Annotated in this window: 55 protein-coding genes and 1 pseudogene (1 of these 56 running past the window's edge); 37 read left to right on the forward strand and 19 right to left on the reverse strand. The window is 34.8% G+C overall.

Features of this window, described 5'->3' with window-relative positions; translation table 11 throughout:
• Window positions 1-251 precede the first annotated feature (251 nt).
• Together A9G47_RS03020 and A9G47_RS14160 are read right to left on the reverse strand one after the other, a co-directional pair.
• Window positions 252-470, reverse strand: coding sequence for a hypothetical protein (locus tag A9G47_RS03020; RefSeq protein WP_065642127.1), 219 nt, complete (start codon window positions 468-470; stop codon window positions 252-254).
• A gap of 8 nt (window positions 471-478) precedes the next feature.
• Complete coding sequence (locus A9G47_RS14160; protein ID WP_176700645.1) at window positions 479-652, reverse strand: YlcI/YnfO family protein; 174 nt, start codon at window positions 650-652, stop codon at window positions 479-481.
• Between the two features lie 188 nt (window positions 653-840).
• On the opposite strand from A9G47_RS14160, the gene A9G47_RS03025 reads away from it, so the two are divergent.
• The 6 genes from A9G47_RS03025 (at window position 841) to A9G47_RS03050 (ending at window position 4067) form a co-directional block, all read left to right on the forward strand.
• Window positions 841-1035 (forward strand): hypothetical protein, encoded by a 195-nt coding sequence (locus A9G47_RS03025; protein ID WP_065642128.1) that lies wholly within the window; start codon window positions 841-843, stop codon window positions 1033-1035.
• Window positions 1032-1262 carry a hypothetical protein gene (locus tag A9G47_RS03030; RefSeq protein ID WP_065642129.1) on the forward strand — a complete coding sequence of 77 codons (231 nt, stop codon included), beginning with the start codon at window positions 1032-1034 and terminating at the stop codon, window positions 1260-1262. The genes A9G47_RS03025 and A9G47_RS03030 overlap by 4 nt, the downstream gene beginning before the upstream one ends.
• A 285-nt stretch (window positions 1263-1547) precedes the next feature.
• Window positions 1548-1898: a Mor transcription activator family protein gene (locus tag A9G47_RS03035; RefSeq protein ID WP_218057418.1), complete on the forward strand. Its 351-nt coding sequence runs from the start codon at window positions 1548-1550 to the stop codon at window positions 1896-1898.
• The gene (locus A9G47_RS03040; RefSeq protein WP_065642131.1) at window positions 1891-2457 is read left to right on the forward strand and encodes a hypothetical protein; all 567 of its coding nucleotides are present in this window, start codon (window positions 1891-1893) and stop codon (window positions 2455-2457) included. Before A9G47_RS03035 ends, A9G47_RS03040 begins: the two co-directional genes overlap by 8 nt.
• 63 nt (window positions 2458-2520) lie before the next feature.
• Window positions 2521-3444, forward strand: coding sequence for a phage capsid protein (locus tag A9G47_RS03045; protein WP_065642132.1), 924 nt, complete (start codon window positions 2521-2523; stop codon window positions 3442-3444).
• A 26-nt stretch (window positions 3445-3470) separates the two neighbouring features.
• Window positions 3471-4067: a hypothetical protein gene (locus tag A9G47_RS03050; protein ID WP_065642133.1), complete on the forward strand. Its 597-nt coding sequence runs from the start codon at window positions 3471-3473 to the stop codon at window positions 4065-4067.
• Between the two features lie 434 nt (window positions 4068-4501).
• On the opposite strand, the gene A9G47_RS03055 is transcribed toward A9G47_RS03050, so the two are convergent.
• Window positions 4502-5383, reverse strand: a complete 882-nt coding sequence (locus A9G47_RS03055) for a helix-turn-helix domain-containing protein (protein WP_065642164.1) — start codon at window positions 5381-5383, stop codon at window positions 4502-4504.
• 294 nt (window positions 5384-5677) lie between these two features.
• On the opposite strand from A9G47_RS03055, the gene fsa reads away from it, so the two are divergent.
• From fsa to A9G47_RS03070, 3 genes are all read left to right on the forward strand, one after another.
• Window positions 5678-6340 (forward strand): fructose-6-phosphate aldolase, encoded by a 663-nt coding sequence (gene fsa, locus A9G47_RS03060; RefSeq protein ID WP_065642134.1) that lies wholly within the window; start codon window positions 5678-5680, stop codon window positions 6338-6340.
• A gap of 164 nt (window positions 6341-6504) precedes the next feature.
• Complete coding sequence (locus tag A9G47_RS03065; RefSeq protein ID WP_065642135.1) at window positions 6505-7311, forward strand: siderophore-interacting protein; 807 nt, start codon at window positions 6505-6507, stop codon at window positions 7309-7311.
• Between the two features lie 17 nt (window positions 7312-7328).
• Window positions 7329-7910 (forward strand): acyl carrier protein phosphodiesterase, encoded by a 582-nt coding sequence (locus tag A9G47_RS03070; RefSeq protein ID WP_065580360.1) that lies wholly within the window; start codon window positions 7329-7331, stop codon window positions 7908-7910.
• A 71-nt stretch (window positions 7911-7981) separates the two neighbouring features.
• On the opposite strand, the gene A9G47_RS03075 is transcribed toward A9G47_RS03070, so the two are convergent.
• The gene (locus A9G47_RS03075) at window positions 7982-10216 is read right to left on the reverse strand and encodes a 3-hydroxybutyrate oligomer hydrolase family protein (RefSeq protein WP_065642136.1); all 2235 of its coding nucleotides are present in this window, start codon (window positions 10214-10216) and stop codon (window positions 7982-7984) included.
• A gap of 141 nt (window positions 10217-10357) precedes the next feature.
• Complete coding sequence (gene ilvY, locus A9G47_RS03080; RefSeq protein ID WP_065642137.1) at window positions 10358-11260, reverse strand: HTH-type transcriptional activator IlvY; 903 nt, start codon at window positions 11258-11260, stop codon at window positions 10358-10360.
• A gap of 206 nt (window positions 11261-11466) precedes the next feature.
• Between ilvY and prfC the strand changes: the two genes are divergently transcribed.
• The 12 genes from prfC (at window position 11467) to A9G47_RS03140 (ending at window position 26622) form a co-directional block, all read left to right on the forward strand.
• A complete protein-coding gene (gene prfC, locus A9G47_RS03085; RefSeq protein WP_065642138.1) occupies window positions 11467-13059 on the forward strand; it encodes a peptide chain release factor 3 in 1593 nt (530 codons plus the stop codon).
• A gap of 113 nt (window positions 13060-13172) precedes the next feature.
• Window positions 13173-16070, forward strand: coding sequence for a pitrilysin (gene ptrA, locus A9G47_RS03090; RefSeq protein ID WP_065642139.1), 2898 nt, complete (start codon window positions 13173-13175; stop codon window positions 16068-16070).
• A 100-nt stretch (window positions 16071-16170) separates the two neighbouring features.
• Window positions 16171-17043: a helix-turn-helix domain-containing protein gene (locus tag A9G47_RS03095; RefSeq protein WP_065642140.1), complete on the forward strand. Its 873-nt coding sequence runs from the start codon at window positions 16171-16173 to the stop codon at window positions 17041-17043.
• 21 nt (window positions 17044-17064) lie between these two features.
• Window positions 17065-18342 (forward strand): 3-phosphoshikimate 1-carboxyvinyltransferase, encoded by a 1278-nt coding sequence (gene aroA / locus A9G47_RS03100; RefSeq protein ID WP_065568088.1) that lies wholly within the window; start codon window positions 17065-17067, stop codon window positions 18340-18342.
• A 4-nt stretch (window positions 18343-18346) separates the two neighbouring features.
• Complete coding sequence (gene cmk / locus A9G47_RS03105) at window positions 18347-19027, forward strand: (d)CMP kinase (RefSeq protein WP_065568087.1); 681 nt, start codon at window positions 18347-18349, stop codon at window positions 19025-19027.
• 111 nt (window positions 19028-19138) lie between these two features.
• Window positions 19139-20821: a 30S ribosomal protein S1 gene (rpsA, locus tag A9G47_RS03110; protein WP_065568086.1), complete on the forward strand. Its 1683-nt coding sequence runs from the start codon at window positions 19139-19141 to the stop codon at window positions 20819-20821.
• 97 nt (window positions 20822-20918) lie between these two features.
• A complete protein-coding gene (gene ihfB / locus A9G47_RS03115; protein ID WP_065568085.1) occupies window positions 20919-21209 on the forward strand; it encodes an integration host factor subunit beta in 291 nt (96 codons plus the stop codon).
• Between the two features lie 333 nt (window positions 21210-21542).
• Window positions 21543-23849, forward strand: a complete 2307-nt coding sequence (locus A9G47_RS03120) for a DNA internalization-related competence protein ComEC/Rec2 (RefSeq protein WP_065642141.1) — start codon at window positions 21543-21545, stop codon at window positions 23847-23849.
• Between the two features lie 101 nt (window positions 23850-23950).
• Entirely contained in the window at window positions 23951-24958 is a 1008-nt protein-coding gene (lpxK, locus tag A9G47_RS03125; RefSeq protein ID WP_065642142.1) for a tetraacyldisaccharide 4'-kinase, read from the forward strand.
• A 3-nt stretch (window positions 24959-24961) separates the two neighbouring features.
• Window positions 24962-25147, forward strand: coding sequence for a Trm112 family protein (locus A9G47_RS03130; protein ID WP_065568009.1), 186 nt, complete (start codon window positions 24962-24964; stop codon window positions 25145-25147).
• 14 nt (window positions 25148-25161) lie between these two features.
• Entirely contained in the window at window positions 25162-25926 is a 765-nt protein-coding gene (gene kdsB, locus A9G47_RS03135; protein WP_065568010.1) for a 3-deoxy-manno-octulosonate cytidylyltransferase, read from the forward strand.
• A 3-nt stretch (window positions 25927-25929) separates the two neighbouring features.
• Window positions 25930-26622 (forward strand): DUF2461 domain-containing protein, encoded by a 693-nt coding sequence (locus A9G47_RS03140; RefSeq protein WP_065642143.1) that lies wholly within the window; start codon window positions 25930-25932, stop codon window positions 26620-26622.
• A 22-nt stretch (window positions 26623-26644) separates the two neighbouring features.
• Here the strand turns inward: A9G47_RS03140 and A9G47_RS03145 are convergent, their stop codons facing one another.
• Window positions 26645-27307: a MarC family NAAT transporter gene (locus A9G47_RS03145; protein ID WP_065642144.1), complete on the reverse strand. Its 663-nt coding sequence runs from the start codon at window positions 27305-27307 to the stop codon at window positions 26645-26647.
• Between the two features lie 311 nt (window positions 27308-27618).
• Here A9G47_RS03145 and A9G47_RS13870 point away from each other — a divergent pair, with 311 nt between their 5' ends.
• The 3 genes and pseudogenes from A9G47_RS13870 (at window position 27619) to A9G47_RS03155 (ending at window position 29757) form a co-directional block, all read left to right on the forward strand.
• A complete protein-coding gene (locus tag A9G47_RS13870) occupies window positions 27619-27765 on the forward strand; it encodes a helix-turn-helix domain-containing protein (RefSeq protein ID WP_065568013.1) in 147 nt (48 codons plus the stop codon).
• A 128-nt stretch (window positions 27766-27893) separates the two neighbouring features.
• Window positions 27894-28069: pseudogene (locus tag A9G47_RS14585) on the forward strand (helix-turn-helix domain-containing protein); the annotation flags it as partial.
• A gap of 620 nt (window positions 28070-28689) precedes the next feature.
• Window positions 28690-29757 (forward strand): beta family protein, encoded by a 1068-nt coding sequence (locus A9G47_RS03155; RefSeq protein WP_065568014.1) that lies wholly within the window; start codon window positions 28690-28692, stop codon window positions 29755-29757.
• 946 nt (window positions 29758-30703) lie between these two features.
• Here A9G47_RS03155 and A9G47_RS14165 read toward each other — a convergent pair.
• From A9G47_RS14165 to A9G47_RS03165, 3 genes are all read right to left on the reverse strand, one after another.
• On the reverse strand, window positions 30704-30862 hold the full coding sequence (locus tag A9G47_RS14165) for a hypothetical protein (protein ID WP_176700646.1): 159 nt from the start codon (window positions 30860-30862) through the stop codon (window positions 30704-30706).
• A 39-nt stretch (window positions 30863-30901) separates the two neighbouring features.
• Window positions 30902-31066, reverse strand: a complete 165-nt coding sequence (locus A9G47_RS14170) for a hypothetical protein (RefSeq protein WP_176700647.1) — start codon at window positions 31064-31066, stop codon at window positions 30902-30904.
• A gap of 165 nt (window positions 31067-31231) precedes the next feature.
• Entirely contained in the window at window positions 31232-31753 is a 522-nt protein-coding gene (locus tag A9G47_RS03165) for a single-stranded DNA-binding protein (RefSeq protein ID WP_065568015.1), read from the reverse strand.
• Between the two features lie 219 nt (window positions 31754-31972).
• Here A9G47_RS03165 and corA point away from each other — a divergent pair, with 219 nt between their 5' ends.
• The 4 genes from corA (at window position 31973) to A9G47_RS03185 (ending at window position 34770) form a co-directional block, all read left to right on the forward strand.
• The gene (gene corA, locus A9G47_RS03170; RefSeq protein WP_065568016.1) at window positions 31973-32914 is read left to right on the forward strand and encodes a magnesium/cobalt transporter CorA; all 942 of its coding nucleotides are present in this window, start codon (window positions 31973-31975) and stop codon (window positions 32912-32914) included.
• 203 nt (window positions 32915-33117) lie between these two features.
• Window positions 33118-34077, forward strand: coding sequence for a glucokinase (locus tag A9G47_RS03175; protein WP_065568017.1), 960 nt, complete (start codon window positions 33118-33120; stop codon window positions 34075-34077).
• A gap of 25 nt (window positions 34078-34102) precedes the next feature.
• Window positions 34103-34351 (forward strand): YcgL domain-containing protein, encoded by a 249-nt coding sequence (locus tag A9G47_RS03180; RefSeq protein ID WP_176700648.1) that lies wholly within the window; start codon window positions 34103-34105, stop codon window positions 34349-34351.
• Window positions 34348-34770, forward strand: a complete 423-nt coding sequence (locus tag A9G47_RS03185; RefSeq protein WP_065568018.1) for a YcgN family cysteine cluster protein — start codon at window positions 34348-34350, stop codon at window positions 34768-34770. Before A9G47_RS03180 ends, A9G47_RS03185 begins: the two co-directional genes overlap by 4 nt.
• Before the next feature lie 273 nt (window positions 34771-35043).
• On the opposite strand, the gene tpiA is transcribed toward A9G47_RS03185, so the two are convergent.
• Window positions 35044-35808, reverse strand: a complete 765-nt coding sequence (gene tpiA, locus A9G47_RS03190; protein WP_065568019.1) for a triose-phosphate isomerase — start codon at window positions 35806-35808, stop codon at window positions 35044-35046.
• Window positions 35809-35908: 100 nt separating this feature from the next.
• Here tpiA and zapB point away from each other — a divergent pair, with 100 nt between their 5' ends.
• The 4 genes from zapB (at window position 35909) to A9G47_RS03210 (ending at window position 39387) form a co-directional block, all read left to right on the forward strand.
• Window positions 35909-36154: a cell division protein ZapB gene (zapB, locus tag A9G47_RS03195; protein ID WP_065568020.1), complete on the forward strand. Its 246-nt coding sequence runs from the start codon at window positions 35909-35911 to the stop codon at window positions 36152-36154.
• An 81-nt stretch (window positions 36155-36235) separates the two neighbouring features.
• Window positions 36236-37540, forward strand: coding sequence for a DUF2868 domain-containing protein (locus A9G47_RS03200; RefSeq protein WP_065642145.1), 1305 nt, complete (start codon window positions 36236-36238; stop codon window positions 37538-37540).
• A 1-nt stretch (window position 37541) separates the two neighbouring features.
• A complete protein-coding gene (locus tag A9G47_RS03205) occupies window positions 37542-38900 on the forward strand; it encodes a GTPase/DUF3482 domain-containing protein (RefSeq protein WP_065568022.1) in 1359 nt (452 codons plus the stop codon).
• A gap of 22 nt (window positions 38901-38922) precedes the next feature.
• Window positions 38923-39387, forward strand: a complete 465-nt coding sequence (locus A9G47_RS03210; protein WP_065568023.1) for a C40 family peptidase — start codon at window positions 38923-38925, stop codon at window positions 39385-39387.
• 77 nt (window positions 39388-39464) lie between these two features.
• Here the strand turns inward: A9G47_RS03210 and A9G47_RS03215 are convergent, their stop codons facing one another.
• The 6 genes from A9G47_RS03215 to A9G47_RS03240 all read right to left on the reverse strand — a co-directional run bounded on the left by A9G47_RS03215 (window position 39465) and on the right by A9G47_RS03240 (window position 47516).
• A complete protein-coding gene (locus A9G47_RS03215; RefSeq protein WP_065642146.1) occupies window positions 39465-40652 on the reverse strand; it encodes a pyridoxal phosphate-dependent aminotransferase in 1188 nt (395 codons plus the stop codon).
• 267 nt (window positions 40653-40919) lie between these two features.
• Window positions 40920-44462, reverse strand: a complete 3543-nt coding sequence (gene nifJ, locus A9G47_RS03220) for a pyruvate:ferredoxin (flavodoxin) oxidoreductase (protein WP_065642147.1) — start codon at window positions 44460-44462, stop codon at window positions 40920-40922.
• A 619-nt stretch (window positions 44463-45081) separates the two neighbouring features.
• Window positions 45082-45843 carry a hypothetical protein gene (locus tag A9G47_RS13875; RefSeq protein ID WP_141674800.1) on the reverse strand — a complete coding sequence of 254 codons (762 nt, stop codon included), beginning with the start codon at window positions 45841-45843 and terminating at the stop codon, window positions 45082-45084.
• A gap of 490 nt (window positions 45844-46333) precedes the next feature.
• Complete coding sequence (locus tag A9G47_RS03230; protein ID WP_065642149.1) at window positions 46334-46645, reverse strand: hypothetical protein; 312 nt, start codon at window positions 46643-46645, stop codon at window positions 46334-46336.
• 154 nt (window positions 46646-46799) lie between these two features.
• Window positions 46800-47114 (reverse strand): hypothetical protein, encoded by a 315-nt coding sequence (locus tag A9G47_RS03235; RefSeq protein WP_065568027.1) that lies wholly within the window; start codon window positions 47112-47114, stop codon window positions 46800-46802.
• A gap of 96 nt (window positions 47115-47210) precedes the next feature.
• On the reverse strand, window positions 47211-47516 hold the full coding sequence (locus tag A9G47_RS03240) for a hypothetical protein (protein WP_065568028.1): 306 nt from the start codon (window positions 47514-47516) through the stop codon (window positions 47211-47213).
• A gap of 439 nt (window positions 47517-47955) precedes the next feature.
• On the opposite strand from A9G47_RS03240, the gene A9G47_RS03245 reads away from it, so the two are divergent.
• The 5 genes from A9G47_RS03245 to A9G47_RS03260 are packed head-to-tail and all read left to right on the forward strand — an operon-like array spanning window position 47956 to window position 49623.
• Window positions 47956-48450 carry an integrase core domain-containing protein gene (locus A9G47_RS03245; protein WP_141674801.1) on the forward strand — a complete coding sequence of 165 codons (495 nt, stop codon included), beginning with the start codon at window positions 47956-47958 and terminating at the stop codon, window positions 48448-48450.
• Window positions 48447-48617 carry a hypothetical protein gene (locus tag A9G47_RS14175; RefSeq protein WP_176700649.1) on the forward strand — a complete coding sequence of 57 codons (171 nt, stop codon included), beginning with the start codon at window positions 48447-48449 and terminating at the stop codon, window positions 48615-48617. Before A9G47_RS03245 ends, A9G47_RS14175 begins: the two co-directional genes overlap by 4 nt.
• Before the next feature lie 46 nt (window positions 48618-48663).
• A complete protein-coding gene (locus A9G47_RS13490; protein WP_081303511.1) occupies window positions 48664-49086 on the forward strand; it encodes a hypothetical protein in 423 nt (140 codons plus the stop codon).
• 46 nt (window positions 49087-49132) lie between these two features.
• Window positions 49133-49345 carry a hypothetical protein gene (locus A9G47_RS03255; protein ID WP_065642151.1) on the forward strand — a complete coding sequence of 71 codons (213 nt, stop codon included), beginning with the start codon at window positions 49133-49135 and terminating at the stop codon, window positions 49343-49345.
• 56 nt (window positions 49346-49401) lie between these two features.
• Window positions 49402-49623, forward strand: coding sequence for a DUF7336 domain-containing protein (locus tag A9G47_RS03260; protein WP_065642152.1), 222 nt, complete (start codon window positions 49402-49404; stop codon window positions 49621-49623).
• Window positions 49624-50432: 809 nt separating this feature from the next.
• On the opposite strand, the gene A9G47_RS03265 is transcribed toward A9G47_RS03260, so the two are convergent.
• The 3 genes from A9G47_RS03265 to A9G47_RS03275 form a co-directional block, all read right to left on the reverse strand.
• Entirely contained in the window at window positions 50433-50798 is a 366-nt protein-coding gene (locus A9G47_RS03265; protein WP_065642153.1) for a hypothetical protein, read from the reverse strand.
• A 475-nt stretch (window positions 50799-51273) separates the two neighbouring features.
• Window positions 51274-56217, reverse strand: a complete 4944-nt coding sequence (locus A9G47_RS03270; RefSeq protein ID WP_065567499.1) for a DNA repair ATPase — start codon at window positions 56215-56217, stop codon at window positions 51274-51276.
• A gap of 115 nt (window positions 56218-56332) precedes the next feature.
• Window positions 56333-57671, reverse strand: partial view of a hypothetical protein gene (locus tag A9G47_RS03275; protein ID WP_442903099.1) — the 3' portion only. It continues 698 nt past the right edge of the window; the window shows 1339 of its 2037 coding nt (coding positions 699-2037); its start codon lies off the right edge, out of view; the stop codon is at window positions 56333-56335.

Consider the following 57671-nt stretch of genomic DNA (forward strand, 5'->3'; position numbering starts at 1 on the left):
TCACGATCCTCACTATATTCACTTTGAATTGTGGTCATAGCATTCATTGCATCATTAATTCCTTGTTTATCAATTGTAGGTAGTTAATTGTTTCTTTTGCTTTGTGTGCTATATTTTAACTAATTTAATTTATTAATACTTTGTAAATGCTCTAATCGTTCTAAATATTTTTCGTCTATAAGCCGATCTAAAGCTATGCTTGCCGATGCCCCCCTCACGAACCAAAGATTCAAACTCATTAATTAGTTGAATTAGTAAGTCGGCATATTCTTGATTACCTTTGAATACACAATTGATTCATACACATTATTGACAGCTTGACTAACTTTTAAGGTATTTCCTAGTAACGCTAACGAAAATAATTGTATTCTTTGCATAGCAATAAATTCGCCTGCGATTTGAAAGCTTTCAGTTATGAATTCTTTTTCAATATCTTCAAGTGCGGAATCAAACTCTTTCAGTATAGTCATGTTAATCCTTATTTAAGTTGCTGTTTGCGTTTTCGTCTTTTAATCTCTGTTTTCATTGCGTTAACAATAAACTGAGATGTGTTTTCATTAGGTTCTTTAACTGTCTCCATTTTCTCCATTATTTCGTGAGGAACCCGAGCAGCTATATTTTGTGACTTATTATTTATTCTATCTGTTGGCATATTTCACACTCCATAAGTGTCGAACAGTTTATATTAATAAAAATAAAAAAACAATATTGACATGTTCGACACTTGGTAATAATATCTGTTCGACACCTAATTATTTTTTAGGTCCTAAAACAACAATAGCCCGAAGCGTCCTACCGCTCCGAGCTATCTAACCATAAACATTACAAGGGGTAATGAGTATGGCTATTCGCAATAATACCGTATCGCCTACATTTGGGCAAAATAAAATTTTTACTTTTCTAACAGTGAATACACTTCCTATATTACAACGTATTCAAGTTCGTGCCAAAACCGAGGCAGAAGCTAGAGCTATGTACGCCAAAGTCGGTGTTGAATTGATTCTAATTATTCGTCAAATGGAGGTGGTAGCATGAGCAAGCAACCAATACATAACAGCTTAACTTATATCTTATCTGATGATGACTTTGAGCGTATTCAGGATAATATTGATTTTTTGCGTTTGATTGTTGATTGTGCCGGCAGTCAAGGTACCCGTAAGGATATTACCATTAATACTAATGCATTTTGCACATCCTTAGGCAAAATCGAAGATAATTTAAGAAATATTATTAATAATTTAGTTAAAACGAAAACAGCATGATTTGATAACTGCAAATCTAAATATATCAAATGGGCTTAAATCGCATTTTAAGCCTTTTTCTATCAATTCTGCCCAAATGTATCAATCATTAATTTAATCGCTTTATAAACGTTTTATAATAATTTTTAGCGCCTATTTTTCTTTAGATTTTATTTACCCTCTATCATCTTTAACTGTTTTGATTGTTCACTATTTATCTGCCCTTGTTCATATTACATTCATTGTACGTCTGTTTAATATGTCCTTGTTCCAACAATTTACCTAGAAGAGGGCAATTTAATAATTATGAATAGAATGGAAATTAAACGCCATGAATTATTTACTCATGTTTCAAATCAGGTTGCTAAAGAAGCACTTGATTTTGGTCTACCAGAAGAAACCGCTTCACAGTTAGGTTGTAATGTGGCAAACGCAATTGCAGAGCTTTTTGGTGGTCAAAATCTTACATTTCCCAAAGACTATGCTTTCAAAATTAGTCAACGAGATGCACAAATTTATCATGAGTTTAAAGGTAATAACTACCACGAGCTTAGCCGAAAATATCGAATGACAGAGCGAGGTATTCGCAAAGTGATTACAAGAGTAAAACAAAAAATAACGACCCCATTAGCTCAAAAGGACGCTCAAAATGCCTAAACTACGTAATTTTGAAATATTTAAACCTGGTACATTTACCGCAATGGACGGTAGAAAATTCACTTTTACTGAGCAAGATTTGCATGAAATAGCTGACAGCTATGACCCTAATCTTTATCAAGCCAATTTAACGCTTGGGCACCCTAAAAATAATTTACCTGATTTAGGGGCAGTTCATCATGTCTACATGTACCAAGGTAAGTTGTTTGCTTGTGCTGAGTTCGCCGACGAATTAGCCGAGGCAATCCATAAAGGTACTTATAAAAATCGTTCTGCTTCGTTTTACTTACCTCATTCACCTGAAAACCCAGTAAAAGGCAAAAGATACTTACGCCATATTGGCTTTTTAGGTGCTATGCCACCAGCAGTGAAAGGGCTTGCAAGTATTGACTTTTCAGAAAGTGGATTTGGAAGCTCAATCAATTTTGCTTCGAGTGGGGAATTTATTGATTTAACAGATTATCGACATTGTGACACTCAAAACACAATACGAGTAAAACAAAAAGACGGCACAATCAAAACGGGCTTTATATGGCGCGGTGAGATTTTGTATCTATAACTATATCAAATCGTCGCAGGTAGTTAACTAACTTTTATTTTTAATAACTTTGAGGATATTTATATGCAACATCCATTTACTCCAGATACATTTTTAAGTGCTATTGCACTTGCTTACCGTAACACTGATTTAATAGCAGATGAAATTATGCCACGCTCACCTGTCGATAAATATGATTTTGCATGGACAAAATATGACATAGCCGAGCGTTTTACTATTCCATCAACTCTAGTGGGACGAAAGTCTAGACCCAATCAAATCGATTATAAAACAACAGAAGAAAAATCTTCTGTTGAAGATTATGGACTTGACTCTCCTGTACCGCAAGCAGATATTGATAACGCTAAAAGTAATTACAATCCATTAGCTCATGCTGCTGAGGCAACAACCGATTTAATCTTATTAGATCGTGAAGTTCGTGTAGCCAATATGGTATTTAACCCTGAAAACTATACAACAAGCAATCAAAAAATACTATCAGGTTCAACCCAATGGAGTAATGACAGCAGTTCGCCATTAACAGATATATCCCATGCTTTGGATTCCATGATTGTTCGAGCTAATGTATTAGTTCTTGGTAATGATGTCGCCTCGCGTTTATGTCAACACCCTAAAGTTGTTCGTGCATTTAATGGTAGTACCGGTGAAGATGGTATTGTTCCGATTGAATTTTTGCGTGAAATTTTACGTTTAGAGCAAATTTATATTGGCACTTCATGGGTTAACATGATTAAACCCGGTAAGGAACCAGTACTACAACGCGTTTGGGGTAACCACGCTTCATTGTTATATATTAATAAGAAAGCAACAACCCAAAGTGGCGTAACATGGGGATTGACTGCTCAATTTGGCGATCGTGTATCAGGAACAATCCCAGAGCCTAATATGGGGCTTCGTGGCGGTCAAATGGTTCGAGTTGGCGAATCAGTAAAAGAAATATGTGTAGCTAAACATGCTGGATATTTCTTTCAAGATGCAATTGCCTAATAACTAAGTTATGGGAGTAATTATCTATGAAACTACCAAAGTTAAACGGGTTATTGTCAATGAAAAAAGACATTAAAACCGTTTCTCAAATAAAAGATAACATCCAAAAGGATTTGGATATTATCCGCAATCGCATTACTTCATTGGCTAATGAGTGGGATACGATATTCTTTCAACCATTAAACAAAACTGATGCACTCAAAAAAGACTTGCTTGCAATTGATAACCTTCATTTGACATTAAAGGATAACTTAAAATCTAATATATTGGAGCGCCATAATAGTGTCTTTGCTAATCCAAGAAAAGACCAATATTATATAAATGGTGCTTATGAAATATTGTTAAATGATAAACAAGCGAGCGAGTACCATATTGCGTTCATTGCTAATTTTTTCAAAAGCCCTTATCAAACATTGGTATTATTTAATGTTAATGAAGCAAAAAGAATTGTAACAGAGGTTTATGATTCTATTTCGGATCATGATTGGCAAGTAAAGAACGCTAGTGATATGGAAAAATCAGCTATTCGACTAAAAGAAATTCAAGCCGAACAGAATGAACTTAAGCAACTGGAGCAGAATATTCTTGTAGAAGCACAAGAAAACAATATTAACGTCCAATAACCACTAAGCCCAAGTAAAAATATTTGGGCTTAGTTATTTTTTACTACTGTAGTATAATGATTCAAAAGTTTGAAATTAAAACCTAGCAATATCAGTATAAGTAATTCCTTTTCATATACAGAAAATCAAAAATACCTCAATTATCACAGGATTTACGCTTCAATTATCGCGTTTTGCTTCAAAAATAGAAATAACAAAATAAATGGGTAAGTGTAAGGTTAAATAAAAACTTCAATAAAATCAATTACTTTTCTGAACAACTTTTATAAGTTTAAAACCTATTTTTTAAGTGTGAAAACGAGTATAAATTTAGTCTAAAAATAACTATTTGCGGTGTTTTGTTTTGTGCCAGTTTTGGCATTATCGCTGAATATCAAAAGTTTGGAAGTTAACAACAAATAGCTTATTCAATACTAATTTATATCTATCAAAACCTATTTTATGCTAGCTGACTTCATCATTAGTTTACTATGATACTGTCGCCGATACTCAGTTGGGGTTCGATCTGTCTTTTTTTTAAAAATCCGACAAAAATAATTACTATCTTTAAATCCTGATGCTTGAGCAATTTCTTTTATATTTAGATCATAATCTTTCAATAGTGATTTTGCATATTCTAAGCGAATTTGATTAAGATATTCATTTAATCCTATTTTACCTTCGCGTTGAAATAGATGTGATAAGTAATTGGGCGAAATGTAAAACATATCGGCTAAAAAATCACGCGTAACATCTTCACGAAAATGCGTATCAATGTATTGGCGAATCGCCTCAAAAAGACTGGTAGTTTTGGATGATGTTTTAATATCGACATTTAGCAAATCAAGGGTGTTGCTAAGTAAACTGTGAATAAGGTGATAAGCTGTTTTATTTTGTTTGCTCGGCTGGTTATACCGAGTTAACTCGGTCAGTGCTTGAATAATAAATGATCCAACCCGAGGACCACGCCTTGGGATATTGGCTTGCCCATGGGGAATCAATTGTCTGCCATCCCAATGTAATAGTGTTATAGCAATTTGCTGTTTGCCAAATAAAATAGTTAATAAGGTGGATGGGGCTTGCCAAATGGGTTTGTTCCAGCTGTGAGCAGCGATATAAAGTAAATCGTTGGTTGAAAGTACTTTTTCAAGCACGTTGCCGTCGTTATTAGCCCATAGCATTTTTTGTTTACCATCTAAGATGATCTCAATTCTAGGAAAATCGACTTGATAGGCATGTAAAGGGGCACAATTGCTGTTATTAGCGAAATAGATGTGATTGATTGTTAGCGGGTGATTGACTAACTTAGTTAATTTGTTGTTAATGAAATCTGTCATAAGATTAAATTGATGATAAATCAAGTTGTGCGCAATTGTTGAGATTATATACAGATATAAAAAATATGAAATCAACATAAATTATTTTTTATTTAATAGGCTATTTTTAATTTATGATTGTGTGATCTAAGTCTAAATTTTTCATCTAGCGTATATAAATCCAGTAAATGGCAAAAACGTCTTCTAGGCGGTTGGGTGATTTTTTTTTACTATGTTTAGTATAAAAATGATGTTTAGTATAAAAATGTTGTTCTAAGTTAATAGATGATGATTGATCTGAATTAGGAGTGAACCATGGAACTATATCTAGATACCGCTGATGTTACGGCCATTAAGCGTTTAGCTAAAGTGTTGCCAATTAATGGTGTAACCACCAATCCTAGTATTGTGGCAAAAGCAGGTAAGTCTATTTTTTCATTATTGGCTGAATTACAAGACGTGCTGGGTGCTGATAAACTGTTATTTGCGCAAGTATTGTCAAGCAATGCTGACGAGATGATAAAAGAAGCGCATCAGCTAAGAAAAGCAGTGCCATCGATTGTGACAAAAATTCCCGTTAATGCGCAAGGGTTGATGGCAATCAAAGAACTCACCCTGCAAGGTATTCCAACCTTAGGTACTGCTGTTTATGGCGCAGGGCAGGGGTTTTTAGCAGCATTAGCGGGCGCTAAATATATTGCGCCTTATGTTAATCGTATTGATGCTCAAGGTGGAAGTAGCAAAGATACTGTACAAGAATTACAAAAATTGTTAGATTTGCATTGCCCACAGTCAATGGTATTAGCTGCCAGTTTTAGAACACCGAGACAAGCGTTAGATTGTATGCTGGCTGGATGCCAATCGATTACTTTGCCCATAGATGTGGCTGAACTGTTTATTTCTGATCCAGCAGTCGATGCGACAATCACTAAGTTTGATGACGATTGGTGTAGTGCTTTTGGTGCACTAACGTTTTAACTTTGTTTACCTATTTTTGTTTACCTATTTTTTGACTTGAGCTTGTTTTGCTGCTTTGGCGTGGAACAAGCTGATCTGCCTTTTTCAATTGTAAAAATAGCATAACTCTAACATTTTTTATTGTATGATGATTCTTAATATTAATCACTATAAGGTGCAATGCTATGGATGAAAAAAATAATAAAATCAAAGTAAATAAAAAAGCTATTGTTAATGCATTACTCACAGTATTAAATGTTGAAAAAATCTCGCCTAGTTTTATTCGTGTCCAATTTAGTTGTAATAAGCAAGTTGATATTAATCCTTTATGGATTTGTCCTTACTTAAAATTGTTATTTCCTGATCCTTTAACTGGTAAAATAGAATTTTCCAAGTTTGATGATAATAATAAAATCGTTGTTGACGATAAATTACGCCGACTTATTCGTAGTTATAGTGTGCGTGAGTTTGAATGTGCTAATAATGAGTTTTTTGTCGATTTTGCTATTCATCAGACTGGTTTAGCGTCGGTTTGGTCACAAAAAGCTAAGATTGGGGATCAAATTGGTTTGATTGGTGCTGCCAGTAAATTGCAGTTTACTGATGATTGTTTGGTGTTAATGGGGGATGTTTCAGCCATGCCAGCGATCTGTTATACGCTTGAGCATCTACCTAAAAAGCATAAAGCTTTTGCCTTCATTGAAGTAAATCATAAAAATGATATTGTTTCATTATCAGACAATAAAGATATTGAAGTTTGTTGGCTAGTACAAAATCCAGATAATCCCCATCAATTAATTAATGCGGTAATCAACGCTAATTTATCAAGGCAAGGTAAACTGCTGTTTTGGGGAGGAATGGAGCGCTCGCTTGCACAAGCTCTTCGCCATGCGGTTAAGGATAAATATATACATTTACCGCCGGATGCTTTTCATATTACTAGCTATTGGCGAGAAGGTTTTGCCGAAGGTGAATTTAAACATCGTGAATAATTAGCGGTTGCTTTTTTATGAATATTCTTGCTCATTTACATTTGGCCACGTTAGCACATAGCTCATTAATTGGTAATACTGTGGCCGATTTTGTTAAAGGTGATCCGTATTTAATTTATGATACTGATATTGCTGATGGCATTATGTTGCACCGAAAAATTGATAGCTTGACTGATAACCTGCTTGAAGTTAAACAAGCTAAATTACTGTTCCGTCAATCGTATCAGCGCGTTGCTGCCATTACATTGGATATTGTATGGGATCATTTCTTGTCAAAGCATTGGGATAGTTATGGACTGTTGCCTAGTGTAGCTCAATTTAATGAAGTAACCAAAGCGCATATCCAACCATATATTAGCGCTTATCCAGTTGATTATCAGCACTTTATGAATGCGATGTGGCGTGGATTGTGGCTCGAAAATTATGCATCTCTCGATTTTGTTGGCGACGTGTTAGCTGGTATGGCACAGCGGCGACCGAAATTATATTTGCTAGAAGAAACGATTATTGATATCAAACAACATTATGGCCAATTAGAGGCGCTGTTTTTTTTGTTATATCCTAAAATTTGTTTAACAGTAAAACAAGGCATTAACTAAGTTGGATTTAGTGCTATCGGTTTAAGTTTTATACACTGTAGCTTAAGCCGATAGCGGTGAGTATTTTTCGATTAATTAGGTAATATTAGTTTACCATCGTTTATTTGGATAACATCCTTACGATTTGGCAATTGGCTAATCGGTTTTAGATTTTTGTTTGTTACTTGTGGGGCATAGCCACTTTTACCACCTCGAGTTTTTGTGCGCACAACTTGGCTTACAGGTAATGTTGCTTTGTTGGTTAAGTTAGCCCATAACCATTCAATGGCGTCTTCGCCATAATAATCAATCGGTAATAAGGTATTGTCAAACGGTGGCCTACCATCTAAGTAACTAGCGTTTTCAACTTCAATATATCGCAGTTGTGACTGACTTCCTTCAACTAAACTATTTAATGCCACATAAGGGCGCGATGTGTAGTTTGATAGTTGTTTAACATTATTACGTCCATGTATAATAAAGGTTTTTATGCCATGTAAGTTGCCAGAAGCGCTAACTTGTTTTATACCTTGCTCAACGCGTGGCTCTTGTGATTTTTTATAAATACAAATAGATCCTTTAGTACCATAATCAACTATCCCCTTCGTTTGAGAGCTAGAATAGAACTCTCGCCTTGGTGTATTGAGATCCTCGTTTTCAACAAGATCCAAAATAGTTGCATTCGGTCCATTCCATAGCGGTAAATGCCCGTTGGCCATTCCCCATATTTGCTGAAACGATATTTCCTCTAATGGTGCAACCTTACCTGTATAATTAATTGGATTTTGCTGAGTGCTTGCCACTGAAAAGTTACACATATTTTCGGTGACATCGTATTTACCATATGCGCTAATATATTGATAAGGCAGTCCGATAGATTCAGTATAGTAAAAATACGGTAGCTGGATATCCATTTCTGGTGTCCAACCATATTTGTGTAGTTTTTCTAGTGCTTCTTTGGGCGTGCCTGTGGTGAGTAATTTTGCTTTTTTAAGGGCGTTACAGCGTTCTTGTGAATAAAGAAAGTAATCGGCATACGGCACGTAAGAATCATTTTTATGTGCTTTTATTGCTGGGATTGCACATGGTATATATAATGCGCCATAAGCACTGTAATTGGCAATGGATCTGGCTTGTAGTTTGTGTGATTTGCTATCGCCTATCTTGATCGAGACAGGGGTATTATCAAGTTTTGGTTGAATTTGTGGATTGACCGCAACAATACCATCAATCATATTTTGGTCATCTAATTCGCCGGCTTTTAATGCCGCTCCACCACCATCGCTTGCGCCATAGACTAAAACAAGGGTGTTATCTTTGTTAAAGATAGCTTGATCATTAGGTGAAAACATACTGTTGAGTTCATAAAAGGCAAATTCTATCGATTTTAATACATGCTCACCCCAGCGGGCTTCGGCATTTAGTTTTGAGTGCAACTGTTTTACCGCATAGCGATGCGGGTATTTTTTTATGTATTTTTCTTTATTATCAATTGAAGTATAAAATAAGATATTACCAGTTTGTACTTCTCCCCATACGGTAAAGCCAACTTTGTGTTCCATATCATAAATACCGTTGCCTAATCCTTTGTCATTATAGACCACTGCGCAGTTGTGACGAAGTCCCCATAATCCACGAATTTGGACATCTTTCGCATTTAATATCCCGTCCGAATCACTAGCTGGAACTGCAACAATGCAGGGCTTATGTTTATTAAAATCAATTGGGATTTGTAATAACATACCTACGCCATCATTTCTTTGTACGGCTGTTATTTCGGTGCCTGCAAATTTGCCGTCAAATAAAGGCGTTAATTCTTGCTTCCTAAAACCAAATAGTGATCCTTCCCCAATTTTAGTATCAATATAGCGATTTAGCTTGGCTTGACGGCGTTCTTGAAAGTGTGGTTTGGTCGGAATTTCAACGTCAGGCGTGATACTACTGGTTGATAATGGCGTAAAACCGAGCCCAGCAGTAACAAGATCGTTGCTATCGCCATCATAATACGCCAAGGTACTGCGAACTAGCCATTTAGGTTTTACTATTGTATTGTCAATTTTTTTTGTGTTATGGCTCTGAGCATCTACATTCTCATTTACTACTTTCTCATTTACTGCTGATTCCATGCTCGCAACGGTATTGCTTGAATCAGGAGTTGTTTTATTGTCAGTATTGGTGATTTTGCTAGTATTTTCTTGAACTGTGTTCGTTTTTGCGGTTTCGCCCAATGAAGTTGATTTTGTTGGTTTTCCTTGTGCAATTAATGGCATGGCGACAAGGGCAAAAAATACCAATTTGGCTAATGTTTTTATTTTTTTCTGTTTCATTTTGAATTCCGTTGCAATCACGTTTTAGCAGATATAATTATTATGGTTTATTGCAAAAATTAGATGGTTATTTATTGATTAATTAATACACCTATTATGATAGTTTTAGTCTTTTACTATGTAATTATACACGAATTTTTGTTATTCGTTATTGAGTAAATTTAAATTACAAATTTTCCAAAAAGCGGCAATGATTTTTTCAGATAAGCGTCTTTTTTGCACACAAATCCCTACATCAAATGGCTCCATTAAATTGGTGGACCATTCTGTAATTCGTTCTCGGACTCTTTCTGGACTGTTGTCCATCACGACTTTTGGCAATAAGGCGACACCACAACCTAAAGCAACCATCGATACAATCGCTTCATGCCCTGCGACAGTAGCATAAATTTTGGGGTTGGTTATTTTCTTTTGTTTAAACCATAAATCAATGCGGTGACGGCTTGGGCCATGTTCTGGCAATATAAAAGGGATATTGTGCCAATCAGGTTTTTTTTGATGCAATTTATCGCTAAATGAGCTATTTAGTTTGGGAATCAACAAAACCATGTCAATTTCACCAAATTTTAAAAACTCAATGCCCGTAGGTAGCTGTTTAGGTTTTCCTGCAATGGCTAAATCGGCGGCATTGGATTGTATTTTTCCAACCGCATCGGCGGCATCGCCCGTTGATAGTTTGATTTCAACTAATGGGTAGTGGATCCTAAAACGATCAAGTATTTCAGGCAAATGGCTGTAGGCTGCAGTAACAGAGCAAAATAGAGTTAACTCCCCAACTAATTGTTGTTCTGATTGATCTAAATCCTGCCGTACTTGTTGGTGTAAATTGATCACTTGCTGGGCAAAACGCTTTACTTTTTCCCCTTCATGAGTTATTTGTACTTGCCGATTATCACGAATAAACAGTGCATGGCCAAAGTGTTCTTCTAAACGTTGAATTTGTCTCGATAACGTTGATGGGCTGACATGCATGGCATTAGCTGTCATGCCAAAATGACAAGTTTCACACAAATGTAAATACAATTTTAGATCTCGAATATTCATAACTAGTTCCGTTTTTATACTGAAAAGTTAGGTTTAGCCTGAAACTTTTTGGCAAAAAGACAAACAGCATTTAGCAATATTAAAGTCAAATATTATGCATAGATAAGGCAATAAGGCAAATAACAGCAATAATAACATCAATGGCAAAATAGATAGATACCTGCTAAAATAAATGATTATTTTGTGTGGATTAAAAAGTTAATTTTATGACAGAACAAGCGTATTTAGACGAAGTCAAAGCTCGTCGCACTTTTGCGATTATTTCTCATCCTGACGCGGGTAAAACAACGATTACCGAAAAGGTGCTATTATTTGGTCATGCTATACAAACTGCGGGTACCGTAAAAGGTCGTGGTGCCAATGCTCAACATGCTAAATCTGACTGGATGGAGATGGAAAAGCAACGTGGTATCTCAATAACAACCTCGGTCATGCAATTCCCATATAATGACTGTTTAGTCAATTTACTTGATACCCCTGGACATGAGGATTTCTCAGAAGATACTTATCGCACGTTAACTGCGGTTGATAGTTGTTTGATGGTGATTGATGCGGCAAAAGGGGTTGAGGATCGCACACGTAAATTAATGGAAGTGACAAGGCTACGCAATACACCAATTTTAACGTTTATGAATAAATTAGATCGTGATATTCGCGATCCTATGGAACTGCTTGACGAAGTTGAAAACGAGCTAAATATTATGTGCGCACCCATTACTTGGCCTATCGGTTGTGGCAAGTTATTTAAAGGAGTTTATCATATAGCGAAAGACGAGACTTACCTTTATCAAACAGGTCAAGGCCATACTATCCAAGAGATTCGAATTATTAAAGGGTTAACTAACCCCGATTTGGATTTAGCTGTTGGCGATGATTTAGCGCAACAACTACGTGAAGAACTTGAATTAGTACAAGGCGCGTCAAATGAATTTGATCTAGAGGCCTTTTTATCAGGTGATTTAACGCCCGTTTTTTTTGGTACGGCATTAGGCAATTTTGGTGTTGATCATATGCTTGATGGTCTAACAGCATGGGCACCAACGCCACAACCACGGCAAAGTGATAAGCGAGAAGTCAAATCTTCGGAAGAAAAATTCAGCGGTTTTGTGTTTAAAATTCAAGCCAATATGGATCCTAAGCATCGTGACCGAGTTGCATTTATGCGTATTGTGTCAGGTAAATATGAAAAAGGCATGAAGTTACGCCATGTTCGTATTGCTAAAGATATTAATATTTCTGACGCCTTAACGTTTATGGCTGGTGATCGTGAACATGTTGAAGAAGCCTATGCTGGCGATATTATTGGACTACACAATCATGGTACTATTCAAATCGGTGATACTTTTACTCAAGGGGAAGATTTGAAATTCACAGGTATCCCTAACTTTGCACCAGAATTGTTCCGCCGAATCCGCTTAAAAGATCCACTTAAACAAAAACAGTTATTAAAAGGACTAGTGCAATTGTCTGAAGAAGGCGCTGTACAAGTATTTCGCCCACTAGCTAATAATGACTTAATTGTGGGCGCTGTTGGGGTTCTTCAGTTTGATGTGGTTGTTGCACGTTTAAAATCAGAATATAACGTTGAGGCGATTTACGAATCAGTTAATGTCACAACCGCTCGCTGGGTAGAGTGTAGTGATGTAAAAAAACTAGAAGAGTTTAAACGTAAATGCGAGCAGAACCTTGCTTTAGATGGCGGAGATAACCTTTCTTATATTGCGCCAAGCATGGTTAATTTGAATTTGACTCAAGAACGGTATCCTGATGTTAAATTTAGGAAAACTCGTGAGCATTAATTTAGTCATCTACCAAATCACAGAGTTTATCAAGATGCTGTAGTATTATTGATAAATTTGTTGTTTTTATTTTTTGTTATTGCTATTAAAACTGAGTTGAGCGAGCAGAAATTATGATTTATAAGAATAGAAGAAAATTAGTTAATTTTATTATTAGTGGATTTATTGGGGCTTTACTTACCACTTCATATTCATCTTTTGCCATCGAAAACAAGCTTGCTAAACCAGTTTTGTTAGAAAAGGTACAACAAAGTGAGCGTGACAAGCGTCAATATGAAGTTATTGAACTGGCGAATAAAATGCGCGTTTTATTGGTTTCAGATCCTAAAGCGGTTAAATCGTTGGCGTCATTAGCATTACCGGTTGGTTCGTTGCAAGATCCCAAAGATCAGCAAGGTTTAGCTCATTATACTGAACATATGGTATTAATGGGATCGAAAAAATACCCTGAACCAGCGAGTTTTTCGCAGTTTTTAAGCCGTCATGCTGGTAGTTATAATGCTAGCACTGCTGCGCATCGTACTGCGTTTTATTTTGAGGTCGAAAATAGCGCATTTGAAACAGCATTAGACCATTTGGCTAATGCTATTGCTCAGCCAAATTTAGATCCTAAATTTGCCGATAAAGAACGTAATGCGGTAAATGCAGAACTGACCATGGCGAGATCAAATGATGGTTTTCGTATTGGACAAATTGATTCGGAAACTATTAATCAAAACCACCCAGCTTCTCAATTTTCGGGCGGTAATTTACAGACATTGAGTGACAAAGAAAGCAGTAAACTACAAGATGCTTTAGTTAATTTCCATCAAGGCTATTATTCTGCCAACATTATGGTAGGGGTAATTTATAGTAATCAGTCTATTAATAAATTGGCAAAGTTAGCAGAAAGCACTTTTGGTCAAATTGTTAATAAAAATATTGATGCACCTAAAATTGATAAGCAAGCGCTGACCGCTGAGACATTAGGTAAACAAATTACGATGGTACCAGCGCAACCCAAAAAATTGTTATTATTGCAATTCCCCATTGAAAATAATGTGGCTAAGTTTGCTGACAAGAGTGATGAATATATTGGCTATTTAATTGGTAACCGTAGCAAAAATACATTAGTTGATCAGCTTCAAAAGCAAGGTTTGATTGAGAGCATTCAAGCGTCAAGTAATCCAATTAAATATGGCAATAGTGGGTTATTTAGTATTTACGTTAATTTAACAGAAGATGGTCTTGCCCAAAAAGATAAGGTTATTGCAGCTATTTTTAATTATTTACAATTAATTCAACACGAAGGGCTTTCTGACGCTTATTATAAAGAAATGCAAAAAGTGCTAGCGTTAGAGTTTAAATATCAAAATGTTGAACGTGATATGTCTTATGTGGAATGGCTGTCTGATCAAATGTTGTTATACCCTATTAAAAATGTGTTGAATTCTGATTATGTTGCTACGCATTTTGACAAAACAACGGTAGTTAATCGTTTAAAAAGTTTCACCGTTAATAATGCAAGGGTTTGGGTTATTTCTCCTAATCAATTGACGAATAAGACCGCTTATTTTGTTGATGCCCCGTATAAAATTGATAATATTACTAATGAAGAAAAAGTAAATTGGCTAAATTTAAGTAAAAGTTTTTCGTTTAGCTTGCCTGAACTCAACCCTTATATTCCAGATGATTTTACGATTTTGAGCCAAAACAGCAATCAATCACAACCAGCGGGATTCAGCAAGCGTGGAAACCATTTCCATTTCGTTAGTCAGTATTTTCGTCAAGAACCGAAAGCTGAAATTGTAGTTTCGTTACGAAATAATGAAGCTTTTATTGATGCGAAATCCAAAGTAGCGTTTGATTTACTCGATTACATTGTTAGCCGTCAATTAGCGCAATTACAATTTCAAGCAAGTATTGCTGGTATAGCCTTATCTACGGGTAGCGATGATGGTTTGATGATTACGGCTAGTGGCTTTAATCAACACTTACCTGAAATGATATTAGCGATACTTAATAGTTATCGCCAAATAACGATTGATGAACAAAGCTTAGCTTTAGCCAAGTCATGGTATTTGCAAAAACTTGATGCAGCGGAACATACAAATAGTTACCAATTAGCTGTTAATCCTGTGAGTGCATTATCTTCTGTTCCTCATTATTATGAGCGAAGTGTCAGGCGTCAAATCACAGAAGATATGAGTATTAATGATATTTTAGCTTATCGTGATAATCTAATGACTAATTCTGTACCTTATATGCTAAGTTTGGGAAATTTATCTAATGAGAATTCATTAGATCTTTATCATGCTATTCAAAAAATGCTTGCACGCAAAGCTGAATTTACCCCAATGAAAAGCATCAAAATTAAATCACCTTTATTGGCACAAATTACTCAGCAGGCTAAAAGTACTGATAACGCCTTGATGATGAGCTATATCCCAACGAATTATGATCGTATTACAAGTAGTATGTTAAGTTATACACTTTATAAAATAATCTCACCATGGTTCTTCGATCAGTTGCGAACTAATGAGCAACTTGGTTATGCTGTATTTACAACACCAATTACGGTTGGGGATTCTGCGGGGATGAGTTTTATTATCCAAAGTAATCAATATGATCCAGCTTATTTGCTTAAGCGTTATCAAGAATTTTACCCAATTATGTTAAGTAAGTTAGAAGCTTTATCAGAAAATGATATTGAGCAATACAAAAAGGCGATACTTGAGGAGCTGACAATGCCACCTCAAACATTGGATGAAGAATTAAGCCGTTATATGCCAGATTATCGTTTATCACGTTTTGCCTTTGATTCACGCAGTAAAAAAATAGCGAAGGTAAAAAACATCAATAAACAAGATTTGATCGATTTTTATCGTTATTCAATAATCAATCAAAAAGGTTTAGTGCTTGCTTCGCAAGTGCTTGGTAAGCGTTCAGATGATGTTAAACAGCCTAGTGCAATTTCAGAATTTACTGAATTTGAAAATGCATCAGCACTACAAGATATTTTATTAAAATAATATACTAAAATGTATATATTACCTGAAATATTTTTATAGAAAATTGGCAATGTAACTACCTTATGATACACTGCCAAAATTCGAATAATTTGAGTTAATTATGGTGAATGGAACAGTCGATTATTTGGCTATAGGACAGCGGTTACGTGCTTATCGCATTGCTGCTTCGCTTAAAGCTGAAGATGTAGCTCAAAGCCTGAAAATATCAAGAGCAGCGGTTTATCGTTTAGAAAAAGGCGAAATCGTTAAAATTGAGACATTAGCTCGTTTAGCCCTATTGTTGGATACTTCTTTAGCCAGTTTACTTGGTATAGATACTGAATATTACTCTAGTGGTGAAGGTTTTTTTGAGCGAATGCGTCAGCTAGAAGAGCAATCAACCCACATCTATTCCCATTTTGATCCATTTTCTTTTTTATTAACTTCTCCAAACTATCTATCTCATTTAGCCATGATGCTTGAAGAATCAAGTGAATCGGCTGAGATGAAAAAATACGCAGTCATTTTATCAATTTTAAAAGATCGTAAAACACAGTTTTACCAATCAGTTCCTAAAGTAATTAATTTGATTAGTTTGCGGAATATAGAGCGGTTTTTGCACCTTGGCTTAGTAGGCGATTTAACCATTTCGCCGGGTAAAAAATCTGAAAGAATGTTGTTGGCACGCAAAGAGATTTACCATTTAATTGAACTATTAGAACAACAATCTTATGTGCCAACTATTGCAATTACGCAACAAGCAATTCCATCGATTGCTTTCCAAATTTTTTATCAAAGCGAGATTCCAATTTCGCTAGCAATTAGCCCATTTCGATTAGGTGAGTTACCAAATGTAACAACGGGCATTGCATCGATTACCTCATCGCCTGACGCAATTAAACGTTATCGTTCATTATTTGATAAACTATGGCAAAATAGCGCTAAAGAGCAACAAGCCATTGATTTGCTAAAAGCAACGTTAGATAAATTTTAAAGAATATTAAAGAGAGTCATTATGTTATCCTTAACATTACAACCCATAAAAAGATTTAATGGCACCATTAACTTGCCAGGATCAAAAAGTGTTTCTAATCGAGCACTATTACTATCCGCTTTGAGCCAAGGCGATACTCGCTTAACAAATTTACTCGATAGTGACGATGTTCGTTACATGCTTGATGCATTGACGGCTCTCGGTGTGAAATATCAATTATCCCATGATCGTACTATTTGTGATATTGAAGGTGTAGGCGGCAAACTATGCTCTTCACATGCATTAGAACTATTTTTAGGTAATGCAGGCACAGCAATGCGTCCTTTAGCAGCTGCGCTATGCCTTGGCCACAATAACATTGTATTAACTGGCGAGCCACGTATGAAAGAGCGCCCAATTGGTCATTTAGTGGATGCATTGCGTCAAGGAGGGGCTAAAATTGACTATCTTGAAAATGATGGTTACCCTCCGTTACATATTCATGGTGGTTTCATCGGAGGAAAAATTCAAGTTGATGGTTCTGTATCAAGCCAATTTCTAACAGCACTATTAATGGCTGCGCCATTAGCTGAACAAGATACCGAGATAACTATTATTGGTGATTTGGTATCTAAACCTTATATCGATATTACTTTAAAAATGATGGCGATATTTGGCGTTACAGTGGTTAATCAAAACTACCAAACTTTCATGATTAAAGCGAAGCAAAGTTACCAATCCCCGAAAAATTACTTGGTTGAAGGCGACGCTTCTTCTGCATCTTATTTTCTAGCCGCAGCCGCCATTAAAGGTGGCACTGTAAGAGTAACAGGGATAGGTAAAAAAAGTTTACAAGGAGATACACAATTCGCTCATGTTTTAGAAAAAATGGGTGCTAAAGTGACTTGGGCTGATGATTATATAGAATGTTCGCATGGTCAATTAAATGGTATTGATATGGATATGAATCATATTCCTGATGCGGCAATGACGATTGCAACCACCGCTTTATTCGCTAAAGGGAAAACCACTATTCGTAATATTTATAATTGGCGAGTTAAAGAAACTGATCGTTTATACGCTATGGCAACAGAATTACGTAAAGTCGGAGCAACGGTTGAAGAGGGTAGAGATTATATTACTATTGAGCCACCGGCAAAATTAGCCCACGCTGAAATTGAAACTTATAATGATCACCGCATTGCCATGTGTTTTTCACTTGTTTCGCTATCCGATACACCTGTGACAATTTTGGATCCTAAATGCACCATGAAAACATTTCCAGATTACTTTGAACAATTTAAAAGATTAAGTGAATAATAGTATGAATAACACTATCCCAGTTATAGCCGTTGATGGACCCAGTGGAGTAGGAAAGGGCACACTGTGCCAAGCGTTAGCGAATCATTTTAATTGGCACCTTTTAGACTCGGGGGCAATTTATCGTGTACTGGCATTATCGGCGTTGGAAAAAAATATTGCACTAGATGATGAGAATCAGTTAGCTAACTTAGCATTAAATTTACCTTTATCTTTTGACACAAGTGATATTGAAGTTAAAGTGCGATTAAATGGGATTGATGTGTCTAAAAATATTCGCACAGAGCAAACAGGCGGGGCAGCATCAAAAGTGGCTTCGCTTAATCAAGTTAGAGTTGCGTTATTACAACGTCAGCGTGATTTTAGACAGGCTCCAGGATTGATTGCTGATGGTCGAGATATGGGTACGGTTGTTTTTGCTGATGCGCCAGTCAAAATCTTTCTTGATGCAAGCGCCCAGTCTCGTGCAGAAAGAAGGATGAAACAGTTGCAAGATAAGCAGAATCATGCTAAATTTGCCAACATTTTGCAGGAAATAACTGCACGTGATGAACGCGATCGTAATCGAGCCATTGCGCCGTTAAAACCTGCTGTTGATGCGCTAATAATTGATACCACATCACTGTCTATTCAAGATGTTTTTAATCAATCTATTACGTATATAAACGAAAAACTTGCGCTGTAAGCTAACTTACGGCGTGAACTAAGCTCCATTATATGGATGAGTGGAGTATCGTAAACAACCCCACAAGACATGATGTAATGTGGACGTTAATATTAATTTAAGTATATAAATATGACTGAATCTTTTGCTCAACTCTTTGAAGAGTCTTTAAATCAGCTAGACACTCGTTCTGGTAATATGATCCGTGGTACTGTCGTTGCAATCGACAAAGATGTTGTTTTAGTTGATGCTGGATTAAAATCTGAATCAGCAATCCCAGTAGAGCAGTTTAAAAATGCCCAAGGCGAATTAGAAGTTCAAGTTGGCGACGTTGTTGACGTTGTACTTGACTCAATTGAAGATGGCTTTGGTGAAACCATCTTATCTCGTGAAAAAGCTAAACGCCATGAAGCGTGGTTAGTATTAGAAAAAGCAGTTGAAGATGCTGCAACAGTTTTAGGTGTTATCAATGGTAAAGTTAAAGGTGGCTTTACGGTTGATCTTAATGGCGTACGTGCGTTCCTTCCTGGTTCACTTGTTGATGTTCGTCCATTACGCGATACTTCTCATATCGAAAACAGAGAAATTGAACTAAAAGTTATTAAGTTAGATCAAAAACGCAACAACGTTGTTGTATCACGTCGTGCGGTTATTGAATCTGAAAATAGCGCAGAAAGAGAACAACTTCTTGAAAATCTACAAGAAGGTTCAGAAGTTAAAGGTATTATCAAAAATCTTACTGATTACGGTGCGTTTGTTGATCTTGGTGGAGTTGACGGTTTACTTCATATCACTGATATGGCTTGGAAACGTGTTAAACACCCAAGTGAAGTGGTTGAAGTAGGACAAGAATTACTTGTTAAAGTACTTAAATTTGATAAAGACCGCTCACGTGTTTCTCTTGGCTTAAAACAATTAGGCGAAGATCCATGGGTTTCAATCGCTAAACGTTACCCAGAAGGTACTAAAGTAACAGGTAAAGTAACCAACTTAACTGATTATGGTTGCTTTGTTGAAATTGAAACTGGTGTTGAAGGTTTAGTACACGTTTCTGAAATGGATTGGACAAACAAAAACATTCATCCTTCTAAAGTTGTTAGCCTTGGTGATGAAGTTGAAGTTGTGGTACTTGAAATTGATGAAGAACGTCGTCGTATTTCTCTTGGCCTTAAACAATGTAAACCAAACCCATGGTTACAATTTGCTGATTCGCATAGCAAAGGCGATAAAGTTAGTGGTAAGATCAAATCAATCACTGATTTTGGTATCTTCATCGGCTTAGAAGGTGGTATTGATGGTTTAGTTCATCTTTCTGATATTTCTTGGAATATGCCAGGTGAAGAAGCCGTTAAAGCTTATAAGAAAGGCGATGATATCGAAGCTGTTGTACTACAAGTTGATGCAGAACGTGAGCGTATCTCTTTAGGTATTAAGCAACTAGAAGACGATCCATTTAGCAGTTTTGCTTCTAACTTCAAAAAAGGTGCAATTGTTAAAGGAAATGTGACTGCAGTTGATGCTAAAGGCGCAACCGTTGAAATTGCAGATGGTATTGAAGGTTATTTAAAAGCACAAGATATTGCTCGTGAGCGTATTGAAGATGCAACAACTGCATTAAAAGTTGGTGATGAAGTTGAAGCTAAAATTATCAATATCGATCGTAAAACTCGTGCAATTTCGTTATCAGTGCGTGCAAAAGATGAAGCTGACGAAAAAGAAGCACTTGCGGCTGTAAATAATTCTTCAACTCAAGAAGATGCATCATTTACTAATGCAATGGCTGAAGCATTCAAAGCTGCGTCAAAAACTGAGTAAAAAATGTTTATGTAAAGAGTAAAGAGGGCTTGCCCTCTTTTTCTTTTGTGGTATAGAATGGGTAAATTCCATGCCACATAAAAAATTAGGAGTGATCATGAACAGATCAGATTTAGTAGAACGAATTGTAAACTGGCGGACACACCTTCCTGTGCAACTAGTTGACGATTCGGTTAGAGATATCATCGAGCAGATCGCTTTAGCCATGGAAGGTAACGATCGTGTAGAAATTCGAGGCTTTGGTAGTTTTAGTTTAAATTATCGAGCTCCACGCAAAGCTAGAAATCCAAGAACTGGCGGTAATGTTGAAGTCAAACATAAGTACATTCCTCATTTCAAACCAGGTAAAGAGTTGCGTGAAAGAGTAAACAACGCTGCAAAAGCATAATCTCTAAATTCTATATTTAACTAAAAGCCTTTGAGTAAAATCAATGGCTTTTTTATTTTAAGTAATGCCATTACTGTTATTTAATTACACTCATCAGTTTAGTAAATTCATTTACTCCTATTGATTAACTAAGATCTTCTCATATTTTGTTTTTCATCATTATGAATTGTTTGCAATTTTTAAAATTTGAAAGATTATTAACAATTTTTAGTAAATTGTATCTGGTTTAATGATCAAATTGGAAGGCTTCTCAAAAATTTCAAAACCATTTATTTTTTTATAATAGTAAGTGATAGGCTAGTTGTTAGTTTAGACTAACAATAGTAGGCACTAATGAGACAATGTTGTTCCCTTGATTTAATGGCTATTATGTTTTCATTAGGTTGCCTACCATTACTATTTTTACCACATTTATTTTCTGATTTTCAGTGGTATTTTATTGCCGTTACCTTAGTTATTTTGTTGTTAGTGACTTCAGATAAATTTCGTTGGCTTCTATCTATTTTTATTATATTTTGTTTAGGTTTTTTATGGTCTATTGCTTATTCTAAGCAATATTTAACCAATATCACGCCTTATATTGACAAAATATTAATTGTTAAAGCCAAAGCAGTAAGTATCAATACACGCCAAATAACAACAAATGAGCCTTATCATTTGTCGTTTTCTATTTTTTCTGTTTCAGACCATATGCTTCCTAATAATATTCCAATCACAGTTTATTGGGATAAGTTAGCACTTCCTAAATCTGGCCAAATTTGGCAATTAACATTAAAAGTTAAAGTAGCACACGGTTACTTAAATGAGGGAGGATTTGATAGCCAACGTTTTTCTATTGTCAATCGAAGTTTATTATCAGCTAAATTAGTTGATGCAGAATTATTGCTAGATGAATCTGATGTAAAGCAAGCAATTACTGATTCGGCATTACCCTATATCAATTTGTTTCGTTATAAAGGCATTTTACTTGCTCTTGCTTTTGGCGATCGTTCCCAATTAGATAATTCACATCGTACAGTGATGATGCAAACTGGTATTGCCCATTTAATGGCAATATCGGGTATGCATATCTTAATAGTTTTTGGGATGAGTTGTTTTTTTATCAAAGTTTGCTTGTTTTTTATTCCAAAGCGTTTTATGCATTTTTTCGTTCCGATTATAGCAGGCTGGTTATGTGCATTTTTTTATGCATGGTTAACAGGCTTAAATCCGCCAGCTTTGCGCGCCATATTTGCTTTATCTATCTGGATTTATTTGCGTTATAAAAAAAAACAAATAAGTGCATGGCAAAAAGTCAATCGAATTATTGCGTTATTATTGTTATTTGATCCGTTAATGATTTTATCTGAAAGTTTTTGGTTATCTTGCTATGCGGTAATAAGCTTGATTTTTTGGTTTGACTGGTTACCACTCCCTAAAATAATGAAGTATAAAAAACGTTGGTATGTAATAAGGCTATTGCATTTGCAGTTTGGGTTAACCTTATTATTGCTACCTATTCAATTTTTTGTCTTTCAAGGAGTGAGTGCCGTCTCGATCTTAACTAATTTAATTGCGATTCCCATTATTTCACTATTTACATTTCCAATTATTTTAATTGCGTTAATATGTAGCGCAGTTGACTGTTTTTATATTGCATTATGGTTTTGGTTTATTGCTGATAAGTCTTTGGAATGGTTGTTTTTAAGTTTAGATTGGCTTAATTGGTTATGGATTAAAATTCCTTCCGACCTTTATTTATTAAGTTTTTTCAGTTGGATAATTATAGTTATAATACGCACCGGTGTTTGGCGCCGATTTAGCATGACTTTGCTGGTAATTTTGCTGATGTTACTGTTGCCATTTTTTAAAGATCAGAACTATCGTTGGCGGCTAGATATGTTAGATGTTGGGCATGGGTTGGCTATGGTTATTCATAATGGCAAATCAGCAATTTTATATGATACAGGTGCAAAATGGGATAAAAGTTCGGCTGTGGAAAGAGTTATTATTCCTTTTCTACAGTGGCATAATTTGAACGTGGAAGGTATTATCATCAGTCATCAACATAATGATCATGCAGGCGGTTTGACTATGCTTCAACGTGTTTATCCAAAGGCATGGTTAATGAGTTCATCTTCTGATTACAATAATACTTATCCATGCTTAGCGGGTAATCGTATTATTTGGCATGATTTGACATTTAATGTGCTGTGGCCGAAAAAGTTGGTTGGTTATGCACAAAATGACGATTCCTGTGTGGTACAAGTTACTGATGGGCAATTTTCTGTATTATTAACTGGAGATTTAGAACGAAATCAGGAGTATCAATTAGTCACAACATATCGAAACCAGTTGGCATCTACCATTTTGCAAATTCCACATCATGGTAGTAGCACTTCATCAAGCTATGCATTTTTAAATCATGTTAACCCCGTAGTCTCGTTGGTATCAACGTCCCGTTATAATCCTTGGAAACTGCCATCTCATAAAGTAATGAAAAAATATCAAGATCTAAAGTTAAATCATTATATTACCGCAAGGTCAGGGCAAATAAGCCTGTTTTTTGATAAACAAAAATGGAGCTTAAAAACCATGCGAAAAGAAATTACTCCTCGTTGGTATCATGATTGGTTTGGTAGTTTACCAATTTATGAGTAAAATAGATTATCTTTCGCTATAGATAGCCGTTTTAATAATTGTTATATCGATATTAAGATATAAAACAATTTTACTAAATGTAATTGAGTGATGTTAAAGTTATGATTGAAAAACTATGGTATGGTAAAAATTGTTTATTTTGGTTATTCATACCATTTGCCTTGTTGTATGGTTTGATTGCATTTGTTCGTCGCTTTTTATATCGAGTTGGCATGCTTAAGTCTTGGCACTCTCCAGTCCCGATTATCGTTGTTGGCAATTTATCCGTGGGTGGCAATGGTAAAACACCACTGGTTGTTGGTTTAATTGAAGCACTAAAACAAAAAGGATTACAAGTTGGCGTTGTTTCACGGGGTTATGGTGGTAAGTCTGATAACTATCCGCTTATATTGAATGATACCACCACAACGGCGCAAGCGGGTGACGAACCTGTACTTATTTATCAACGCACTAATGTGCCTGTCGCGGTGGCTCCACATCGTTCGCAAGCTGTTCAAGCATTATTAAACCAGTACCAATTAGATGTTATTTTAACAGATGATGGGTTGCAACATTATGCATTAGAGCGCGATATTGAAGTCGCCGTGGTTGATGGAAAGCGCTTATTTGGTAATGGATGGTGGATGCCAGCAGGACCAATGAGAGAGCGAGAAGACCGTTTAAAATCAGTTGATTTAATTATCATAAATGGGGATAGCATAAATAATTTAGCAACGAAATATGCCCATAAAACCTATACAATGCAATTAACGCCATTATATGCAGTGAACTTGCTTACTCAAGAAAAAAAGCCATTATCATCCTTGCAAAATATTTGTGCTATTGCGGGTATTAGCCATCCGAAACGCTTTTTTGATATGTTGGAAAAAATGCAAGCTAATGTGACTAAAACCGTTTCTTTTGCTGATCATCAAAAATTTACTTTGTCGTTATTAAATGATGTGGCAAGTTGTCAGCAAACCCTTTTAATGACAGAAAAAGATGCAGTTAAATGCAGGCAGTTTGCTCAACAAAATTGGTGGTACTTACCTATTGATGCGCAGATACCCACGCCAGCTATTGAGCAAATCTGTTTGCTATTAACGAAGATACAATCCCAAAGAGAATAAAATATGAAAGAAACCCTTTTAAATGCACTTGCTTGTCCTAAATGCCATGGTCAGTTGCAATATGATGCCCATAATCAACAGTTAATCTGCTATGCTGATAATTTAATCTATTCAATCAAAGATAACATTCCTGTATTGCTTGAGTGTGAAGCTAAACCGCTTAACCGACCACAGCCTAACCAAGAATAAATAAGGTATTAATTATGAATTTTTCGGTTATTATTCCCGCTAGATACGCATCAAGCCGCCTACCTGCTAAACCACTAGCGGATATTCATGGTAAACCTATGATTGTACGAGTAATGGAACAAGCAAAAAAATCATCAGCCAATCGTGTCATTATTGCAACCGATCATCAGCAAGTCTTTGATGTAGTCAAGGCGTACGGTGGTGAGGTCATACTTACTAGCGATAAACATAACTCTGGTACTGAACGGTTGGCCGAGGTGATAAATAGCTATCAGTTTGCTGATGATGAAATTATTGTCAATGTGCAAGGCGATGAACCTTTAATCCCGCCTATTGTTATTGATCAAGTAGCTGAGAATTTAGTGCAATATAAAACAGGAATGGCTACGTTAGCCGTGCCGATCCATTCTGCTCAGGAAGCGTTTGATACTGGTGCTGTTAAAGTTGTGACCGATAAAGATGGCTATGCGCTTTATTTTTCACGTGCTACAATTCCTTGGGAACGCGATCGTTTTGCTAAATCGACTGATCTATTAAAACAATCCAGTATTGGTGATTTTTATCTTCGTCATATTGGTATTTATGCTTATCGTGCAGGTTTTATTCGCCAGTATATTAATTGGATGCCAACTTCACTTGAACAAATTGAGATGTTAGAACAACTTAGAGTGCTTTGGTATGGCGAAAAAATTCATGTTGCTGTGGCAAAACAGCCTCCTGCAATTGGTGTTGATACGCTTGAAGATTTAGAAAAAGTAAGAACGTTATTTAAGGAATAAGCAATGGCAAACTTTACGGGGTTTACACCAGCTGGACTTAATTTTTTACAAGATGCTTGGATCAACAATAGCAAAACATGGTTTGAAGAACATCGTGCGATTTATGATAACGATTTAATTAGGCCGTTTAGGCTATTGGTGGAACAGTTAACCCCCGAAATGCTCAAAATTGATGAATGGTTTGAAACTAAACCCGCTATAGGTAAAACCATTTCACGCATTCATCGAGATACACGTTTTTCAAATGACAAATCACTTTATCGTAGCCGATTATGGTTGATCTTTAAACGACCTAATCGAGATTGGAAAGAAGCACCAGCCTATTTTTTTGAAATCAGCCCAAGCAGTTATCAATATGGACTTGGCTATTACTGCTCATCCAAAAAAACGATGGATATTTTTCGAGAAGAAATTCTTCATGATACTAAAAAGTTTTTATCGATGACACGTTGTATTAAAAAACCATTTGAACTTGTAGGTGAGAGCTATAAACGACCGTTAATCAAAGAACAAGATACCCAAATAGCGACATGGTACAACCGTAAAAATCTTGCTGTTATGGTGACAAGCAATCATATTGAAGATATATTAAATGCTGATTTACCACAAAAATTGGTTAAAGGATTTAAGCAATTAGTTCCGCTTTATGATTATTTAATGCGGGTTGAGTTAATTAAAAACATACCCGCATTTTAGTTTTGTAACATGAGCTTTAATATTAGATATTAGGAAAGTTTAATATTAATTCTTTAACGCCATTGATAATAAATTGCGTTCCAACGCAAACCAATAAAAATCCTAAGATTCTTGTAGTGGCTTCAATGCCACTTTTCCCCATAAAACGCATTATGCTACCTGCGCTGCGCATACAAAACCAAAGAATAATACATAGCAGTAAAGGCACTAATATTGAAGCAGAGTAAATAACCCAAGTTGCAACATCATAACCACCGCTTTTTACTGTTGATGACATACTGATTATCATGGCAATGGTTCCTGGTCCTGCGGTGCTTGGCATGGCGAGCGGGACAAAAGCAATATTATTTGACACTTCTTTCTTTTTGGCATCGGCCTCCAGCATTTTATGCGCAGGCTGCTGAGGAAATAACATTCTAAAGCCAATAACGCCAACAATCATACCGCCTGCAATGCGTAATCCTGGAATTGATATACCAAATGTATTCATGACCAGTTGCCCGCAATAAAACGATACCACCATAATCATAAACACATAAATACACGTGAGTTTCGATTGGTAATTGCGCTCCTCATTGGTCATATCGCCCGATAAACCTAACAACAGTACCACAGTGGTTAATGGATTAGTTAATGGAATAAATAAAATTAAACCAAAACCGACAGTTTGTAAAAGTTCTAACATAAATGTGCTTGGTATCTAACAAAAACTGTAGCTAAGTATAATTGAAATATATAAAAAATGCTCGAAATAAAGTTATTTAAAAATAACTAAAAAATAGGATAAAGCAGTATTGCTTTTTATAAAGCATCAAAATAAAAACCAATAAAATCAATGGTTTTTCTGACTGATTTTTAGGTCGCAATCGTAGGTCGAAATGCTTTAGAAAAACAATTTATATAAATAAGAGGTAACAAAATGAGAAAGTGATCCTCGCAAAAAAATAGACAAATGTTACCTCTATGATATAACTAACAATCATAGGGGAACACATTATGGTCAAAAAATTTAGTGCAGGCTTCAAACAACAAGCGATGGATTATGCTTTATCTAATGTTCACTTTTCATTAGCTCAAATCGCTAACCATTTAGGAATAGGCAAATCAACATTGGATAAATGGGGTAGACAACTTAAATCCTAACAAAACCAATAAACTTGAGCTAACTAGTGATCAGCAAAAAATTATTGAACTAAAAAAGCACATGTGTGTTTCATCAACAATCGGAATCGGAGTTATTTTATAATTAAAAAAGGCGTGGCAGAAAAGAAATGAATCAAACAGCAAAAATCATCAACCTAAATTAGGTCTTTTAGCGTTCAGTAAACAGTTAGGAAATGTTCGACAAATCTGTAAAGTAATGGGGTATAGTCGGGATAGCTATTATCGCTTCAAAAAAGTTTATAAGCAAAGCGGTGTGCTAGCGCTTCAGAAAATAATTCGTAAAAACTAATTTATAAACTTTATTTTAGCTTCGAAGATGCAAAGTACACCAAACCAAAGTATACAGCCAACAGATAAATGAGATTGGTGAGCAATTTTATAAAACGATGAAAACCGAATGTTATGATGTGATGTTCTGATGTAAGATTTATAATGAATTGTCTAAAATTCAATAGGATATTAAAAAAAAGCTGAAATTTTATAATAAAGAAAGAGCGCATTTAGGCAAGTATTTTTGTGGCAAAACACCGTGGTAAACTTGGCTAAACACAAAGGCGTTAGTTAAAGAAAAGTAACTGGAGAATTTATTTTGTGCATTAGACATACATTTTGTTAAAATAAATTCTGGTGAATAATTAGTGTTCGTTAGTTTAAGTTTGAGCTACTATACGTAATTTATATGCCAAACGATTACAAGTAATATAAAAATATTATTCGGATGAAATCCGACAATAAACTGTACGACTCGTGAAAAATACATGAAGATGAGCTAGATCAACTTTACATACACGGCAAGGTAATGTTAAGCCAATCAATGCTATTAAGAAAACACAGCTAGCCGCTTGAGTTTTTTGAATATAATAAAATAGATAATATAACCAGTTAGAAAGTAAGGAGAAAACAATGTTTCATATAGTAAATTTAAGATTAGGAATGAATGATATCAATGCATTAGTTAACACGTATGACAGCGATAAAAATCAAATTCTGCCGTTTATAAATACAAGAGGAGAATTAAAGGCGGATTACTTATTCAATAATTTTCTCCCTAATTGGGGTAATTATCCATTTATGATTGATGCTTCTTTTATTACTCCTGATATGTATGATGAGTATAATCAAGTTAATGGTTTATTAGATCATACTAATGCTTTTCAACATAAATACGAATTTTATGAAAGAATTGTTAATGTTAATAACAATTTAATCCCAGTTATCAGTATATTACCGTCTAGAACGAGAGATAATCTTCAATTTTTATTTAAACTTGAAAATAGACAATACAAAAAAATTGCATTAAGAATAACGGATTTGTCACAAAGCTCAATTAATAACTTATTTGCATTATTAGCGGCATCATATGATGTTAAGAAGATGCTAGTATTATGCGATATAGGATCAATAGTTGGTGAAAATATCAATGTAATTCAAAATAGATTGGATTATATTTTACAGAGGCTTTCAATTGAATATGAGGGTATTGATGTTTCAATAATCTCAACATCATTTCCATCACAAAAAATACCCAATCGAGATGTTGGGGAAGCAATGCCTCACTCTGAAACACCCAATCGAGATGTTTGGGATGTAATACCTAATCTTGACTTACTTCTATATTTTAACTTAAAAAGTTCATTTCAAGGAATAAACCTAATTTATGGAGACTATGGTGCAACTAACCCAACATCTCCAATTGAATATGTTCCTGGAATGCAAATAATACCATGTGTAACTTACTACGATAATTATAATTGGTATCAAATGAAAACGGGCAATAACCATGAATTTAGTAAATTTATTGATTTAGCTAATTGCCTTGTTTCAGAAAATTTTTATCACGGTAATTATTTTAGTTGGGGAGACACTCAAATTTATAACATTGCAAATAAAACCATTAATAATGGTCATTCAGGAACATGGGATGGCATAAGGATTAATCAACATATTACTTCTATTGCCAGAATGCCTTAAGCTTGATCCTGTAAATAAATTTGTGTATTTGCCTATTTTTAACTTATTCTAATGTACAAAAAATAGGTGAATAAAAATGGATGAAAAAAATCAAGAGAGTTAGTGACTGAACTAGCCAAAAACATAGAAACTCAAGACGATTTAGGCGTAAAAAAATGCATAATTCAGTATAAATATTACGACTGAACATTACATTGTAATATTCGGCGTTTATTGTCTTATGAAATCGTTCACAAATCCTATTCGTCTGCGGGCTATAAGCTTTGGTTTTGGTGTGTTCAATCTCTGCTAGTTAGGATAAAGTTCATAAGCATGGCTTTCCTTTATGTCCATTATATTCTGTGCCTAGGTTGATTGGTGTGCGTAATAGTGGCATCTGTTCTCTATCGAAAAAGAAAGCGCTTTATCAGCTGCAATTAAACTGATTTTTTAGTATAGACTTTGGCAAAAGCCCGCCTTGAATAGGTATCAATAAACGTTTGTTAGTCTATTTTGAGTGAGTTACAAACTAAATACTTATCAATATACTTTATGTATTAGTCAGCACATCATAATGATAGGCTTGTAGCAAAAGAATTAATGTGATTATTTTTCATTATGTTATAAAATAAAAACTTTAATAAAATCAATGGTTTTTCTGACTGATTTTTATCATGCTCAGCTAATCTAATCTTTCTTTATGATACATCCTAGCCCTTGCCCTTGATATCATCTACTAAGCTTGGTGCATCTAAACGAGCTTTATGTTGCCAATAAAGCGCTTTGATATTCTCAAATAGTTCATTTGATTTGATTCACGCTTTAGCCAAACAGAATAACCTGATACGCTAGCTTTTAACTGGCGGCAGATTAGCGGTAATGGGTATGGTAACAAATGTTGCTTCGTATATTGGTACTTCACCGACTTGGATGGTTGATAAAGTACACATACGCCTTTTTTAGCATTTCATAGGCTAATTTTTTGTGCTTTGTTTTTTTCTAGCGCAATCATTTTTTGTTGCTCACAAATTAGCTCGCGTTTACTAGTTTTGTTAGGGTTAAGTTGCCTAAGCCATTTATCCAGCGTTGATTTATCAATACCTAAATAGTTAGTGGTTTTAGCCAATGGAAAATGCGCATTAGCTAATGCATAATCAACCGTTTGTTATTTGAACTCTGCGCTGAATTTTTTGACCATAATGTGTCCCTTATGATTGTTAGTTATATCATAGAGATGGCATTTGTCATTTTTTGCGAGGATCATACCGGTTTCAGCTACTTTTAAAGGTTCAGCTACTTTTAAAATAGTTACGATTTGATGTTCAGTCATTTTTTTATCATTAAATCCCCTTTTACTTTTATCATAGAGAATTTTCTACTTTTTTGTTGCACTATTTTAGGGGGTAGGTACATAAAGCGTGACCAACAAATGTAAAAAAGAGATGCATTGATATTAAATGCATCTCTTGGTTTCTTTATGTTTTATGTATAGTATTTAAAATGGAATATCGTCATCAAAATCCATTGGAGGCTCAGGCATAGCTGCGGGTTGAGGGGCTGAAGTTGGTGCACCTTGCATTGTTGGGCGAGATTGTGCTTCTGGCGCAGATGAATAATTATTGGCACTTTGTCCCCATGAACCGTTACTTGCTGCTTCGTTGTTATTGCGAGAACCTAAAATTTGCAATGTACCGCCTATTGGGTTGATAACAACTTCTGTTGTATAACGATCGTTACCTGATTGATCTTGCCACTTTCTTGTTTGTAATTGACCTTCAATATACACTTGAGTGCCTTTTTTTATGTACTCACCTGCAATTTCGGCTAATTTACCAAAAACAACAACTCGATGCCATTCAGTGCGCTCACGAGTTTCGCCAGTCTGTTTATCTTTCCAGGATTCTGATGTTGCTAAACTAAGATTAGCAACCGCGTTACCATTCGGCATGTAACGAACTTCTGGGTCTTGACCTAGGTTACCAACTAAAATGACTTTATTTATTCCTCGATTGGCCATTATTAACTCCTAAAAATTGCATAAGTATTTTAAACTATGTATTGTAGCATGAGACTATAGTAATATCAGCGAATTTAATTCTATTAATGGAATTTTGTTCACATTTTGTAAAGATATAGAAACATTAGTCTAATCATAGGAATTTGTTACTATAACGAGTATAATACCCGACATTTGTTGATGTATTGTTCTAAACATATTTCCCCTACTGGAGACCTTATGATTAATGCGTTTGGGTTAAAAAACAAACAATTGGTAAAAATTAATGAAGACGATATAAATAATGCGACTTGGATTGATTTAATAGAGCCAGAAGAGGCCGATCGTGATTTTGTTTTAACACATTTAGGGCAAAACTTAGCAACGAGTATTGAATTAGATGATATTGAAGCGTCAGCTCGTTTTTTTGAGGATAATGAAGGATTACATGTTCACTCTTTCTTTTTTTATGCTGATGCAGAAGATCGAGCAGGCAATTCAACAGTAGCATTTACTGTGCATAATGGGCGACTATTTACATTGCGAGAACGTGATCTACCCGCATTTCGCTTGTACCGAATGCGCTCACGTTATCAAACTATGATTGATGGTAATCCCTATGAAGTATTGCTTGATCTATTTGAAGTTAAAGTGGAGCAATTAGCTGATCAAATCGAAAATATTTATAGCGAATTAGAAGAGCTAAGCTCCATTATTATGGATCGTTCTGCACAGGAACATTATGATGAAGCGATCACCTCATTGGCAGAGCTTGAAGATACTGCATGGAAAGTACGCTTATGTTTAATGGATAGCCAACGTGCGGTTAACTATTTAGTTCGTCGCGCCAAAATGCCGACCGATCAGCTTGAACAAGCACGTGAAGTTATTCGAGATATTGAGTCGCTTGTTCCTCATAATGAGTCGTTATTTCAAAAAGTAAACTTTTTAATGCAAGCTGCGACTAGCTTCATCAATATAGAACAAAGCCGAATTATTAAGATTTTCTCGGTTGTGTCGGTTGTATTTTTACCGCCAACTGTGGTTGCTTCTGCTTATGGTATGAACTTTGAATTTATGCCCGAATTAAAATGGGAATATGGTTATCCATTTTCGTTACTATTAATGTTGTTAGCGGGGGTTGCACCTTATATTTATTTTAAACTAAAAAAATGGTTATAGTTCTTGGTTATTTTAAATAATCTTTAAGACTTTTTCTCCGCTAACTTAGCTTAGCGGAGCCTCGCCTAAGTAATATCATTAAGGTAAATTAGTTAAATGATGATAAATAGTTCATAATATTACCTGTTGCACTTTGTATAGCGGATACATATAAATACTGCTATTTGAATTAGTATAATTAATTTGTCACAGAAGGGAACAACATGAGTCAATATGCACTAGTTACTGATATTGGTGGAACCAATGCGCGATTTGCACTGTATGATTTAACAACTAATAAGTTATCGGCAATCACTAAAATTCTTATCTCAAAAAATGATGTTTTATTAACATTAATTAAAGATTATTTAGCATCCCAATCAGTAACTGTTAAAATGGCTTGTATTGCTATTGCTTGCCCCATTGATAGCGAGGATGTGATCAATCTGACCAACAATGATTTGTCATTTTCACGTTCTGAGTTGATTCAAGCATTAAATCTTACAAAACTGGAAGTAATTAATGATTTTACCGCTGTGTCAATGTCGATTCCTCAATTATCAAAAAATGAATTAGTTAAAATTGAGGGCGGTGAGCCTGATTTAAATTATCCAATTGCAATTTATGGCGCTGGCACTGGGCTTGGTGTTTCTCATTTAATCAAAGTTAACCAACGCTGGGTTAGTTTATCTGGTGAGGGTGGGCACACAGAGCTACCGATGATTAGTGATGAAGAGGATCGTATTTTAGCTCAACTAAGAAAAAAATTTGGACGAGTTTCGACCGAGCGGTTTCTTTCAGGCAGTGGCATTGTTAATATTTATCAAGCTTTGTTACATATTAATAATAAACCTATAGAAGAGGTGACACCTGACATTATTGTCAATAATGCTTTATCAAATAGTTGCCCACTTTGTTTGCAAACTTTAACTTATTTTTGTACCTTTATGGGGCGGTTTGGTGGTAATTTGGCTTTAACACTTAATACACAAGGTGGGGTTTATATTGCTGGAGGGATTGTACCGCGTTTTATTGAGTTTTTTAAAGCATCACCATTTAGAGAGGCATTTGAGCATAAAGGTCGAATGTCATATTTAGTCAAAAAAATCCCCGTTTATGTAATAACTCATGAGGATCCAGGGCTATTGGGTGCAGGTGTTTATTTGCAAAATAGTCTTAAATAAAGATTTATTGATAAGGTTTTATTTTATGATGTGGTGTTATATTTATCGAAGTACCAAAAAAGAAAACTGTTATTTATATATGGAACATGAAAATAACTTTTCAAGCATTCCAGAGAAGATACTTTCGATTTTTGGTACGCCAGTATTTGTGATGAAAGTATTACTTGATGGCAAACGACGTTTTGTTGTTGGCTCTTCAGATGAAATCGAACAAAAAATAAAAACAGATGGCTTTTTCTTGCAGATGTTAAAAGAAGATGATTTTAAGGTATGATTGAACCATTTTGGGAATATAAAACGTTAGATAAAATGAGCGACGAAGAGTGGGAACAACTTTGCGATGGTTGTGGTCAGTGTTGCCTGAATAAACTTATGGATGAAGATACGGACGAAATCTTATACACCAATGTGGCTTGTAATTTGCTTGATTCTAATACTTGTCAGTGTAAACATTATTATAATCGCTTTGATTATGAACCAGATTGTATTAAGTTAACACGTGAAAATTTACTTACTATCGAATGGTTACCTGTTACTTGCACGTATCGTTATTTTTCTGAAAAAGGCACGCTACCTGATTGGCACCCACTTATTACAGGCAATAAGAAGCTTATGCATAAGCTAAAAATATCGGTTAAAAATCGCATTGTTTACGAAAAAGATGTGATCTGTTGGGAAGATCACATTATCTAATACAGACCAGCATTATTGCCTTCTTAAAACTGTGGTTAAACCTGCGTTTTTAATAGGTATTTCTATACTCAATTTGGTATGGATTGTTAATAACCTAAAGTGATTTTTTGTTGTTAAAAATCAGACATATAGTCTCAACAGGAAGTAATTAATTTAGTCCTCAGTAGAAATAAAGGCATCAATAAATAGGCCTCGAATTATATCGAGGTCTATTAACAATGAGCTAAGGCGCAATAAATGCCTTTTCTTATATATTTTTCTTATATATGTGGTTTATTTTTTAGCTTGCTCAGCGGCTTTAACAATTGCTGCAAAAGCATCTGCTTTTAGTGATGCCCCACCAACTAATGCCCCATCAATATCTGGTTGAGTAAATAGCTCAGCGGCATTTTTGTCATTAACCGAACCACCATATTGAATGATTACTTGTTCAGCAACTTTAGCATCTTGTTTAGCTATATGGTCACGAATAAATTTATGAACAGCTTGTGCTTGTGCTGGAGTTGCTGATTTGCCAGTTCCAATCGCCCAAACGGGTTCATAAGCAATAACTGCGCCGATAAATGCTTGAACGCCAAGCGCTTTAATTACCGCATCAATTTGGCGAGCGCAAACAGCTTGTGTTTGTCCAGCTTCGTTTTCTGCTTCTGTTTCACCAATACATAAAACAGGGACTAAACCAGCTTCTTTTATTACACCAAATTTTTTAGCAATAAATTCATCAGATTCTTTGTGGTAAGTGCGACGTTCTGAATGCCCAATAATTATATGGCTAACGCCGATATCTTTTAGCATTTCAACAGAGACTTCACCTGTATAAGCACCAGACAGATTAATGCCGACATCTTGAGCTCCCAAAATAATATTAGAGCCATCTAACTGATGTTTTACCAAATCAAGGTAGACTACCGGTGGTGCTATTGCAACATTGCAAGCCGTGTTATTTGATAGCTCATTTCGTAGCCCTGCGACTAAGCTTTTAGCCATGTCGGTACTACCATTGAGCTTCCAATTTCCCATAACAAGTGGTTTACGCATAATTTTCTCCAACTTAAAGTTTAAAATAGTGTTGATTTTAGAATGAATTCGGTATAATGATTGGCATTATACACCAAATAATTTGAGCTTGAGGAAAAATATGTCATTAGAAATATTGAATCAATTAGAGAGTAAAATCCAACATACTGTTAATACTATCACGACATTACAACAAGAGATTGCTACTTTAAAACAAGGCAATCAGGAGTTGGAACAGTTGATTAATGATAGTTCTGATGAAATGAAAGCGTTGCGTGATGAAAATGACAAGCTAAAACAAGATCAACAAATGTGGCAACAACGTATTCAAACGTTATTAACTAAAATAGGTGAAATTACCCAATAAGTTAGCTACTTTACTTGTAAACGCGACTTATGTCGCGTTTGTTTTATTTTTTACTAAAGGCTATGACGAAATTTAAGTTCAATGCGAGAAGAGCTAAAATCTTTATGGATCACTCAGACTATTCATTTAATTGAAAACGAATCTGGGCGGTTTGCAGATCAAGATATTAATAGACAAGTAAGAGCGATGCAGACATCACTTACTAATCGTATTGTGATGCGTGCTGTCATGTTGTCTCAAGAAAATGGTTTGCTTTCAGCGCAAAAAACATTATTACGTGCAGCAAAACTTTCTTTTATTATATTACTTTTTTTATCCACTATATTTGGGGCAACCTTGGCTTTTGGCGCTTTAAGCCAAGATCCGATTAATTTGTATTGGGCTATTTTTAGCTTATTAGGCGTACATTTAGTTACCTTATGCATTTGGTTACTTTCTTTTTTCTTTTTTTCAAATCTTGGTGGGAGTTTACTTGTTTATTGTTGGCTATGGCTGACTAAAAAATTTTCTCAGAAAAAGACAGTACAGCAGCTTATTCCCGCTTTTGTTGAGTTATTTGGTGTACGTATCCGTTGGTTAATTGGTTTTGTTCTCAATCTTTTTTGGACCCTTATATTAAGTAGTGCGCTATTAGTATTAGTTGTTTTATTTTCAACTCAACATTATCGATTTGAGTGGAAAACAACATTACTGAGTTCGGATGCTATTATTAACTTAACTCATTATTTAGGTTGGTTGCCTTCTTTCATCGGTTTTACCATTCCAAACAATGATATTATAAGACTCAGTGAACAAGCATTAAATGCCAGTGACGCACGTTCTGCATGGGCAATTTGGCTACTTGGGATTTTTTGTGTTTATGGATTAATCATTCGATTGCTCTGTATGGTGATTTGCGGGCTTAACTGGATAAGAAGTTGTCGGCAAATTAAATTAAATACTCAAACTGCCTGTTACCAATTGTTAGCTAATGACTTACAACCATTGTTAGTTAATGTTGAAGATGCGGATAGTAAAGGAAAAGATAAGGTATCTCGCTTAACCAACCACTTTATAGAAGATGGGCAAGGCGCTTTTTTGGTCGCCATTGACATACAGGAAGATTGGTCACCACCAGGTTCAGTTACTTTTTTAGGTTTTTTAAATACACGCGAGCAACGCCGTAATATTTTAGATTATTTACAATTATCACCAGCTAAAAAATTATTAATTGCTATTGATACTGATAGGACTCCTGATAGGGGAATGTTAAATTTAATTAATCAATTGATGAATAAATCACAACAAAACCGAATTTGGTTTATTAATCAAGGTAAGCAACTTAATAATTGGCAGGTTTTATCACTACAATCAGCTACACCAACATGGTTAAACGAGGAATTTTAACATGTTAACAACATTAAAATTAGCCGTGGTAGGGCATGCAAATGTAGGTAAAACTTCGTTATTACGAACTTTAACTCGAAATAGTCGCTTTGGTGATGTTTCTGATAAACCTGGAACAACTCGGCATGTTGAGTCCATTAAAGTGCCTTTAGATGAGCAAAAGTCAATCATTTTCTATGATACGCCTGGATTAGAAGACAGCTTGGCATTATATGATTATATTAATCATATAACGCCAGCAAATAGTAGGCTCGATGGTGTTGATAAATTAACAAATTTTTTACAAAGTCCTGAAGCAGAAAATTCTTTTGATCAAGAAGCCAAAGTCATTAGACAGTTATTAAAAAGTGATGCGGCTATATATGTTATTGATGTGCGAGAACCTATTCTTGCTAAATATCATGATGAATTGACTATTTTAGCCAGCGGTGATAAGCCATTGTTAGCCGTGCTAAATTTTACTGCCCATGAGGAAAAAAATGAAAAGGAATGGAAAAAATTGCTTTCACGTGTGGGGATTCATGCTATCATAAAGTTTGATGCTATAGTGTCTCCCATAGACGGCGAGGAGCGGCTGTACAAAAGCCTAGCTTTATTAATTGAACCTGCAAAGGTTATTTTAGAACAATGGCTAGATCACATTGTGCAAATGCGCGAATCTCGCAATCACAGTGCTAATTTGATTATCGCAGAAGCATTAGTTGATGTCACTGCTTTTTATAAAATGGTAAAATCAGATGACAAACAAGCTATTGTAGATATGCAAAATCAAGTAAGAAAGCGGGAACAATTAGCAATAAACGAATTGTTAAAACTTTATCAATTCAATTCTGTACTAGAGAGTGAAGAGCATTTACCTTTAATAAAAGGTCGTTATAATGCCGATCTATTTAATATAGATGCGCTAAAAACGATGAGCAAACAGCTGGCAAAAGGTTTTGTGTCAGGTGCAACTATTGGGGCAAGCATCGATTTAGCTGCAGGCGGAATTACGCTTGGCTCAGCAGCCTTAATTGGGGGCGCTGTTGGTAGTTTAATGCAAACAGCTAAACATTATGGCTCTAGAATGCGATACCAACTTTCTGGATATAGAAAATTAAGTATTGATGATGTGATTATTTGTTTTTTTTCTTTAAGGCTTATGAATCTTAAAGAAAGTTTAAATTATCGAAGCCATGCGAACACATCGCCTATTAAGTTATCAAAATTAGACAAACAAGAATGGGAAAAAGGTGTGTTGCCTAAAAGTTTAAAGGTAGCTAGACGTTATTCGCATTGGTCGACTTTAAATAAAGGAACAAAAAGAAATGATAAAAAATGGCAATCGACTATTAGGAACGTTGCTGAGCAGTTGCATTAGCACGCAGAAATGTTTTCTAATAATGACATTTGTTTTGTCTATTTTTATGCTATTTGGCTGTAGTTCTAGCCAACCTCAGGTTTCAAGCAAAAAAACTAAATCTGATTCGATTATGTTAGCTAAAATAGACTCCCATTATAAAAAATGGCAAAATACGCCCTATCGCTATGGAGGCACCACGTTAGCGGGTAGTGATTGTTCTGCATTGGTAATGAATTTTTTCAAAAACAAACTCTCAAAAAACTTACCAAGAAGTGCGGCTGAGCAAGCTCGATTAGGTGTTAAAGTTAATAAGCCTAAAGCAGGTGATTTGGTATTCTTTAAGACAGGCCGTAGCCGCAGTGGTTTACATGTTGGGATTTATTATGCTAATGGTAAATTTTTACATGCTTCAACATCAAAAGGTGTGATTTATTCAAACTTGAATGATAGTTACTGGAAGAAGCATTATTGGATGGCACGCCGTTTAATAACTAGCAAAAGCTAAATCTATATGAAATTAAAGCACTCTAAATTCAATCTATTTAGAGTGCTTTAATGTTATTTTATTCTTTTCCTCTATAATTAAATCATTGATTTTTGTCTTAATTCACGCATTACTTTTGCTACATAAAGCATTTCTTCCGGAGTGCCAAGTGATATACGACACCAATCAGTGGCAGGGGAAAAATCTCGGCCAACTAATATAAATTTTTCTTTCATTAATTCCCGATAATCATTTAATGCAATAGAGGTTTTATGAAACATAAAATTGGTTTCTGATTTAAGATAATGAAATCCAAGCTCGGATAATACTTTTTCCATAATTTCACGTGATACATCAATTACTTTTTTACAATAAGCCAAATATTGAGTATCTTTTAGTGATGACAATGCCGCACAAACTCCACAATAATTAAGCTTTTCGCCTGCTACATACTGGGCTATGTTTTTAGTGTTTTCTTCTGTACTGACAATGTAACCTACTCGTAATCCAGCCATTGCATGAATTTTAGAAAATGTTTTAAGCAGTACAATATTGTCATACCCTTGGGTAATAAATTTGTCTGCTGACTCAAAAGCTGGATCATTGACAAACTCGGCATAAGCTTCATCGAAAATAAAAATGGTGTTTTTAGGTTTACTTTTTATCCATGATTCAATTTCATTAATGCCAAATACAGTAGAAGTAGGATTATTGGGGTTAACTAAATAAACAATAGAAAATCCTTGATAATTTTCAACCGCTTTTCTTAAACCGTTTATATCAATTTTCCAATCGGTTAAACATGGCACTTTAGTGATTTTTAAATGAAATATTTTGGCAAAATGTTCACCATCACTATAGGTGAGTTCGGGTATCACTAATTGAGCATCAGGTTTTACAAAAGCAGAAATAGTGCTACGGATCCCTTCTGATGAACCTGCTGTCAAAAGAATTTGTGTATCACTTACTTGATGGTATTGAGCTAATGCTTTATTTAAAAGTGGCATTTCAGCTTTTGCATATCTATTTGCTTTCCAAACGGCATCAATGGCTGCTTGTTTGGCTAATGATGACATGCCTAACGCATTTTCGTTAAAATTGAGCCGAATAGGGTGAGTTGCATCTGGCACTACGGCTTTATCAAGCATCGGTAGTGAGAATGAAGTCGAATTTTGTACTTGTTGAGCATACGCTTTAGATAATAGTTGATTAACGGATAATCCGGCAATTGCTGCACTTGAAAATGTTAATAACTTTCTTCTACTGATATTTAGGTTACACACCATGATTCACCTCATCTTTAATTATTTTTTATGTGGTCAATAATAAATTATGCAAAAATAATACCAAGCTTATAATAAGTGCAAGAAAGGAAGCACTTTGTGTGATAAAAATAATAAAATAATGATTATTCTTGTTTAACATCTACATCATGATGATTTAAGTGTGCACTAATGTGGCGCTTTACTGTGCAAAAAGGGCGCAAAAAAAGAACCGCTATTATTAACGGTTCTTTGAGGGATATGTTATCAACTATTCGTGGATAATAGCGCTTAACTCTCTGCTGGTGTTTCTATGTCTGAATAGGTTGCCAGCATCTGTAAGAATTTATATTTAGAATCCACCATTTTAGTTGAACGTTCATGTAAGGTATTAGCAATTGTTGGTTCAAGTGTTTCTAAGCGACGGAAACGCTGTTCTTTCAATAATATCCCAGATAATAAATCGCTGTTCGGTGCTCTTGAATCAAGCAATAAACCTGGCTTACCTTCAGCCATGCGACGTGGATCGTAACGATACAGCGGCCAGAATCCTGATTTGACTAAATCTTTCATTTGTTCGTGTGATTTAGCAAGATCATAACCATGCTCTTCACATGGGCTATAAGCAATAACTAGCGATGGTCCATTATAGGCTTCGGCTTCTTGCAAAGCTTTAAGTGTTTGATTAAGTTGCGAGCCTAACGCAATTTGTGCGACATAGACATGACCATACATCATTATATTAACACCAAGATCTTTACGGGCTTTATGCTTACCTAAATCTGCAAATTTTGATACAGCGCCCATAGGGGTTGCTTTTGACTGTTGGCCACCAGTATTAGAATAACACTGAGTATCTAATACTAATATATTGACGTTATCCGTTAAGCTCATCACATGATCAAGCCCACCAAAGCCAATATCGTAAGCCCAGCCATCGCCACCAATGGCCCAAACTGATTTATCAATCAAATAATTGGCATCTTCGATCAATTCTTGTGCTTGCGCAGAACCTAAATGGGCAAGCTGTTCACGTAACAAGGCGACTTGTTGGCGTTTTTCAGCAATTGATGTTTCTGATGATTTTAAAGCGATAACAATTTCTGGTGAAATGTCGCCTGCAACATAATCAAGCAAACGCAATGCTCGTTTTTTATGTTGATCATAAGTAATGCGATAACCTAATGCAAACTCAGCATTATCTTCAAATAGCGAATTTGCCCAAGCAGGTCCTCGCCCATCACGATCAGTGGTATAAGGGGATGATGGAAGGTTGCCACCATATATTGATGAACAACCAGTAGCATTAGCAATAGCTAAATGATCGCCATAAAGTTGTGTTAACAATTTTATGTATGGTGTTTCACCGCAACCAGCGCAAGCACCAGAATATTCAAATAGTGGTGTAAGTAATTGTGATGTACGTACATCAATGCGTTCAAGCGTTTTGATATCACGATCTGGCAATGCGGTAAAGTATTCAAAATTAGCTCGCTGAGTATCAAGATTGTCGATACGTGATTGCATATTGATGGCTTTAATTTCAAAATTATTACGATCACGTGCAGGGCAAACTTCAACACATAAATTGCAACCAGTACAATCTTCTGGCGCAACTTGTAATATATAGCGTTGGCCTTTCATATCGCGAGCTTTCACTTCAAGCGAGCTTAATGAATCTGGTGCATTATCCATATCGTTAGGCTCAACAACTTTGGCTCGAATGGCTGCATGTGGGCAAGCAACGGCACAATGATTACATTGAGTACACAATTCGGGTTGCCAAATCGGAATTTCTTCAGCAATATTACGTTTTTCCCATTTAGTTGTGCCTATCGGCCATGTGCCATCAGGTGGAAATGCTGATACAGGTAAGCTATCACCCAAACCAGCTAACATGGCAGCAGTGACTGTTTTAACAAAATTTGGTGCATTAGCTGGCACAATAGATGGCATAGTTGCACTGCTTTGATCAACGCAACTAAGCGGAACTTGTTCCAACGAAGCAATAGCTAAATCGAGAGCTTTCCAGTTATTTTCGACCAAATTTTGCCCTTTACTACTATAACTTTTAGCAATGACTTCTTTTAATTGGCTGATATTAAAATCATTTTTGAAAATTTCAGCAAGGTGAAAAAATGCTGCTTGCATGACGGTATTTATTCTGGCACCTAAGTTACATTCACGAGCAATTTTGGCCGCATTTATGATATAAAAATGTGCGCGTTTTTGAATTAATTGTACTTGCACTTCTTTGGGTAGACGATGCCAAATCTCATCTTTACTATAGGGTGTGTTAAGCAAAAAGATACCATCATCTTTTAGTTTATCAACAATCTGATATTTATCGATAAACTGATCTTGATGGCAACCAATAAAATGAGCGCTGGTAATTAAATAAGGTGAATCGATTGGATCTAAACTGACACGTAAGTGAGATGCAGTTAAACCGCCGGCCTTTTTAGAGTCATACACAAAATACCCTTGTACATAAAAAGGTGAGCTATCGCCAATAATTTTAATATTATTTTTGGTTGCTGAAACGGTGCCATCACTACCGAGCCCATAAAAAAGAGCTTCAAGTGCAGATTTTTGTGGAATAGAGCAGTTTGGTAATGGTAAAGAAAGACCTGTTATATCGTCATAAATACCAACGGTAAAACGAGGTTTTGGCTTATCCGCTCTTAACTCAGTAAAAATCGCAAGTACACAGCGAGGATCGAACTCTTTTGACGATAACCCATAACGCCCCCCAACAATCAGTGGCATGCATGTGCGCTCTCCTCGCGATAGGCTTTCGGCAAAAGCAGTAATAATATCTAAATACAGAGGTTCGGCTTGCGCTCCTGGTTCTTTAGTTCTATCAAGAACTGCGATTTTTTGGGCAGTATTTGGGATCACTGCAAGTAAATGTTCGGCAGAAAAAGGGCGAAATAATCTAACGATCACAACACCAACTTTTTCATTTTGTTTAAGTAGCACATCAACCACTTCTTTGGTTGTGCTAGCTCCCGATCCCATAATCACAATAATGCGTTCGGCATCACTAGCGCCGTAATATTCAAAAGGCTGATATCTTCTGCCTGTTTCTATTGCAAAAGCATCCATAGCATTAACAACATGCTGATAAGCATTATCATAATAGGTATTTATTGCTTCTCGGCATTGAAAATAGGTGTCAGGATTAGCTGATGTACCGCGTGTTACTGGTTTGTCAGGCGTTAAAGCTTGTGCTCGATAAGCTTTAATAGCCTTATGCGGTAATAAGTTATGGATCTGTTCATCACTCAGTGGATAGATTTTATTAACTTCGTGCGATGTTCTAAATCCATCAAAAAAGTGAGCAAAAGGAAGGCGACTATTTAAACTGGCCATTTGTGCAATTAAGGCAAAATCTTGTGCTTCTTGCACCGAACTTGAACAAAGCATGGCAAAACCCGTTTGCCTAATTGCCATGACATCAGAATGATCGCCAAAAATTGAAAGGGCATGCGTTGCAACTGTTCGTGCAGCAACATGCAAAACAAAAGGTGTAAGTTCACCAGCTATTTTATATAGCGATGGGATCATTAAAAGTAAACCTTGTGACGAAGTAAACGAAGTCGCAAGCGCACCAGTCATTAATGCACCATGAACCGTAGCAATTGCGCCTGCTTCGGATTGCATTTCAATTACTCGTGGCGTATCGCCAAACACATTGGGCTTATTAAATTCCGCCCATGTGCTAGCTTGCTCTGCCATTGTTGAGCTTGGCGTAATTGGATAAATAGCGATGACTTCGTTTGCACGATAAGCAACAGATGACACTGCACTATTAGCATCTGATATGATCATTAAAAAACCTTTAATTTTATAGCGTTATGACATTACTAACTTTTTAATTATTAATATATTGTAACAGAAACTAAGATAGCTTTTAGTTATTTTTATGTTAAACATTTTGCTATTGCCTTACAAAATAAAAACATAAAAAGACAAAATTAATTAATTCAATTAATTAAATTAATATATACCTAAATGACGATTATAAAAATGATATCAGCAAGCTAAAAAACTAAAATAAGAATAGAAAATAATGAGCATAAAAGCGCAAGGTAATCATTAATAGGATGACGTTGATATGTTTTAGATATGTTATGCTAAAATTCATCAATATGTTATGGGTAGATATATAGATTTTTAAAAACAAAAGCAACAGCCAAATTGATTGACAAAATATCAGATAAGCAAGTAATTGTTATACTACAAACTGGTAATACCTATTTCCAAGAGTGTTCAAAATTCTGTGTCATTTCCTTTTTTACACCTAGTTAATCGAAATGACACAGAATTTTGAATACTCTCATCCTATGTGTAACTACTCAACTACCATTTTTCTTAGGCTTTTTTATCCATTTTGTATCTAGCTATTTTTTACCCATTCGCTTAGTTCAAAATAGGCAAATACATAAATTTATTTACAGCGCCATTTTTCTCGTTGCTTAGCAAGGTCAATAAGTTTGTCTAGGCTAATTAAAGAATTCATTACATCATTTTGACATAGACTTTCATCATTTTGATAGATATCTTCATCATCTTGATAGGTATCTTCTCTTGTAATCCATATTAACCAAGCTTTAACTGCTAAATATTCTTCAATGGTTAATATTGTCCAGCGTTCAAATAGATGGCTCTCAGACAGTATTTTTTCAAAATCCATAATCCAAAATACGATTTTATCTATAAGATCTTTAATTCTTGCTTTTTTATTCCATATAACTCTTGCTTTAGCTAAAGACTCAGCTCTAGCCATAGCTCTTGCTTTAGCTCTTACTTTAGCTCTAGTTCTACCTAAAGCTATATCTATAGCTTTAGCTTTAGCCTCAGCTTCAGCCTCAGCCTCAGCTCTAACTATAGCTTCATCTTCAGCTATAGCTATATCCATAGCTTTAACTGAAGTAATAAGTAACCCAGGTAAATAATAAGCATAGGCTGATGGAGTAAATAAAAATAAAGCATCATCATAGTTTACGTATATATCAAGAGTAATATCTTGCCAATTCTTACCCAAAAATTGTTTTAGCGCTATTTCATCATCAGGCATCATTATTGGACCTAATTCCCGCATCGCTTTCGGTCGCTCTCGCCAAGAAAATGCCTCCGTTATTTTATTGAATAATATTTTTTCATATATAACATCATATTTTTCCTGTTCAGGTGCTATTACCTTTTTCACCATTGAAGTTCCTTTTTTAATTTATCACTAATTTTATAACATCTTTTTATTTCACTATCTATCTGATTGATACTCATCAAAATATTTGGACTGGCTATACTAATTAGTACCCGTTTTATCAGGTTATTGTTACGATAAACAAAAAAACAAAAGAAATCACCGATGACAAATCGCATTTCAAGAAGAAAAAAACGCCGTTTTACTTACCAATTAAAAAAACAAATGGTGATTCTATATCAACATGCTAAAAAATAAACGAATATTATTGCTGAGTATGACATCACTAAATCCGCATTAGATAAGAGGATAAAGCAATATCAAACCACTGCCTATTGTTTAAACTCTGCGCTAAATTTTTTGACATATAATATGCTCTCTTATGATTGTTAGTTATATCATAGAAGTGACATTTGCCCATTTTTTTGCGAGAATTAAACCTATTTCGCTTTCCAACAGAATTCAATTTAATTTGAAATAATAGCCATTACAATTAATTGAGATGGCCTCCAATTTTCTCCAATTCAATATAAAAATGATTAATGATATTTTCTTCCAATTCATCATAATTAATTAAACAACGATTAAAATTATTATCTAGAGTAAATAGATTATTATCGAAATCTATAAAACTTTCATCATAACGAGCATGAGCTGTCATTCTATAGCAATCTTTTCTATAAATAATTCCTTTAAATCCGTTATTTCCTTTATAGACTTCTAATTTATATTCTACGTAATCATCTTTGGTATCAACTTTGTAAATTATTGTTTTTATTAATTCATATTGCTTTAGTTCTGCCATTGAGTTTTCCCATTATTTATTAGTACTCTTAATTCTATTTTATATCAATTTATATAGATACTTGTCCAAAGGTATTATGGTTATCTATCTCAGCAAAGCTAGGCTGGTACTGAATAAGCTACATTAGCTTAATTAATTTTAAAAATAATGATAATTATAACAAATTGAGTGGCCCAAATATTTTCTCTAACCTAATATAAAAATTATTAATGATATCTTCTTCCGACTTGTTGTAACAAATTAAATCATTATAAAAATTATGATTTTCAAGAAATAAAGATACATCGCTATTTACAAATCCTTTAACATCATCACGACGTTTCAATCTATATGAGTCTAACCAATAACCAATACCTCTAAAATCTTTGTCTCCTTTATAAATTTCTAATTTAAATTCTTCGTAATGCTCATCTTTACTTAATTCATAAATGATTGTTTTTATTAATTCATATTTTTTTATCTTTGCCATTTTAATTTTTTCCAGTGTTTATTTGAGTATTACAAGATACTAAGCAACACGACTCAACTTTTCTTTAACCTATATCAATTTATATAGTAATTATAATTAATTGAGAGAGCTAACATTTTTCTCTAATTCATTATAAAAAATATTAATGATATCTTCTTCTGATTCATTATAATTCATTAAATTAAGACTGAAATTATTATCTGGACTAAACATAGATTCATCGCACTTTGCAAGACCTCCTTTATAATTAGCTCGCATTCGATAGAGTTCCTTTCTATAGACGATGCCTTTAAATACGTTTTCTCTTCTATATATTTCTAATCGATATTCTATGGAATCTTCATCAGTATCTACCTCATATATCATCGTTTTTATTAATTCATATTTTTTTAGTTCTGCCATTGGATTTCCCCATTATTTATTAAGGCTATTAATTCTCTTTTACATCAATGTATATCTTCCCCCAACCTTATTTTTTACTGAAGGAGGGGCGGATAGGCTATACTAATTAGTATCCGTTTTATCAGGTTATTGTTACGATAAACAAAAAAACAAAAGAAATCCCCCATGACAAATCGCATTTCAAGAAGAAAAAAACGCCGTTTTACTTACCAATAAAAAAACAAATGATGATTCTATATCAACATGCTAAAAAATAAACAAATATTATTACTGAATATGACATCACTAAATCCACATTAGATAAGTGGATAAAGCAATATCAAACCACTGCCTATTGTTTAAACTCTGCGCTAAATTTTTTGACACATAATGTGTTCTCCTATGATTTGTACTATTTTAGGGGATAGTTACACCCCCACGAACACCAGAAAAGCTATTGGTGCCTGATAAACAAGGTGAATGTTGGTCAATGGATTTTATGAGTGACAGTAGTCGTAATCAACGTCGCTTTAGGACATTCAATGTCACCGATGACTTTAATCGTGAGGCGTTAGGTATTGATATTGCAGTAAGCTTACCAGCAGGAAGGATTACCCGTTACTTAGATAAACTGGCCGAATATCATGGGTATCCATTAAAAATATGGGTCGATAATGGGCCAAAATTTACAGGAAAAACCTTTATAAATTGGACTAAATCACATGATATAACCATTGATTATATCCAGCCCGGTAGCCCATATCAAAATGGCTATATTGAACGATTTAATCGTACCTATCGTACTGAAGTACTCGATTTATATCTTTTTAACAACTTAGCGCAAGCAAGGAAAATAACTGAAGAATGGTTAACGATTTATAACACCGAAAGACCGCATGAGGCATTAAATAACATGACACCGATTGAGTATAAAACACTAAAACAAGCAGCATGATTTTCTACGAGAGTTGTGTACTAAGTTTGGGGTATTTACATAAACAAGCTAAATTCGCTCTAGAAAGAGTCAAAAATAAACCAGGATTTATTGATTATCCTGATGATTTTCAGATTTTTGCTAGTGTTTTAAATCGTGATGGTTGGTGTGAAGGTTTTGTTAAATAAAATATACTAAGCACTAAAAATGCTTTTATAAATTACAGGAGAATATATGCAAAAAGTCTATGTTTTATATCATATTCGAGATATGGGTACTGCTGATGAAGATAGTAAAAAAATCGGCACTTATACCAGCTATAGATTAGCTCAAGAAGCAAAAAATAGAGTTAAAGACCGGCCTGGTTTTATTGATTACCCGGATGACTTTTATATTGATGAATATGTTATTGATAAAGATTATTGGGCTGATGGGTTTAAGGAGATGCAAAAAGTTTATTTTTTATATCATATTCGTTATGAAGATACAGATGATGAGGACGTAAAAATAGTCGGCATTTATAGTAGTGCTAAGCAAGCTAAATTAGCTATAGAAAGAGTCAAAAATAAACCAGGATTTATCAATTTTCCCGATGGTTTTCAGATTATTAAAGATGTTCTTAATCGTGATGGTTGGTGTGAAGGTTTTATTAAATAAAATATACCAAGCACTAAAAATGCTTTTATAAATTACAGGAGAATATATGCAAAAAGTCTATCATTTACATCATATTAGAGATGAAGGTAATGCTGATGAAGATAATAAAGAAATTGGCACTTATACCAGCTATAAATTAGCTGAAGAAGCAAAAAATAGAGTTAAAGACCAACCAGGTTTTATTGATTACCCGAATGGCTTTTATATTGATGAATATGTTATTGATAAAGATTATTGGGCAGATGGGTTTAATGACTAGGTTGTATTGAACTTATAAATAAATTTGTGAAGCAAATAAAATATAGGAGTAAGGAGATGCAAAAAGTTTATTTTTTATATCATATTCTTTATGAAGATACAGACGATGAGGACGTAAAAATAGTCGGCATTTATAGTAGTTATAAGCAAGCTGAATTGGCTATAGAAAGACACAAAAATAAACCAGGATTTATTGATTTTCCCGATGGTTTTCAGATTATTGAAGATGTTGTTAATCGTGATGGTTGGGTTGATGGCTTTGTTGATTTACCTGAGTAGATTTAATGAATAACTTTTACAGTTTATTGATGGCGCTGTAAATAAATTTATGTATTTGCCTATTTTGAACTAAGCGAATGGGTAAAAAATAGGTAGATACAAAATGGATGAAAAAAGCCTAAGAAAATTGACAGCATAAAACCCGTTTAGGCGCACCAAGATTAGTAAATGATATCAGAGTAAAGGGCTATGATATATTAGAAAGAAAGATTAGCCGAGCATGATAAAAAACAGTCAGAAAAGCTATTGATTTTATTTGATTTTTATTGTTGTAAAATGATAGGGATAATAACATTAACCCTTTTGTTACAAGCTTATTTCATGGTTTACAGCCCAATACATTAAATAGCTGGTGATACCTCTAAGTAATGATTTATTTGGTCGAAAAGTGATTGGATAGCAAACCAGTTCACATATTGATAGATATTTAGTTTGTAACACACTGAAAAATGCTTTATATCGTCGTCAATTTCCTAAAATTAGCATTTAAATTTGTTCCAAAAAGAAATAAATAATTAAAATTAAGTATAGGCTATATATGTATACCTCCAAACTTAATACAAACTCACGTAGAAAATTAAGCTACCTGTTTTAATGTTTTATATTCAATTGGTGTCATGTTATTTAATACCTATGAGGTATTTCGGTGTTATAAATCGTTAACCCTTCTTCGGTTATTTTCCTTGCTTGCGCTAATATTTAATTCAAGTTTTCCAAATGAATTTTTCACTTGGAGAAAGCGTTTTTTAAAATTGATTAATACTCAAGTCGAAGTAATTTTGAACTTGCAATCCCTTTGATACAACATACTAACCTTGCAATAAGGACATTATAAGAATTCTCCCTTCAAATGGAGAAAATATATTAGAAATACTACCCTCTCTAATACCTATTGTTAATAGTTGTTCAATTTCATTCTGTATCCATTTGAAAGTGTAGGTTACTTTTGATGCTAGCTCTGGTTGATTCATTATTTGTTTATCATGAGCTAATTGTCCTACTAAACAACCACGCTTAATATCGCGTTTCTTGGTAAGAAGCTGCGTTAATCGATCAAACGCGGAACCTTCGTTATTTATTATTGTTTGAGTTTCACGAATTAACAATTCACAATTATATTGAATGGCATAATAAGCTAGATTATATTTTTTCTTAAAATGATGGTCTCTTGTCATTTTTTGTATTCCTACAAACAAAAATAAAAATGTAACATTTAAAAATAATCAGCAAAACAACAATTCAGATAGCCCTTTTAAAAATGGGAATGTATTGGAGATGGTATCGTCAGCGGTATTTCTTACTGTTCCTCAATTGGAAATGATTGTACTTACATTCGGAGGGGGTATATGCATGATGTGCTATAAATTAATCTCGTACTAATCTCGTAAATACTAATTTTTATACAAATTATGGACGGGATTTTAAGAATATGATCATGATAAACATTAAAATCGAATAGGTCTATTAAAATTTTATTTTATCGTCAATGGAATTTCGTCACTAACTCTTAGTTTTGTTGCCACGAATGCTATAGCTGGAGTGTTTTTTTCGTGATTTTAGGTTTATTTGGTTGCTTGGCAAGGTGTTGCTTATACAGATAAGCATACCAAAGATCGATCTATTGGTATGCTTATTTTTAAGCTTTTTATTTTATAACTTTAATGCTTGAACGCTTTGTACTAGATCAGCAAGTTGTGTAACAATTTGAGCTCCTGTATTAGCTTCATCGCCACCAAGTGCTTTATTGCGCACAAAGTCGGTTTTAATTTGCTGCCAGCGTTTTGTCTGTTCTTCGGTAAGTACATTACGGATTTCTGCCAATTTTAATAAATTTTCTTCTGCTCCATTAGTAAGCAATTGTGCTTCTCCAAGGTAGTGATCTTCAATAATCTGATTAAGCTCTTCATCATTCATCACTGAGGATATTTTTTCCGCAAGTTTATTCATATTACGGTAACTACCTTGCAACTTAAATGGAGGTTCGGTTCGATATTTATCAGATTGTGCCGCACTAATAATGTATTGTTGATTAACTTTAAATACTACTTCACGAACTTTTAATAGATGACGAAGTACGGCAACAATTTCATTAATTTCGGCTTGGCTATAAGCATAACTAAGCTCGTTAGTGTTAAGAGGCTTTCCTTGCGCGTGATCGATTAATAGATAAAGATCATTAAGGTCACGTAAGGCAAGAGGAGAAAGGATAGGATTTGAGGTTAAGCTGTTTTCAATATAGCTTGATGCAAATACTTCATCCATTCCGCCAAGCACTTCCCCTAAATTATAAATATCTGCACGGTTAGCCAACATGTCAGGAATTTTAAAAACTTCGCCAGATTCGGTATAGGGGTTACCAGCCATAATTACGCAGAATTTTTTGCCACGAAGATCATACGTTTTGGTTTTTCCTTTCCAAACCCCTTCAATACGCCTAGAGCCATCACATAGTGAAATAAATTTTTGTAAAAACTCAGGGTTGGTGTGTTGGATATCATCAAGATAAAGCATAACGTTGTTACCCATTTCAAGTGCTAAGTTAAGCTTTTCAAGTTCTTGACGGGCGGTTGCATTTGGTGCTTGCTCAGGATCAAAAGATAACACACTATGCCCTAACGCAGGTCCATTAATTTTCATAAAAATTAAACCAAGTCGGTTGGCAATATATTCCATTAAGGTTGTTTTACCATAACCTGGAGGGGATATGAGTAATAATAATCCCATTAAATCGGTACGACGGCTTTCTCCTACAGTTCCCATTTGTTTTGCTAGGTTATCACCAATAATTGGTAGGTAAACTTGATTAATGAGTTTATTACGTACAAATGAACTTAATGGTTTTGCTTTAAATTCCTCAAGATGTAAAAAATGACGTTGTTCTTCTAAAACTTCTTGGCGAAGCATTTGGTAATGCTTAAATTCTGGAATTACTACACGCGATTGTTTACGCATACGACTAAAGAAGTCATCTAGATTTATATTTAATTGCCCTTGCTTAATGCTTGGATGTTCGCCTAATAGATCATTAACGGTAATATCAAGGTCAACTTCGCTAACTGTTGAGGTTATACCGTTTTCTTTATCTAATATACATAGCATCGTTGCTTCAGCAATATAAGCTACAAATTTTTGATACTGGGGTAGGGTGCATAGACCTTTAAACCAACTTTCGATTAGATTCCAACGATCTGCTAATCGTGTCATCAGGTTTATTTGTGATTGATTAAAGTCCACCCACATGTGAGATTGCTCTAATTGCGTTTTTAATCCTTCAAACAATATTTGGCTATATTTACTTAATGTAAATTGTTGCGGTGTTTCGGCTAATATGTAGCTTAAATATTCGGATGCCTGTTTAACATGATAATTATCATGTTGTATTGGATATTTTTGTAGAAATAAACTGAGTTCTTCAAATATTTCTGTACGAAGATTTTTTAAACCTTCTTCATGTCCAAATAGTGAGTAAATATCCATACAGGTTTTAGCGCGTTCAGGCCATAACTTAGCGATGTCATTTTTTTGATTATAATGCCAATAAAGCATAGCTAAACTGCGTGCTAAAGGATTATAACGTAGTAAGCCTGCAATCTCACCTAGTGGAATAATTTTTAATAATATTTTTACTGCATCATGATCGTGAATGCCTTTTTCATAGCCTTCTCGATATCGTATTGCTGCATAATCACGAACAGTTTTACTCAATAGTTCAGGTTGATTTAATTGCGTAGTGAGTTTTTCATAAGTTAATTCATCATCTTTTTTTAATGCAGAATTAATAATTGAATAAGCAAGATATTCTGCACGATAGACTGTAGGTGATTCTGATTCTAATGAAATTGTCCAAAATGGTTTGTAGCTTTCTAGTTTAGGATGTTCTATTTTTTCTTGATAATCGGTACCCGTTAATTGTAAATATAGATGGTCTGCTTTAGGTACGACTGTTAGATCAAGTTCCTGTGTATTGACACTAAACTTATGTCTTGGCCCAAGTTTTATGACATTACCGCCTGATTCAAAAATTTCTGATTTATCACGTAAAGCGCGGATTGCTTGATCTTGTGCGCTTTTGAATCGGGATTCAATATCGTCTGCTTTAACATTATCAAATAGTGCTCTTAGTTTTTCGACGATTTCACGAATTTTTTGGGCTAAAGGATCAGCAACAAAAAAAGCATTGAGTTCTGTTTGGTCTGAAAACTTTGCGGTTCTTCTTGGTATGCTATCTAAAATTCGTTGCGCTGCGGTCTGTAGTGCTTCACTGCGTCTAGCTCTGTCTTCTAGAAGAGCTTGCTTATGTGTTTCAAACGATTCTAATATTTCTTCACGCTTTGCTAAGATATCATTTAAAAACTCTTCACTTTCGCTAAATTGATTTTCCAGTTCTTCTAATTGAACTAACAGCCTAGAGAGCTCATCTTCACATTTTTCAGGTGTCGTAGCAAGCCCTAGTGCATTGGCTATACTTTGACTAAATAGTTTGAATTGAGCGCCAAATTGGGCGACCATTTCAGTGCTCGAAAAATTTTTTCGGTTTTGGTTTATTCTTGCTTTGGTTTGATTAAGTTTTGAATAAACTTCTGCAATTGATTCAATGATTTTTGTTTGCAATGTGACATCATCAAACTTTAATGATGCCATTAATTGCGATAGCATATCTAAATCATTAGACATATCATCAGCCATTTTTGCTGGCTTATTGAGTTTTGCGACAGAATCTGCTTTCGCAATGTCATTTTCTATGTCATCAATTTTTGATATGAATGGCTCTAAGGCTTGTTCACTACCTAGAAATTCTGCTGTGGCTAAATAAACGATAGATTGGCGTTTTTTAAGTTCATCTTCCATTATATCGATTTGATCTAAATCGATATAACGGTAAGTTCTTAAAGTGACAAGACTACCCAATTGCATTTTGATTGCATTCAGGGCATCGACATATTCTTGAGTTTCTTTCCAACTATCAGGATATAATTTTGCTAATAGATCTTGTTGATTTGAAATCGCTTCGCGCATAGCGCTATTTGATTGGCGGCGTATACTTTCAACTTTTTCATATTCATCAAGTACTAATTCGCTTGTTTGCGAAATATTACGAAGAATTGGTGTAAAAGGTAAATTTTTCTCGTCATTTAGCCAAAAGTAGGTATCAAAAAGTTTTTTAGTGTCTTCACTTAATTTGCTGTATAGTTGGGATGATACTGATTGGTTGTCAATTTCACGAGCAATAAAATAAAGATCTGAGATGCCTCGAACTAGTTCAGCATTGCCAATTCTACCTAAAAAGCTATTATTTGTTGGTTGTTTTGCAGCAAATTCATCACTATAAAATGGTGTTTGCCATATTTGCATTGGATGGACCCGAGTTGGTTCGTTACTTTCTCCCTCGAACACAACCATTCTACCATCTTCAAAAACAGCATAACCATGACCTAAAATAGGGCTATTGAGTTTACGTTCAATCATATTATAGTTAAATAATGCTAATCGACCAGATGTTGGATCATAAAATATATATAAAACATCTTCGCCATTAGGTGAACGTCTGATACGTCTAAAACGCATTCCTGACATTGATTGATCAAATGTTTTGTATTCGCCATTTTGTAAATAGTAACCACCAGGGAAAATAATTCCATGATCTTCTGGGAGTTGGATACAAGCTTGACCAATAAAATCAATTCGTTGGACTTGTTGTGTTAGCGTATTATAGACTAAGTACCGCCAATTATCTTCGCGATAAGGTAATACTTTTAGTAGAATCAATGATCCTACTTTAGCATATTCTATTTTAGCGTCATTAATGGATTGATTTTTATCGATGACATCTTCGCGGTAAATTCCAAGCCCATCGTTAGTGTTATTTTCACATTTTATTGTTAAATCACCACCAATTGTTTCAACAAAAACAGTATCTAACACATTAACATGTGGAAATCGTCCATTAATAATATTTTCACGCGTGGTCTCTTGCCATTCAAAATCATAAGCAGGTGGAAGGGCTATATCTCGTTCACCACGGTTATCTATATAATTAATATTTTTTTTATCGGTTGATATAGACCACCGAAAAACGCGAATATCACTTACCCGTTCACCAATTTGGAAGCTAGCTAGTAACTTACCATCTCGTTCAACAAGTTGTAATAACTGAGCATTTTTATAATAAGTATAAAGTTCATTAAAATCTTGAACAAATCGATCAATGTTTAAGAAGGTACCAGAAAGATCAACAGGATCTGCTTCGTAATTACCATCACGTTCGATAAGCTGATAAAGAGAAAAGACATCTTCAATTTTGGTTTCTTTTTTTAATCCTAAAAAAACGTTATAGCCAAATAATAACCAATCACCAAAACGAACAATATCTCTTGCTATACAATTATTTTCAGTTCTTATACGAATTCGCGCGGTAATTGACATATCGCTTTTACCGAATTCAGAAAGCCGTTGTTGATTTAATGTTTCTGTTTTTTGGTTAAGCTCTTGCCCTAATGATGTTAGACGTTTACGAAGAATTTCATAAGCACCGCCTTCGGCAACTGCTTTATCTAATGTTGTTTGTTTTTCAATATCTTGTTGTATTTCTGACATTTTTAACTCATTATGATTATACAGAAAAGCTTATTGTTTTCGGTAGAAACGTATTATCTACCGAAAACAGATGATAGCGATAAGCCAAATTAATAACTATCGAAGAACATGTTCATTATTTATTGTCATTTTCTGTAGATAGAAATTGTTTTGCTAGTGCTTTTAAATCAGTATTTTGCAATGTTTCTTTTAGATCAACATGCTTATCGCCTGATAAGCGTGATAACACTGATTGCAACGCCGATTGAAGAACAGGGCTTTGATTAACTGTTCCTTCAATAGCTTTACCTACACTAATTGCTTTAGAGAAGCTGTTAAAGAAGTTATCGTTGCCGCCCACAATTTCGATATTGGCTTTACTAAATGCTGCAGCAAGAACATCTGCTTGCTCTCTTGCAATTTCTTTATTGGCAGCAATAGCAGCCATAGCTTGTTCAAATCCTTTTTCAAGTGCCAAACGGAACTCCTCATGGTGTTGAGATTGTTCGCTCATTGTGCCCATAGCTTGGAATTTCTCAACTAAACCACTAGCTTCGGCTGTTAAACGTTCACGTATTACTAGTGCTTCAGCAAGGCCTTGCTCTTTTGTTGACGATGCTTTGGCTAAACCGATTCGTTCATCACCACGAGCTTGTGCTGAAAGTTTTTCTTCAAGTACTTTAGCTTCTGTTAAGCCTTGTTTCTCGATTGCAATAGCTTTAGCTTCAATAACTTTTGCTTCTGATAATCCTTTTTCTTGGTTACCTTTTGCTTCTGCTAATAAAGTTTCTGCTGTGATATTTGCTTTGACTAATCCTTCTTTTTCTTCAGCTTCTGCGCGTGCTTTACGTACTTTTGCTTCAGCAAGACCGATTGCCGCTTCTTCAGCTTCAATACCTTGTGCCAATTGTTTTTTGGCTTCTGCTTGTTTAGCTGCTGCTTCAAGTTCAGCTTGTGCCATTGTGCTAATTTCAATAGCGCGGTGTTTTGATGATTGTTCGTCAGCTTCTGCTTGCTTAACTTGCTTAACTAACTCTTGTTCAGCTCTTGCTTCTGCTTCAATAATTGTTGTTTGTTTTTCACGATCTGCTTTTGAAACTTCACGTACTTCTTTAATGTTTTCTTCTTCGACTGCAACTGTTTTTTCAACAGCAACGCGTTCTCTTATTACATTGGCAATAAGTTTTTTTTCTTCTTCAAGCACTTTATCTTTTTCAATGCGTTGCAATTCAACCTCTCGTTCACGAGCAACAATTTCAAGTGAACGAGCTCTTTCAACTCGCTCTTCTTCTATTGCAATAGCTCTTAAGCGGTTTTGTTGTGCAACTTCGACTTCACGTAAACGATTTTCTTCTCGTACTTCAATTTCTTGTTGTGATTGAATTCTAGCTTGTTCTGCTTTCAAACGCTCTTCTTCTTGTACTTTTAACGTTTCAGCTGCTTCACGTGCTCGAATTGTTTCGATTTCTCTTTTT

The organism is Gilliamella sp. WF3-4 (genome assembly GCF_001690275.1).
GTDB lineage: Bacteria > Pseudomonadota > Gammaproteobacteria > Enterobacterales > Orbaceae > Gilliamella > Gilliamella apicola_C.

What these genes read in the sequence shown, in the direction of transcription:
- A9G47_RS03120 (WP_065642141.1), top strand. Translation starts at nt 21,543, where the DNA reads ATGAGACAATGTTGTTCCCTTGATTTAATGGCTATTATGTTTTCATTA.
- A9G47_RS03045 (WP_065642132.1), top strand. Translation starts at nt 2,521, where the DNA reads ATGCAACATCCATTTACTCCAGATACATTTTTAAGTGCTATTGCACTT.
- ilvY (WP_065642137.1), bottom strand. Translation starts at nt 11,260, where the DNA reads ATGAATATTCGAGATCTAAAATTGTATTTACATTTGTGTGAAACTTGT.
- A9G47_RS03230 (WP_065642149.1), bottom strand. Translation starts at nt 46,645, where the DNA reads ATGGCAGAACTAAAGCAATATGAATTAATAAAAACAATAATTTACAAA.
- A9G47_RS03205 (WP_065568022.1), top strand. Translation starts at nt 37,542, where the DNA reads ATGTTAACAACATTAAAATTAGCCGTGGTAGGGCATGCAAATGTAGGT.
- A9G47_RS13490 (WP_081303511.1), top strand. Translation starts at nt 48,664, where the DNA reads ATGCAAAAAGTCTATGTTTTATATCATATTCGAGATATGGGTACTGCT.
- A9G47_RS03145 (WP_065642144.1), bottom strand. Translation starts at nt 27,307, where the DNA reads ATGTTAGAACTTTTACAAACTGTCGGTTTTGGTTTAATTTTATTTATT.
- ptrA (WP_065642139.1), top strand. Translation starts at nt 13,173, where the DNA reads ATGATTTATAAGAATAGAAGAAAATTAGTTAATTTTATTATTAGTGGA.
- A9G47_RS03185 (WP_065568018.1), top strand. Translation starts at nt 34,348, where the DNA reads ATGATTGAACCATTTTGGGAATATAAAACGTTAGATAAAATGAGCGAC.
- kdsB (WP_065568010.1), top strand. Translation starts at nt 25,162, where the DNA reads ATGAATTTTTCGGTTATTATTCCCGCTAGATACGCATCAAGCCGCCTA.
- A9G47_RS03035 (WP_218057418.1), top strand. Translation starts at nt 1,548, where the DNA reads ATGAATAGAATGGAAATTAAACGCCATGAATTATTTACTCATGTTTCA.
- prfC (WP_065642138.1), top strand. Translation starts at nt 11,467, where the DNA reads ATGACAGAACAAGCGTATTTAGACGAAGTCAAAGCTCGTCGCACTTTT.
- rpsA (WP_065568086.1), top strand. Translation starts at nt 19,139, where the DNA reads ATGACTGAATCTTTTGCTCAACTCTTTGAAGAGTCTTTAAATCAGCTA.
- A9G47_RS03055 (WP_065642164.1), bottom strand. Translation starts at nt 5,383, where the DNA reads ATGACAGATTTCATTAACAACAAATTAACTAAGTTAGTCAATCACCCG.
- tpiA (WP_065568019.1), bottom strand. Translation starts at nt 35,808, where the DNA reads ATGCGTAAACCACTTGTTATGGGAAATTGGAAGCTCAATGGTAGTACC.
- cmk (WP_065568087.1), top strand. Translation starts at nt 18,347, where the DNA reads ATGAATAACACTATCCCAGTTATAGCCGTTGATGGACCCAGTGGAGTA.
- A9G47_RS14160 (WP_176700645.1), bottom strand. Translation starts at nt 652, where the DNA reads ATGCCAACAGATAGAATAAATAATAAGTCACAAAATATAGCTGCTCGG.
- A9G47_RS03095 (WP_065642140.1), top strand. Translation starts at nt 16,171, where the DNA reads ATGGTGAATGGAACAGTCGATTATTTGGCTATAGGACAGCGGTTACGT.
- A9G47_RS03165 (WP_065568015.1), bottom strand. Translation starts at nt 31,753, where the DNA reads ATGGCCAATCGAGGAATAAATAAAGTCATTTTAGTTGGTAACCTAGGT.
- A9G47_RS03030 (WP_065642129.1), top strand. Translation starts at nt 1,032, where the DNA reads ATGAGCAAGCAACCAATACATAACAGCTTAACTTATATCTTATCTGAT.
- A9G47_RS03270 (WP_065567499.1), bottom strand. Translation starts at nt 56,217, where the DNA reads ATGTCAGAAATACAACAAGATATTGAAAAACAAACAACATTAGATAAA.
- A9G47_RS03255 (WP_065642151.1), top strand. Translation starts at nt 49,133, where the DNA reads ATGCAAAAAGTCTATCATTTACATCATATTAGAGATGAAGGTAATGCT.
- A9G47_RS03070 (WP_065580360.1), top strand. Translation starts at nt 7,329, where the DNA reads ATGAATATTCTTGCTCATTTACATTTGGCCACGTTAGCACATAGCTCA.
- A9G47_RS03240 (WP_065568028.1), bottom strand. Translation starts at nt 47,516, where the DNA reads ATGGCAGAACTAAAAAAATATGAATTAATAAAAACGATGATATATGAG.
- A9G47_RS03235 (WP_065568027.1), bottom strand. Translation starts at nt 47,114, where the DNA reads ATGGCAAAGATAAAAAAATATGAATTAATAAAAACAATCATTTATGAA.
- A9G47_RS03020 (WP_065642127.1), bottom strand. Translation starts at nt 470, where the DNA reads ATGACTATACTGAAAGAGTTTGATTCCGCACTTGAAGATATTGAAAAA.
- A9G47_RS03065 (WP_065642135.1), top strand. Translation starts at nt 6,505, where the DNA reads ATGGATGAAAAAAATAATAAAATCAAAGTAAATAAAAAAGCTATTGTT.
- A9G47_RS03210 (WP_065568023.1), top strand. Translation starts at nt 38,923, where the DNA reads ATGACATTTGTTTTGTCTATTTTTATGCTATTTGGCTGTAGTTCTAGC.
- A9G47_RS03215 (WP_065642146.1), bottom strand. Translation starts at nt 40,652, where the DNA reads ATGGTGTGTAACCTAAATATCAGTAGAAGAAAGTTATTAACATTTTCA.
- A9G47_RS03155 (WP_065568014.1), top strand. Translation starts at nt 28,690, where the DNA reads ATGTTTCATATAGTAAATTTAAGATTAGGAATGAATGATATCAATGCA.
- nifJ (WP_065642147.1), bottom strand. Translation starts at nt 44,462, where the DNA reads ATGATCATATCAGATGCTAATAGTGCAGTGTCATCTGTTGCTTATCGT.
- A9G47_RS03040 (WP_065642131.1), top strand. Translation starts at nt 1,891, where the DNA reads ATGCCTAAACTACGTAATTTTGAAATATTTAAACCTGGTACATTTACC.
- lpxK (WP_065642142.1), top strand. Translation starts at nt 23,951, where the DNA reads ATGATTGAAAAACTATGGTATGGTAAAAATTGTTTATTTTGGTTATTC.
- A9G47_RS03265 (WP_065642153.1), bottom strand. Translation starts at nt 50,798, where the DNA reads ATGACAAGAGACCATCATTTTAAGAAAAAATATAATCTAGCTTATTAT.
- aroA (WP_065568088.1), top strand. Translation starts at nt 17,065, where the DNA reads ATGTTATCCTTAACATTACAACCCATAAAAAGATTTAATGGCACCATT.
- A9G47_RS03175 (WP_065568017.1), top strand. Translation starts at nt 33,118, where the DNA reads ATGAGTCAATATGCACTAGTTACTGATATTGGTGGAACCAATGCGCGA.
- corA (WP_065568016.1), top strand. Translation starts at nt 31,973, where the DNA reads ATGATTAATGCGTTTGGGTTAAAAAACAAACAATTGGTAAAAATTAAT.
- A9G47_RS03050 (WP_065642133.1), top strand. Translation starts at nt 3,471, where the DNA reads ATGAAACTACCAAAGTTAAACGGGTTATTGTCAATGAAAAAAGACATT.
- ihfB (WP_065568085.1), top strand. Translation starts at nt 20,919, where the DNA reads ATGAACAGATCAGATTTAGTAGAACGAATTGTAAACTGGCGGACACAC.
- A9G47_RS14175 (WP_176700649.1), top strand. Translation starts at nt 48,447, where the DNA reads ATGATTTTCTACGAGAGTTGTGTACTAAGTTTGGGGTATTTACATAAA.
- zapB (WP_065568020.1), top strand. Translation starts at nt 35,909, where the DNA reads ATGTCATTAGAAATATTGAATCAATTAGAGAGTAAAATCCAACATACT.
- A9G47_RS13870 (WP_065568013.1), top strand. Translation starts at nt 27,619, where the DNA reads ATGGTCAAAAAATTTAGTGCAGGCTTCAAACAACAAGCGATGGATTAT.
- A9G47_RS03075 (WP_065642136.1), bottom strand. Translation starts at nt 10,216, where the DNA reads ATGAAACAGAAAAAAATAAAAACATTAGCCAAATTGGTATTTTTTGCC.
- A9G47_RS14170 (WP_176700647.1), bottom strand. Translation starts at nt 31,066, where the DNA reads ATGACTGAACATCAAATCGTAACTATTTTAAAAGTAGCTGAACCTTTA.
- A9G47_RS03200 (WP_065642145.1), top strand. Translation starts at nt 36,236, where the DNA reads ATGCGAGAAGAGCTAAAATCTTTATGGATCACTCAGACTATTCATTTA.
- A9G47_RS03025 (WP_065642128.1), top strand. Translation starts at nt 841, where the DNA reads ATGGCTATTCGCAATAATACCGTATCGCCTACATTTGGGCAAAATAAA.
- A9G47_RS03260 (WP_065642152.1), top strand. Translation starts at nt 49,402, where the DNA reads ATGCAAAAAGTTTATTTTTTATATCATATTCTTTATGAAGATACAGAC.
- fsa (WP_065642134.1), top strand. Translation starts at nt 5,678, where the DNA reads ATGGAACTATATCTAGATACCGCTGATGTTACGGCCATTAAGCGTTTA.
- A9G47_RS03140 (WP_065642143.1), top strand. Translation starts at nt 25,930, where the DNA reads ATGGCAAACTTTACGGGGTTTACACCAGCTGGACTTAATTTTTTACAA.
- A9G47_RS03130 (WP_065568009.1), top strand. Translation starts at nt 24,962, where the DNA reads ATGAAAGAAACCCTTTTAAATGCACTTGCTTGTCCTAAATGCCATGGT.
- A9G47_RS03180 (WP_176700648.1), top strand. Translation starts at nt 34,103, where the DNA reads ATGATGTGGTGTTATATTTATCGAAGTACCAAAAAAGAAAACTGTTAT.